Annotated in this window: 49 protein-coding genes (1 of these 49 running past the window's edge); 36 read left to right on the forward strand and 13 right to left on the reverse strand. The window is 62.5% G+C overall.

All coding sequences use genetic code 11. The features are described from left to right. Positions 1-761: 761 nt before the first annotated feature. The gene (locus tag I8J29_RS10265; RefSeq protein ID WP_208847538.1) at positions 762-1,595 is read right to left on the reverse strand and encodes a phytanoyl-CoA dioxygenase family protein; all 834 of its coding nucleotides are present in this window, start codon (positions 1,593-1,595) and stop codon (positions 762-764) included. A gap of 185 nt (positions 1,596-1,780) precedes the next feature. Between I8J29_RS10265 and I8J29_RS10270 the strand changes: the two genes are divergently transcribed. The 4 genes from I8J29_RS10270 to mgrA all read left to right on the forward strand — a co-directional run bounded on the left by I8J29_RS10270 (position 1,781) and on the right by mgrA (position 7,373). Next, a complete protein-coding gene (locus I8J29_RS10270; RefSeq protein ID WP_208847539.1) occupies positions 1,781-2,662 on the forward strand; it encodes an AraC family transcriptional regulator in 882 nt (293 codons plus the stop codon). A 150-nt stretch (positions 2,663-2,812) separates the two neighbouring features. Continuing rightward, positions 2,813-4,354, forward strand: coding sequence for a stalk domain-containing protein (locus I8J29_RS10275; RefSeq protein WP_208847540.1), 1,542 nt, complete (start codon positions 2,813-2,815; stop codon positions 4,352-4,354). A gap of 140 nt (positions 4,355-4,494) precedes the next feature. Next, positions 4,495-6,309, forward strand: coding sequence for a B12-binding domain-containing radical SAM protein (locus I8J29_RS10280; protein ID WP_208847541.1), 1,815 nt, complete (start codon positions 4,495-4,497; stop codon positions 6,307-6,309). 68 nt (positions 6,310-6,377) lie between these two features. Beyond that, positions 6,378-7,373 carry an L-glyceraldehyde 3-phosphate reductase gene (gene mgrA / locus I8J29_RS10285; protein ID WP_208847542.1) on the forward strand — a complete coding sequence of 332 codons (996 nt, stop codon included), beginning with the start codon at positions 6,378-6,380 and terminating at the stop codon, positions 7,371-7,373. Between the two features lie 196 nt (positions 7,374-7,569). Here the strand turns inward: mgrA and I8J29_RS10290 are convergent, their stop codons facing one another. Continuing rightward, positions 7,570-8,157 (reverse strand): DUF1349 domain-containing protein, encoded by a 588-nt coding sequence (locus tag I8J29_RS10290; protein ID WP_208847543.1) that lies wholly within the window; start codon positions 8,155-8,157, stop codon positions 7,570-7,572. 174 nt (positions 8,158-8,331) lie between these two features. On the opposite strand from I8J29_RS10290, the gene I8J29_RS10295 reads away from it, so the two are divergent. Next, the gene (locus I8J29_RS10295) at positions 8,332-9,060 is read left to right on the forward strand and encodes a DsbA family oxidoreductase (RefSeq protein ID WP_208847544.1); all 729 of its coding nucleotides are present in this window, start codon (positions 8,332-8,334) and stop codon (positions 9,058-9,060) included. Between the two features lie 154 nt (positions 9,061-9,214). Here I8J29_RS10295 and I8J29_RS10300 read toward each other — a convergent pair whose 3' ends face one another. The 3 genes from I8J29_RS10300 to I8J29_RS10310 all read right to left on the reverse strand — a co-directional run bounded on the left by I8J29_RS10300 (position 9,215) and on the right by I8J29_RS10310 (position 10,786). Then, complete coding sequence (locus tag I8J29_RS10300) at positions 9,215-9,586, reverse strand: EamA family transporter (protein WP_090641243.1); 372 nt, start codon at positions 9,584-9,586, stop codon at positions 9,215-9,217. Next, a complete protein-coding gene (locus I8J29_RS10305; RefSeq protein ID WP_208847545.1) occupies positions 9,583-9,957 on the reverse strand; it encodes a DUF2304 domain-containing protein in 375 nt (124 codons plus the stop codon). The genes I8J29_RS10300 and I8J29_RS10305 overlap by 4 nt, the downstream gene beginning before the upstream one ends. Before the next feature lie 118 nt (positions 9,958-10,075). Further along, positions 10,076-10,786 carry a glycosyltransferase family 2 protein gene (locus tag I8J29_RS10310; protein WP_338113123.1) on the reverse strand — a complete coding sequence of 237 codons (711 nt, stop codon included), beginning with the start codon at positions 10,784-10,786 and terminating at the stop codon, positions 10,076-10,078. Positions 10,787-10,933: 147 nt separating this feature from the next. Here I8J29_RS10310 and I8J29_RS10315 point away from each other — a divergent pair, with 147 nt between their 5' ends. The 3 genes from I8J29_RS10315 (at position 10,934) to I8J29_RS10325 (ending at position 14,265) form a co-directional block, all read left to right on the forward strand. Next, positions 10,934-12,184, forward strand: coding sequence for a glycosyltransferase family 39 protein (locus I8J29_RS10315; protein WP_208847546.1), 1,251 nt, complete (start codon positions 10,934-10,936; stop codon positions 12,182-12,184). A gap of 84 nt (positions 12,185-12,268) precedes the next feature. Then, positions 12,269-13,330, forward strand: coding sequence for a hypothetical protein (locus I8J29_RS10320; RefSeq protein ID WP_208847547.1), 1,062 nt, complete (start codon positions 12,269-12,271; stop codon positions 13,328-13,330). Between the two features lie 5 nt (positions 13,331-13,335). Further along, entirely contained in the window at positions 13,336-14,265 is a 930-nt protein-coding gene (locus I8J29_RS10325; protein ID WP_208847548.1) for a hypothetical protein, read from the forward strand. Positions 14,266-14,441: 176 nt separating this feature from the next. On the opposite strand, the gene I8J29_RS10330 is transcribed toward I8J29_RS10325, so the two are convergent. The 4 genes from I8J29_RS10330 to mnmL are packed head-to-tail and all read right to left on the reverse strand — an operon-like array spanning position 14,442 to position 17,451. Beyond that, positions 14,442-15,407, reverse strand: coding sequence for a type I phosphomannose isomerase catalytic subunit (locus I8J29_RS10330; RefSeq protein ID WP_208847549.1), 966 nt, complete (start codon positions 15,405-15,407; stop codon positions 14,442-14,444). A 60-nt stretch (positions 15,408-15,467) separates the two neighbouring features. Next, positions 15,468-15,866, reverse strand: a complete 399-nt coding sequence (locus I8J29_RS10335) for a VOC family protein (RefSeq protein ID WP_090641252.1) — start codon at positions 15,864-15,866, stop codon at positions 15,468-15,470. Positions 15,867-15,904: 38 nt separating this feature from the next. Then, positions 15,905-16,477, reverse strand: a complete 573-nt coding sequence (mnmM, locus tag I8J29_RS10340; RefSeq protein ID WP_208847550.1) for a tRNA 5-(aminomethyl)-2-thiouridylate-methyltransferase MnmM — start codon at positions 16,475-16,477, stop codon at positions 15,905-15,907. Beyond that, a complete protein-coding gene (mnmL, locus tag I8J29_RS10345; protein ID WP_208847551.1) occupies positions 16,477-17,451 on the reverse strand; it encodes a tRNA modification radical SAM protein MnmL/YtqA in 975 nt (324 codons plus the stop codon). Before mnmL ends, mnmM begins: the two co-directional genes overlap by 1 nt. Before the next feature lie 420 nt (positions 17,452-17,871). Here mnmL and I8J29_RS10350 point away from each other — a divergent pair, with 420 nt between their 5' ends. Together I8J29_RS10350 and trmB are read left to right on the forward strand one after the other, a co-directional pair. Beyond that, positions 17,872-18,057 (forward strand): hypothetical protein, encoded by a 186-nt coding sequence (locus I8J29_RS10350; RefSeq protein WP_090641256.1) that lies wholly within the window; start codon positions 17,872-17,874, stop codon positions 18,055-18,057. Positions 18,058-18,226: 169 nt separating this feature from the next. Then, the gene (gene trmB, locus I8J29_RS10355; RefSeq protein ID WP_208847552.1) at positions 18,227-19,012 is read left to right on the forward strand and encodes a tRNA (guanosine(46)-N7)-methyltransferase TrmB; all 786 of its coding nucleotides are present in this window, start codon (positions 18,227-18,229) and stop codon (positions 19,010-19,012) included. On the opposite strand, the gene I8J29_RS10360 is transcribed toward trmB, so the two are convergent. Beyond that, a complete protein-coding gene (locus I8J29_RS10360; protein WP_208847553.1) occupies positions 18,931-19,488 on the reverse strand; it encodes a phosphatase PAP2 family protein in 558 nt (185 codons plus the stop codon). The two genes, trmB and I8J29_RS10360, sit on opposite strands and share 82 nt — an antisense overlap. 226 nt (positions 19,489-19,714) lie before the next feature. Between I8J29_RS10360 and I8J29_RS10365 the strand changes: the two genes are divergently transcribed. The 7 genes from I8J29_RS10365 (at position 19,715) to I8J29_RS10395 (ending at position 25,815) form a co-directional block, all read left to right on the forward strand. Next, positions 19,715-20,893 (forward strand): glycosyltransferase family 4 protein, encoded by a 1,179-nt coding sequence (locus I8J29_RS10365; protein WP_208847554.1) that lies wholly within the window; start codon positions 19,715-19,717, stop codon positions 20,891-20,893. Between the two features lie 314 nt (positions 20,894-21,207). Continuing rightward, positions 21,208-22,446, forward strand: coding sequence for a glycosyltransferase family 2 protein (locus tag I8J29_RS10370; protein WP_208847555.1), 1,239 nt, complete (start codon positions 21,208-21,210; stop codon positions 22,444-22,446). Between the two features lie 363 nt (positions 22,447-22,809). After that, entirely contained in the window at positions 22,810-23,307 is a 498-nt protein-coding gene (infC, locus tag I8J29_RS10375; protein WP_338113133.1) for a translation initiation factor IF-3, read from the forward strand. A 25-nt stretch (positions 23,308-23,332) separates the two neighbouring features. Next, positions 23,333-23,536, forward strand: a complete 204-nt coding sequence (gene rpmI / locus I8J29_RS10380; RefSeq protein WP_090641264.1) for a 50S ribosomal protein L35 — start codon at positions 23,333-23,335, stop codon at positions 23,534-23,536. 37 nt (positions 23,537-23,573) lie between these two features. After that, a complete protein-coding gene (gene rplT, locus I8J29_RS10385) occupies positions 23,574-23,933 on the forward strand; it encodes a 50S ribosomal protein L20 (protein WP_090641265.1) in 360 nt (119 codons plus the stop codon). Between the two features lie 184 nt (positions 23,934-24,117). Continuing rightward, positions 24,118-25,209, forward strand: coding sequence for a M24 family metallopeptidase (locus I8J29_RS10390; protein ID WP_208847556.1), 1,092 nt, complete (start codon positions 24,118-24,120; stop codon positions 25,207-25,209). Between the two features lie 222 nt (positions 25,210-25,431). Then, positions 25,432-25,815: a hypothetical protein gene (locus I8J29_RS10395; protein WP_090641267.1), complete on the forward strand. Its 384-nt coding sequence runs from the start codon at positions 25,432-25,434 to the stop codon at positions 25,813-25,815. A 4-nt stretch (positions 25,816-25,819) separates the two neighbouring features. Here I8J29_RS10395 and I8J29_RS10400 read toward each other — a convergent pair whose 3' ends face one another. Further along, positions 25,820-26,266 carry a GNAT family N-acetyltransferase gene (locus tag I8J29_RS10400; protein ID WP_208847557.1) on the reverse strand — a complete coding sequence of 149 codons (447 nt, stop codon included), beginning with the start codon at positions 26,264-26,266 and terminating at the stop codon, positions 25,820-25,822. A 529-nt stretch (positions 26,267-26,795) separates the two neighbouring features. Here I8J29_RS10400 and ilvB point away from each other — a divergent pair. The 19 genes from ilvB (at position 26,796) to I8J29_RS10495 (ending at position 52,924) form a co-directional block, all read left to right on the forward strand. Then, positions 26,796-28,541, forward strand: a complete 1,746-nt coding sequence (gene ilvB / locus I8J29_RS10405; RefSeq protein ID WP_208847558.1) for a biosynthetic-type acetolactate synthase large subunit — start codon at positions 26,796-26,798, stop codon at positions 28,539-28,541. Further along, entirely contained in the window at positions 28,538-29,023 is a 486-nt protein-coding gene (ilvN, locus tag I8J29_RS10410) for an acetolactate synthase small subunit (RefSeq protein WP_208847559.1), read from the forward strand. The genes ilvB and ilvN overlap by 4 nt, the downstream gene beginning before the upstream one ends. 162 nt (positions 29,024-29,185) lie before the next feature. Beyond that, positions 29,186-30,178, forward strand: coding sequence for a ketol-acid reductoisomerase (ilvC, locus tag I8J29_RS10415; RefSeq protein WP_208847560.1), 993 nt, complete (start codon positions 29,186-29,188; stop codon positions 30,176-30,178). A 148-nt stretch (positions 30,179-30,326) separates the two neighbouring features. Next, complete coding sequence (locus I8J29_RS10420; RefSeq protein WP_208847561.1) at positions 30,327-31,871, forward strand: 2-isopropylmalate synthase; 1,545 nt, start codon at positions 30,327-30,329, stop codon at positions 31,869-31,871. A 483-nt stretch (positions 31,872-32,354) separates the two neighbouring features. Beyond that, positions 32,355-33,725 (forward strand): sensor histidine kinase, encoded by a 1,371-nt coding sequence (locus I8J29_RS10425; protein ID WP_208847562.1) that lies wholly within the window; start codon positions 32,355-32,357, stop codon positions 33,723-33,725. Further along, complete coding sequence (locus I8J29_RS10430) at positions 33,722-34,381, forward strand: response regulator (RefSeq protein WP_208847563.1); 660 nt, start codon at positions 33,722-33,724, stop codon at positions 34,379-34,381. The genes I8J29_RS10425 and I8J29_RS10430 overlap by 4 nt, the downstream gene beginning before the upstream one ends. Before the next feature lie 137 nt (positions 34,382-34,518). Continuing rightward, complete coding sequence (locus I8J29_RS10435; RefSeq protein WP_208847564.1) at positions 34,519-36,207, forward strand: DUF2339 domain-containing protein; 1,689 nt, start codon at positions 34,519-34,521, stop codon at positions 36,205-36,207. 274 nt (positions 36,208-36,481) lie between these two features. Next, a complete protein-coding gene (gene leuB, locus I8J29_RS10440; protein ID WP_208847565.1) occupies positions 36,482-37,561 on the forward strand; it encodes a 3-isopropylmalate dehydrogenase in 1,080 nt (359 codons plus the stop codon). 131 nt (positions 37,562-37,692) lie between these two features. Further along, positions 37,693-38,241, forward strand: coding sequence for a peroxiredoxin (locus I8J29_RS10445; RefSeq protein ID WP_090641279.1), 549 nt, complete (start codon positions 37,693-37,695; stop codon positions 38,239-38,241). Between the two features lie 270 nt (positions 38,242-38,511). Next, positions 38,512-38,937, forward strand: coding sequence for a hypothetical protein (locus I8J29_RS10450; protein ID WP_090641280.1), 426 nt, complete (start codon positions 38,512-38,514; stop codon positions 38,935-38,937). Between the two features lie 119 nt (positions 38,938-39,056). Beyond that, complete coding sequence (gene sigI, locus I8J29_RS10455) at positions 39,057-39,881, forward strand: RNA polymerase sigma factor SigI (RefSeq protein ID WP_208847566.1); 825 nt, start codon at positions 39,057-39,059, stop codon at positions 39,879-39,881. Next, positions 39,878-41,461, forward strand: coding sequence for an anti-sigma-I factor RsgI family protein (locus I8J29_RS10460; RefSeq protein WP_208847567.1), 1,584 nt, complete (start codon positions 39,878-39,880; stop codon positions 41,459-41,461). Before sigI ends, I8J29_RS10460 begins: the two co-directional genes overlap by 4 nt. Positions 41,462-41,618: 157 nt before the next feature. After that, positions 41,619-42,023, forward strand: coding sequence for an ATP-binding protein (locus I8J29_RS10465; RefSeq protein WP_208847568.1), 405 nt, complete (start codon positions 41,619-41,621; stop codon positions 42,021-42,023). 3 nt (positions 42,024-42,026) lie between these two features. Further along, positions 42,027-43,400 carry an ATP-binding protein gene (locus I8J29_RS10470; protein WP_208847569.1) on the forward strand — a complete coding sequence of 458 codons (1,374 nt, stop codon included), beginning with the start codon at positions 42,027-42,029 and terminating at the stop codon, positions 43,398-43,400. A 295-nt stretch (positions 43,401-43,695) separates the two neighbouring features. Next, complete coding sequence (locus I8J29_RS10475) at positions 43,696-45,294, forward strand: leucyl aminopeptidase (RefSeq protein ID WP_240546084.1); 1,599 nt, start codon at positions 43,696-43,698, stop codon at positions 45,292-45,294. A 337-nt stretch (positions 45,295-45,631) separates the two neighbouring features. Then, entirely contained in the window at positions 45,632-46,603 is a 972-nt protein-coding gene (locus tag I8J29_RS10480; protein ID WP_208847570.1) for an MFS transporter, read from the forward strand. Between the two features lie 28 nt (positions 46,604-46,631). Further along, the gene (locus tag I8J29_RS10485) at positions 46,632-47,219 is read left to right on the forward strand and encodes a sulfite oxidase-like oxidoreductase (RefSeq protein WP_208847571.1); all 588 of its coding nucleotides are present in this window, start codon (positions 46,632-46,634) and stop codon (positions 47,217-47,219) included. A 394-nt stretch (positions 47,220-47,613) separates the two neighbouring features. Continuing rightward, on the forward strand, positions 47,614-51,108 hold the full coding sequence (locus tag I8J29_RS10490) for a carboxypeptidase regulatory-like domain-containing protein (RefSeq protein WP_208847572.1): 3,495 nt from the start codon (positions 47,614-47,616) through the stop codon (positions 51,106-51,108). Positions 51,109-51,298: 190 nt separating this feature from the next. Beyond that, positions 51,299-52,924: a glycoside hydrolase family 140 protein gene (locus tag I8J29_RS10495; protein WP_208847573.1), complete on the forward strand. Its 1,626-nt coding sequence runs from the start codon at positions 51,299-51,301 to the stop codon at positions 52,922-52,924. 217 nt (positions 52,925-53,141) lie between these two features. Here I8J29_RS10495 and I8J29_RS10500 read toward each other — a convergent pair whose 3' ends face one another. Continuing rightward, positions 53,142-55,157 carry a discoidin domain-containing protein gene (locus tag I8J29_RS10500; RefSeq protein ID WP_420831113.1) on the reverse strand — a complete coding sequence of 672 codons (2,016 nt, stop codon included), beginning with the start codon at positions 55,155-55,157 and terminating at the stop codon, positions 53,142-53,144. Between the two features lie 174 nt (positions 55,158-55,331). Further along, on the reverse strand, positions 55,332-57,671 hold the 3' portion of the coding sequence (locus I8J29_RS10505) for a galactose-binding domain-containing protein (protein WP_208847575.1). The gene runs 1,416 nt beyond the window's last position; only the last 2,340 of its 3,756 coding nucleotides appear in the window; the start codon falls outside the window, past its right edge — the gene reads right to left on this strand; its stop codon occupies positions 55,332-55,334.

Below are 57,671 nucleotides of genomic sequence, written 5' to 3' on the forward strand. Positions count from 1 at the left end.
GCCCGCGGGCTTGCCGTGCGCCCGGGCCGAGGCGCCGCGCGGAGCGGACTTGCCGCGGGCCGCCGGGCCGCCGGTTTTTTTGGCGGCGGGAGTATGCGATACGTTCTTATCCATGGGGTTCATGCGCTCCTATACGTGCAATCTGATTTCTACTATACCGAAAGCGGCGGGGGCTTACAAACGCGAATGCGGCGAGGGGGCGGATGATTCTCGGCCAACCTTCGGCCTACCCTCTTGCGTTTCGCGGCCACCAGAACCGTTATTCTTAGTAAAACTGGGCATTTGGCGAGTTAAGCGGACACAAATGCAGCTATTCATTGCTAGGGCGTTGATTCTGCCATGAATCCTGGCGAATAACGTCTTCTGTGTCCGCAGCATCCGCGATAATCGCGAAAGTTCGCATTTAACGGAACGGCTGGCCGCCAAAAATTGTACGTTCGGTTCCGCGCACGGGCTGCGCTTACGCCGGCACCGGACCGCGCTTCATCCATGCCGGCGCTGCTCGAAACCCGCCTCCGCCGCTCTTAGCCCGCACCGGACCGCGACCTTGCCGCTCTACGCTGCATCCAACGCGCCGTTCCAGACCCGCACCATGCTCGCGTCGCTCTACGGCCGCAACGCCCGGACGCGCGTCACCGCGCCTGCGCAGCTCACATGGTCGCCGCTCTAAGCCCGCGCCGCCCCCCGCCAACAGCGCCCCGCCCAAAAAAAGCCCCCGTCCCGCCTAATGGAGGGAACGGAGGCTTTTGCTTCTAAGAAGCTTAAATGCTGACGCGCTGTTTGTTGTACACTTCCGGGAAGTGGTCGCCGACGAGCAGCTCGCCCGGCTGGACGTTGACGTACGACAGCATGGCGTGCTCGCCGACCGGCTCGTAGCGCGTATGGCCCGGCATGTAGTGAACGGCGATCGCGCGGCGCTTCAGATCGGAGCGGTTATGCGGGCTGCCGTGCCACGTGAGGCAGTGGTGGTAGCCGACCTGGCCCTTCTTGATCTCGAACGGCACGGCTTCGACGACCGCGTTGTTCGGCAGCATCTCCGGACGCTTGTGATACGGCTTGAAATCCGGCGTGCTGGACAGGTAGCGCTGGTGGTTGCCCCACTTGTGGCTGCCCGGCACCATCCACATGCAGCCGTTCTCGATGACCGCGTCGTCCAGCGCGACCCAGGCGCTGACGAGGTCGGCCGGCTGGATGATCGGCCACAGCGGGTGATCCTGGTGCCAGGCCGTCGGTCCGCCCGTCACCGGCGGCTTGTATTGGATTTGGTCGTGCCAGATGCGCAGCGAGTCCGTATGGCAGAGCTGGGCGACCTCTTCGCAAATTCGAGCGTTTCCGGCATGCTGCAGGAACAGGTCGCTCGCCATCCAAATGTTGACGATTTGCACGACCTTCTCGCTCGCGATCATTTTCATATTGTCGTAAGGGGAATCCGATTCCAGCATGTTGCGGTTCAGCACCGGCTTCTTGACCGTCTCGCCGCTCATCACCTTGTCGAGCTCCTCGCGCAGCGCTTCGACCTCCGCGTCGCTCAAGACGACGTCGCCCTTCAAAAATCCGTTGTTTTCAAATTCGTTCAATTGTGCTTGACTTAACATAGCGTATTTCCTCCCTGAGTCGTCGTTTTCGATGGCGTTGCCTTCCGATGAACTAAGCATACGCCATCGTGAAAGCGGTGTATTTGCACGGACGAAACAGGGCTTTGCACTTTTCTAAGAATCTCATCGCATCCACGAAGCGCCGGCCCGCCAGCCGCGCATCAACCGAAAGGAGGCGCGGCGCCATGACGCAGCGCGAAGGGGAGATCCGTCTCGGGGCGCTCGAAGAACTGCGGCCGACGGTCAATTTCGCGAGCCATGCCTTCACCGAGGCCGGGACGACGTTCGGTCCGCGGATCATTCCGGACCATCAGCTCTTCTATCTCGTGTCCGGGCGGGCGAAGCTCGTCGTCGGCGGCGAGGTCCGCACGCTTCGGCCGGGCGAGTTCGCGCTCTACGGGCCGGATTGTCCGCACGCCATCTCCATCCTGGAGGACACCGTCTTCATCGGCATTCATTTTCATGTGCGCCATGCGTCGCCCGTGCCGGTGCATCCCGCGTTCTCGATCGTCATGACGGACGAGGCGGAGCTGGCGGCGAGCGCGCGCGGCCGCTACCTGCTGGCGCTGGACGGCGGGGAGGAGCTGGAGCTGCCGCCGTTCCAGACGGTGCCGGGACTCGAACCGACCTTGATGCGAATCGTGAAAGAATACATGAACGAACAGCCCGGCTATGCGATGCTGCTGCGCGCGCTCATGACGGAGCTGCTGCTGCTCGTCGTCCGGCACCGCCTGGCCGATCGTCCGCAATCGGCGGAGCGCGGCAAAATCGAGCCCGCGCTGCAGGCGATCCACCGGGAACCGGAGAAGCATTGGACCGTGGCCGAGCTCGCGGCGCTGTGCGGGTACCACGCGATCTATTTCTCGTCGCTGTTCCGGAAATGCACGGGCGAGAATCCGAAGCAGTACCTGATCTCGCAGCGCATCCGGAAAGCCAAATTCCACTTGCTGAGCGGCGAGAAAATGGAAGCGATCGCCGAGCGCCTCGGCTATGCCAGCGTCCATTATTTCTCCCGCAATTTCAAGGAGGAGACCGGTCTGACGCCCACGGAATTCAAGCAGCAGTAGCCGTCCAAGCGGCTGTCCGCCCGGCTGGGAAAAGGCTACTATTATTTGCGGATTCTTCTAAATAGATTCATCCTAATTTCATAGACAAAGTAGGGCTGCGGTGCTACCATAAAATAACGCAAGATTAGGAGATTATGGAGGAACCGCCCTGTGAATTTGAACGTCAATCTCAAGCAACGCATGCTCTCATCCGTACTCGCCGCCGGACTCGTTCTGGCGCCGGCCGTCGCGCTGGGAGCGCCCGGCCATGCCGCCGCGGCATCCGCGCAAACCGCCGCGGCTTCGGTCTACGTCGACGGCGCGAAGCTGGCGCTGAGCCCGTCTCCCGTCGCGTCCAAAGGCACGACCTTCGTGCCGATGCGCGCGATATTCAAGGCGCTTCATGCCAACGTGACATGGGAAGGAAGCACCAAAACGATTTTGGCCGTCAAAGGGACGACGACGATCTCCCTGCAGATCGGCGCGAAGAAGGCCGTCAAGAACGGCAAGACGATCGCGCTGACGGAAGCGCCGATGCAAGTGAAGGGCGCGACGATGGTGCCGCTCCGTTTCATCGCGGAAGCGCTCGGCGCGGACGTGAAGTACGACGCGGCGAAGCATGTCGTGCGCATTAGCTCCGCCGAAGCGATCCAGCAGCAGAAGGAAGCCGAATGGGAGAAAGAGCAGGCGGCCAACCAACCGAAGGCGCTGACGACGAAGCAGGTCGTCGCGAAGAACGACGGCAAGGTCGTCATGATCACGACGGACCAGGGACTCGGCAGCGGCGTCGTCATCGCCGAGGACGAAATCCTGACCAACTACCACGTCGTCGCCGACGCCGCGAAAGCGTCCGCGACGCTGCTGAACGGCCGCCAAATCGAGCTGCAGGGACTCGTCGGCTACAGCGAGGAGGACGATCTGGCGATTCTGAAGACGAAGACGCCGCTCGGCATCGCGCCGGTCGATATCGGCCTCGGCGTGCAGAAGGGCGACCACGTCGTCGCGATCGGAAGCCCGCAGGGCATCCAGAACACGGCGTCGGACGGCTTGATCAGCAACCTGTCGGGCGCTGCCGGCGACCCGTATCAATACCAGATCAGCGTGCCGATCGACCATGGCAGCTCCGGCGGCGGCTTGTTCAACGATTACGGCCAGCTCGTCGGCCTGACGGCGGCCGGCATCGACGATACGCAGGCGGACTTGAATTTCGCGGTGCCGTCCTATAACATCATGGCGCTGCTGTACGATATCGAGGAGAATCCGCCGGCCAAGATCGCCTTCCTCCCGAGCAAGCTGCCGGCCTCCCTCAAAGGCGCGACGACGGACGAGATCCGCGAGCTGCTGGAAGATCAATTCGCGGTCATCTCGACCTCGCAGGGCGGGACGGAGCTGAAGCAGTTCGAAGTGAAGCGCGACGCGGACGGCTGGCTCGTCATCACGGCGCTCATCGATCCGGCGTACTACATGCTGTACGGCCACGCGTCGAGCGAAGATCTGCGCTACTGGGCGATCGATACCGGCTATAAGCTGCGCGAGCTGCTGCCGGACGAGAACATTCAGCTGACGGTGTACTACGACCAGACGTTCAGCTTCGAGCCGCGCGGCTTCGACGCGGGCGAGGTCACGGCGAACGGCGACGGCACGTGGCGCGTCCGTTTCCCGGTCATCGACTACCAAGGCAAAGACAAGGCAATCGTGCGCGTGAACGCCTGAATCGCGTGCGCGAAAGAAGCGGTTCCGTTCGGATACCGGCTGCGGCAAGCGGCGGTCCGAACGGGCCGCTCTTCTTTTTTGGCGGCGATTTCGGTACAATAGGAACGAATCGAAATCGCGAATAGATAGGAATGACCCCCATGAAAGTCGTACTGGCGACGCTGAACGCCAAATTCATACACACCTCGCTGGCGCTTCGCTGCCTGAAAGCGTACAGCGAGAAAGACTTCGACATCGACATCGCCGAATACACGATCAAGGATCCCGCGATGAACATCGTCGCGGATCTGTTCGCGCGCGAGCCCGACGTCGTGGGCTTCTCCTGCTATATTTGGAACATCGAAGAGACGATCACCGTCATCGACATGCTGCGCAAAATCAAGCCGGAGCTGCGCATCGTGCTCGGCGGTCCGGAGGTGAGCTACGACACGGCGAACTGGCTGGAGCGGCTGCGCCAGGTCGACCATATCGTCGTCGGCGAAGGCGAGGAGACGTTCCACCATCTGCTCACGGAGCTGTCCGGCGACCGGAAATTCCATCTCGTCTTCGGGCTCGCCTACCGGAAGGAGCACGCGGACGGAAGAATCGAGATCATCGTCAATCCGCCGCGTCCGAAGCTGGATCTCGCCGCCTTGCCGTCGCCGCACCGGTTTCCGGAGGACGCCGCGAGCCTCGGCAGCCGCGTCGTCTATTTCGAGACGAGCCGGGGTTGTCCGTTCAGCTGCCAGTTCTGCCTGTCCAGCATCGAAGTCGGCGTCCGCTACTTCGACATGGAACGGACCAAGTCCGATATCTTGTACCTGATCGACGCCGGCGCGAAGCTGATCAAATTCGTCGACCGGACGTTCAACATCAAGCGCGATTACGCGCTCGAAATCTTCAAGTTCCTGATCGAGAACCACCGCGGCTGCGTGTTCCAGTTCGAGATCACGGCGGACATCATGCGGCCGGAGGTGCTGGATTATTTGGCGGAGCACGCGCCGCCGGGCATCTTCCGCTTCGAGATCGGCGTCCAGTCGACGAACGACCTGACGAACGAAGCGGTGCAGCGCCGCCAGAACTTCGCGAAGCTGTCCCGCACGGTCACGAAGGTGAAGGAGAGCGGCAAGATCGACCAGCATCTCGACTTGATCGCGGGCCTGCCGCACGAGAATTACGATTCGTTCCGGAACACGTTCAACGACGTGTTCGCGCTTCGTCCGGAGGAGCTGCAGCTCGGCTTCCTCAAGATGCTCCGCGGCACCGGCATGCGCATCGACGCGGAGAAGCACGGCTACGTCTACATGGACCGCGCGCCGTACGAAATTCTCGGCAACGACATTCTGCCGTTCTCGGACATCGTGCGCATCAAGCGCGTCGAAGACGTGCTCGAGAAATACTGGAACGCGCACCGGATGGATCACGCGCTGCTGTATCTGATCGAGCGGGCGTTTCCGTCGGCGTTCGACTTCTTCCAGTTGTTCGGCGACTTCTGGGAGGCGCGGGGCTGGCAGAAGATCGGCCATCAGCTGGAGGACCTGTTCGCGCGGCTGTGGGCGTTTCTCTCGGAGGCGTACGCGCGAAGCGCGGAAGCGCAGGGGCGGGAGTGGTCGCTCGACGTCGCGCTCGGCCTCATGAAGCTGGATTACTTCCTCGGCCACAACTACAAGCCGCGCAAGGTGTGGTGGGACTTCGCCATGGCGAAGGACGACTGGAGCGGCTGGATGAAGCGGCTCGCCGATCGTCCCGGGGACGTCTCGGACGCCTTCGCCGCGCTCGGCCTGAACGAGAAAGAACTGCACAAGCACGCCGTGATCGAACGGCTGCCGTTCGATCTGCGCCGGTACCTCGCCGAAGGGACGGCGTCGAACGACGCGGAAACGCTGCTTATCGTGGTCTACGGCGCCGGAGGCAAGGGGGAGCACCGGAACGCCGCTTATTTCACCCTGCCGGTGTTCGCGGCGGCGCAGGCTTGAGCCGGCCCGCGCGCTGCGGTAAGATGAGAGAGGCTTCCTAAATTCGGATCAACGAAGGAGAGATTGTTGTGGTATATGCAGCACATCCGGAACGTTACGCATCCATGACCTACAACCGCGTCGGCCGGTCAGGCCTGAAGCTTCCGGCGATTTCGCTCGGACTTTGGCACAACTTCGGCGGCGTGGACACGTACGAGAACGGCCGGGCCATGCTTCGCCGGGCGTTCGACCTCGGCATCACCCATTTCGACCTGGCGAACAACTACGGCCCGCCGGCCGGTTCGGCGGAAGAGATGTTCGGCCGCATGATGACGTCCGACTTCAAACCGTACCGCGACGAAATGATCATTTCGTCCAAGGCCGGCTATTACATGTGGCCAGGCCCTTACGGCGAATGGGGCTCGCGCAAATATTTGACGGCGAGCTTGGATCAAAGCCTGAAGCGGATGAACGTGGACTACGTCGATATTTTTTATTCGCACCGCTTCGATCCGGAGACGCCGCTCGAAGAAACGATGGGCACGCTCGATCAGATCGTCCGCTCCGGCAAAGCGCTCTACGTCGGTATTTCCAGCTACAGCGCGGAACAAACGGCGGAAGCGATTGCCATCATGAAACGTCTTGGCACGCCGCTGCTCATCCACCAGCCGAGCTATAACATGTTCGACCGCTGGATCGAGAACGGCCTGCAGGACGTGCTGGACGAGCACGGCGTCGGCAGCATCGCGTTCTGCCCGCTGGCGCAAGGGCTGCTGACGAACAAGTACCTGAGCGGCGACATTCCGGGCGACTCCCGGGCGGCCAGCAAGACGGGCGCGCTGCGGGAATCCGCGGTCACGCCGGAAGCCGTGGCGAAGCTGCAGAAGCTGAACGCGATCGCGCAGGAGCGCGGCCAATCGCTGGCGCAGCTGGCGCTCGCGTGGGTGCTCCGCGGCGGACGCGTGACGTCGGCGCTGATCGGCGCGAGCCGCGTCGGCCAGATCGAGGACAACGTCGCGGCGCTCGGCAACCTGGCGTTCGCGGACGAGGAGCTCGTCGCGATCGAGTCGATCCTGCGCGGATAAGCGAGGACAAGCATGGCGAAGAGCCGCTTCCGACGGTTAGTGTCGGAAGCGGCTCTTTTTTGGCATGGCCGTCGGCGCTCGGCGGCGGTGGACGCCTGATGGCGCGCCCAGATCCGCGACGCGCGGCGGCTCGGCGGCTCGCGGTGGCAAGTGCGCGCCGCGCGCGAGGGCGCCGGCGCGAAGGCGGGCGCCGCCGCTAGACGGCGCCGGGCTCGGTCAGCGCCAAGAAGTCGAAGGCCGCCGCGCAGCCCGTCCCTTGCGGCGACTGGGCGACGACGCCGGCGCGGCACGTATCGGGCAGCCGCATGCCGAAGTAGCGGACGAGCGCCCAGGCTTCGCCGTCCGCCGACCAATGGAAGGAAACGCAATCGCCCGCGCGCGTCATGCGCAGGTAAGGGCGCTCGACGGCGACGGGTTCGGAATTGCAGTCGTCGGACGAGCCGTCCTTCGTCACGACGGACACGATGATCGGACGGCGCCCGTCGTATTCGAAGCACAGCTTCGCCCAGTTCCGGTCGTCCGCCAGCAGCATGAGGCAGCCCGAATCGTAGCGGTGCTTCATCTCGGCGCCGAGCCGCGTCGTCAGCGCGAAGTCGGATCCCGCGGCCGCGTGCAGGAACGGCGCGGAGCTGACGATATGGTGGCCGGCCGGGTCCTGATAGTAATCGGCTTTCGGCGGCGCTTCGACGAGGAGTCCTCCGCCCTCCGCGAATTGCCAGCGCGGCGGTTCGTTGGTCCAGGCGAGCCGATGCCTTTCGGCCTTGCCGAACAGCTGCAGCGTCATGTTCATTCCCCTTTTCCGTCTTCGATTGCGATGCTGGCATCGGGTATACAGTTCGCTTCGCCGCGCGCCGTTCCTGCCGCCTCGCCCGGTTCGCGCCGAAACATTCGACCTTGCGGGAAGATGGGGGTATAATACAGGCAAGCGACGATAATTATTGACGATGGAGCGTGCGATATGAAGGTAGAAGTGTGGTCCGACATCGCTTGCCCGTTCTGCTACATCGGGAAGCGCCGGTTCGAAGCGGGGCTCGAGCAGTTCGCGCATAAAGACGAAATCGAGGTCGAGTACAAGAGCTTCCAGCTGAACCCGGCCGCGGAGAAATATCCGGAGCAGGACGCGTACGGCCTGGTAGCGGAGAAGTACGGCATCAGCCGCGAGCAATCGGTCGCCATGCACGACAATCTCGTGAAGCAGGCGGCCGAGGTCGGGCTGACGTACAATTTCGAGCGCGCCATTCCGGCGAACTCGCTGGACGCGCACCGGCTCATTCATTTCGCCGGCCGCTACGGCAAGCGGACGGAGGCGGCGGAGCAGCTGTTCAAGGCGTATTTCACCGATTCCAAGCATATCGGCGAGCTGGAGACGCTGACCGGCATCGCGGCGGACATCGGCCTCGATCCGAACGAGGCGGAGGCGCTCCTGGCGAGCGACGAGCTGCGGGCGGAGGTCGAGGCGGAATGCCGCGAAGCGTCGCAGCTTGGCGCGAACGGCGTGCCGTTCTACGTGATCAACCGCAAATACGCGGTGGCGGGCGCGCAGTCGAGCGACGTGTTCCTTGAGGTGCTGAACCGGACGTGGGCGGAAGAGAAGCCGCTCATCTTCATCGACCCGTCCTCGACGGACAGCGAGACCGGCCAGGTGTGTACGGACGACGGCTGCGGCATCGGCGAAGGGGACCGGTAAAGCCGGCATTCCGCGACGCCGCCGCGATCGCCTCGTTGCATTCAATCCCAAAAAGCACGAACCACGCGGATCCTCGGCTGCAGCGGCAGCGGAGCGCGGCGGTTCGTGCTTTTGGCATTCATGCGGGTTCAGGCGCGGCGGCGCCCGGCCGTGTTCAGGCGTACCTGGCGGACAAGCCGATGCAGGCGACGCCCGCGAGAATGAGCAGGCAGCCGGCGATCTTGAGCCCGGACAGCGATTCGCCGAACACGTAATACGCGCCGACGATGGAGAGGATGTAAGCCAGGCTCTGGATGGGATACGCCAGGCCGAGGTCGACCTTGGACACGATGAAGAGCCAGAGGACGGTCGCGCAGCCGTAGACGAACAGGCCGCCGAGGATGTACGGCGAGAACAGCAGCTCGAGGATCGACCGCAGCGACTCGAACGCCTTTTCCCGCTGCATCAAGCCGTATTTCCACAGAAACTGCCCCGTCACGAGCATGAGCGTGTTCGCCAGAATAAGCAAAAATTGCACGAGGTTCATAGCGGTTCACGCCTTTCCGCCGATGCCGGCGCGGATTGCTGCAGCTCCAGCAGCCGCTTCTCCATGACGGCGAATTCCTGCGTCAGCGTCTTCATCCGGTCGGCTTGCTTGGAGAGGCTGATCGTCTGCCTTACGAGCAGCGCGAGGATGAAGATGATCGTCACGAGAAAGACGAACGTCGGCATGTAGGCGATGCCGATCCACACCGCGAACCGGTTGAGCAGCGGGATGCAGACGGCCGCGAGCACGCCGGCGGCGGCGGTGACGAGCCAGAGGAACGCGTAGCGGTCCTTCAGCTTTTGGGTGACCGTGAAATAGACGATCAAGCCGAGAAAAAACACCGTGATCAATAGGGCGACGAGCTGGTTCATGAGCCGGATTTCCCTTTCGGATTCGCTTTCGATTGTAACGTTGTGCGATTGTACGACGTGCAGATTGTACGACGTGCCTAATGTACGACGTGCCTAATGTACGACGTGCCGGATTGCCCTAGGAAAAGCTTTTGCGGATGAGCGAGAACATCGTCACCTTCAGCATGTAATAGATCGACTTGGACCAGTTGATCGACGATCTGCCGCCCTGGCGGCCGCGCATTTCGACGCTGATTTCCTTGATCTTATAGCCGCGCTTGGCGAGGCTGACGAGCACCTCGACCTCGGGGTAGTCCGTCGGATAGCTGCGGGCGAACTGTTCGATCGCGGCGCGCCCGACGATGCGGAAGCCCGACGTGGGGTCGTGCACGGGAATGCCCGTCAGCAGCCGGATCAGCTGATGGAAATAGAAGATGCCGGCGCGCCGGGAGAGGCTGCCCTTGTAGCCGCTCTTCTCGACGAAGCGCGAGCCGATGACCATGTCCCAGCCGCCTTCCGTGATTTCGCGCACCAGCTTCGCGATGTCCTCGGGCCGGTGCTGGCCGTCCGCGTCGAGCTGGATGGCGTAGTCGTAGCCGCCGCGCCGGGCGTATTTGTACCCGCTCTGCATGGACCCGCCGATGCCGAGGTTGACGGCGTGCCGGAGGGAAGGGAACCCTTCCTGGCGGATAATGTCCGGCGTCCGGTCCTTCGAGCCGTCGTCGATGACGACGAAGTCGTACGGCGTATGCCGTTTCAATTCATGCACCGTCCGGGCGAGCGACGCTTCCTCGTTGTAAGCGGGAATGATCACCAGGATATCGCTGCTTCGGGATTGCTCTTGCGTCACGCGATTAAACCTTCTTTCTTGTCTTTCGGAGCCGGGAGTTGCTTCCTACCAAATCCTATATAGTATAATAGAAACCGACGCCGAAAAACCAGTTTTTTGGAAAGGGGCTGCCAAACTTTGTTTTCACTGCGATCGGAGACCTCCCGCATGAGGACGTTTCTAGGGGTAGCAATGGGAGCCGTGCTTCTGATCCACGCGGTGAGCGCGCTGTGGCTGGGGGATCATTATCTGCTGGGTTCGTACGAGAAACGGGACAACGATGACGTCAAATACGTGTACGCCGCGCAGGTGCTGGTCGAGCGGGGAACGCTCGTCTACAACAGCGGGCTGCAGCCGACGAACTTCATCATGCCGGCCATTCCCGTGATGCTGAGCGGGTTCATGGCGCTGTTCGACCGCGACGCGGCCGTGATGGGCTTCCGGCTGCTCCAATGCCTGATGCAGGCCGCTTCGGTGTACCTGATCTTCGTGCTGGCGCGCGAAACGCTGGGCCGGCGCGTCGCCGTCGTCGCCGTGCTGCTCGACGCGCTGTACGTCCCGAACTTGTTCGCCTCGGGCGCGATTCTAACGGAATCGACGTTCAAACTGCTCTTTTTGTTGCTGATCGCCAGTTTCTTGTACGCCGTGCGGAAGCGGACGGCGGGCGCGTACGTCTTCGCCGGGGCCATGCTTGGCCTCGCCTGCTACGTGAAGCCGCAGTGCGCGCTCATTCCCGTCTGCCTGCTGATCCTCTGGCTGATCCGCCGGTACAGGTGGGCCGAGATCGTCAAATACACCGCGATCGTCGGCGTCTGCAGCATGCTGCTGCTCACGCCTTGGTGGGTCCGCAACAATCACGATTTCCACGCGTTCATTCCGTTCACCAAGTCGACGGGCAATCCGATGCTGCTGGGCGCGCTGATCAAGCGGGCCGCGCCGCCGCAAGGCTTCTTCGACCAGTACCCGGAATACAAGAACGACAGCAGCAACCTGTTCGCGGGCTACGACGCCGAGCAGAAGCGGACGGCGCAGCGCCTGATCGCCTACGGCTTCAAGCACCAGACGCTGGAATACGCGTACTGGTTCACGGTCGGCAAATCGATCGAGCTCTTCATCAATCCGTTCTACTCCAAGCCGGTGCCGGGACTGCCGCGGCCGGCCATCAACGTCGTGCATTGGCTGTACGTGCTGCTCGGGTTCGCCGGCATCGCGCTGACGGTCGTCCGGCGGCGGTTCAGGCTGGTCCTGCCGATCCTGCTGCCGTTCTTCTACTATTGGTTCATTCATCTTCCATTTATTACCTTTGGACGCTACGGTTATCCGCTCATGGCGTTGATGACGATCTTCGCGGCGTACGCGATCGTGTCGGCGCTGGAGGCGCGAGGCGTCCTGCGGGGCAAAGAAGAGGCTGCCGAATAATTCGGCGGCCTCTTCCCATGACGGCCGCGGTCCGGTTACAATATTGGCAGATTCAGGGTGCAATCCGAAGGAGGGGTTTGAAGCATGCAGGTAACGGTATCGGCGGCGTCACGGCCGGCGGCGCGCGTGGCGACCGGCAAAGAATACGTGACGATCCTGTTTGGCGTCTGGCTGATCGGGGGCGTGTTCGTGGACGGCTTCGCGCATAACCACGGCGTCGTGGAGACGTTCTTCACGCCGTGGCACGCGATTTTGTATTCGGGCTTTTTGGCTTCGGCGATTTGGATGAGCTGGCTGCTGCTGCAGGCGAAGCGCGCGTCGGGCGTCTCGTGGGCGGAAGCGGCGCCGGTCGGCTACGGGCTCGGCTTGATCGGGGTGTTTATTTTCCTGCTGGGCGGTCTCGGCGACATGTACTGGCATACCGTGTTCGGCATCGAGCAAAATATCGCCGCGCTGCTTAGCCCGACGCATCTGCTGCTGCTGCTCGGCGGTCTCTTGATCCTCTCGAGCCCGTTCCGGGCGAGCTGGCACGACGCGAGCATGACGAAGCCGGACTGGGCGGCGTTCACGCCCGCGTTCATCTCGCTCGTCGTCACGACGGGCGCCGTGGCGTTCTTCCTCATGTACGCGTGGATGTTCCGCTACAATCTGCCGGCCGCGTCGTCCGTGGATTGGTACGCGAGCCAGTTCGGAGGCGGCTTCATCGCCGAAAACAACGCGGAGCGCGGGCTGTCCTACATCCTCATCGACACGCTCGTCTACATGTTCCCGGTGTTCCTGCTCATGAAGCGCTGGGCGCTGCCGATCGGCGCGATCACGCTCCACTTCACGATCGTGACGGTCATGATGAACGTGCTGGACGGCTTCCAAAACTACCCGTCGATCTTCATCGCGTGCGGAGCCGGATTGGTCGGCGACATCCTGTACAAGGCGCTGCGGGCCGAGGACGGGCGCGCATTCGCCGAACGGATCGTCGCCGCCGCGCTGCCGATCGCGCTGTGGAGCTTCTATTACGCCTGGATGGCGATCGCGGACGGCATCGGCTGGGAGACGGAGCTGTGGGCCGGCTCGATCGTGGAAGCGACGCTGCTGTCGCTCGGGCTGCAGCTGCTGGCCGCGCCGAAGCCCGCGGCGGCGCGGAGCTGACGCGGATGGCGAGGCGACGATGGCGCCGCCGTCCGGCGGGCACGGCGGCGGCGCATTCGGCAGCGGCCGCCCCGCGGCGTTGGCGCATGTTCGCGGCGCTGCTGCCGGCGGCGCTGCTGCTCGCGCTCCTTGGCGGCTGCGCGAGCGGCACGATGAGCGGCGTGGACGCGCATCCGCCGACGAAGGGCCTGCTGCATGCGTTGCAGCAGGCGGGGCAGATGGGCAACGTCTCCGACCGGGGCTACCGGGTCGAGGTCGAGGCGGCGGAAGGCCAGCCGGAGGGCGGCCGCGAGACCGAATTGCGGCTTCGCGTGCTGAATCCGTCCGGGCAGCCGGCCGAGGACTTCGCGGAAGACATGACGAAGCTGATGCACTTCATCGTCGTCAGCAAGGATCTGGCCGATTTCCAGCATTTGCATCCGACGTACGAAGGCGGCGGCGCGTTCAGCCTGAAGCTGGCGTTCCCGCACGGCGGGCCGTTCCTGCTGATCGCCGAGTTCATGCCGGACGGCAAAGGCTTGACCGTCTACAAGACGTGGATCGATGCGGGCGGCGCCAAGCCGGAGGCGAACCCGCCGGTGGAATCCGCGGCGCCGAGCGTCGTCGCGGACGGCATCGAGGTGAAGCTGTCGTCCATGCCGGCCGCCGGGGAGCTGAAGGCCGGCGAGATGGCCATGCTCGACTTCTCGCTGCGCAAGGCGGAGACGGGCGAGCGGATCGTGCTCGAGCCGTACCTCGGCACGCCGGGACACTGCGTCATTCTCGACGCGAACGCGCAGCAGTATTTGCACGTGCACGCCGCGACCGAGATGAGCACGGGCTCCAGCGTCATGTTCCACGCGACCTTTCCGAAAGCGGGCGTCTATAAGCTGTGGGGACAGTTCCGATACGAAGGCAAGGTCATCACGGCGCCGTTCGTCGTGACCGTGCGGTAAAGGCGATGCGGCCGTATCGTGACCGTAGCTTGACCTATGGTGAGCGGCGCCGGCGGGGCACACGCTGGCAACGCAAAAAAAAACGACATCCCGTCGATCGGGATGTCGTTTTTTGCGTTGCGGATGGTCATGCCGCGCAGGTTTCGGTACAGCTTCGGAACTCGCCTGCCGGTGCCTTAAGGCGTCACGCTGCGGAGCACCGTCAGCTCGCCGTCCAGCTCGTAGCCGCCGAGGTTCGCCGGGAGCAGGAAGCACTCGCCCGCTTTCACGTCCTGCTTGCCGCCTTCCCAGCTCAGCGTGCCGGCGCCTTCGGCGACGACGAGAATGACGAACGATTCCGGCGTCGTCGACAGCTTCCACGGCGCGCGCACGAGGCCTTTCTCGACGACGAAGTACGGCGATTCCGCGATGACGAGCCATTCGTTCGCGCCGATGCCGTCCGTCTTCATGCGCGTCGCGCCCGCGCCTTCGTACGCGGTGACGTTGAGGGAATCCTCGACGTGCAGCTCGCGAAGCTTGCCGTCCAGGCCCGGACGGTTATAATCGAACACCCGGTACGTCGTATCGGAGTTCTGCTGGATTTCGGCCACGACGACGCCCGCGCACAGCGCGTGAACGGTGCCGGCCGGGATGTAGAACGCGTCGCCGGCTTCGACCGGCACTTCCTGCAGGCAGTCCATGACGCGGCCTTCCTCGATCGCGGCGGCGAGCGCCGGACGATCCACGCCTTCCTTCAGGCCGTAGATGATCTTGGCGCCCGGCTTGGCGTCGAGGACGTACCACATTTCCGTCTTCCCGAGCTCGCCCTTCGGCAGCTTCTCGTAGGAGTCCGTCGGATGGACTTGGATGGAGAGGTCGTCGTTGCAATCGAGCAGCTTGATCAGGAGCGGGAAGCGGCCGTTCTCGGCGTAACCCTTCGTGCCGAAGAATTCGCGCCCGTGCCGTTCGCGGATCTCGTCGAGGCCGAGGCCGGCCAGCTCGCCGTTCATGACCTTCGTCGTGCCGTTCGGATGGTCGCCGATCATCCAGCCTTCGCCGATGGCGCCTTCCGGCAGTTCGAGGCCGAAGCGCTCCAGCGCGCGGCCGCCCCAGATGCGTTCTTTCATTTCAGGTTTGAATTGCAGCGGATAAGGTGTAGTCATGTGTTTCTCTCCTTGTCGTAAATTGTCTCTATTTGTCTGTATATAATGAAGCGGAAAAAATCAGCCCTGGCTCGCCGGCTGGAACATCTCCAGGAATTCGCCGTCCGGCCCGTCGAAGAAGAAGTAACGCGCGCCGTTCGGCAGCGTCGTGATCTCCGCGTCGCGGACGGTGACGCCTTCAAGGGCGTTCAAGCGCGCGAACTCGGCTTCGACGTCGTCGACCGTGAAGGCGACGTGATGCGTCCGGCCTTCGGGCGCCAGCTGGCCCGGATAGTTCTGGATCAGCTCGATCTCCGTCTGCTCGCCGTCGCTGCCCGTGAGGAAGGCCATCAGGATGACGCCGTTCGTATGCGTCAAGGAATACAGATACTTGAGGCCGACGACTTCCGTGTAAAACCGAATCGATTTGTCCATGTCGGTCACCATGATGCCGACGTGTTCCAGCTTGCGAACTGCCATGAATGATTCCTCCTTAGTGTGGTCTACCGTTGGAATGATTAGGCTTTTCTTTTCTCGATGGCGATCAGATAGGGCGCTTCCGCCTTCTGGACCATCCGGTACAGCATGGCCTGGCCGGCCGCTTGCGGAAGCGACGCCGCCCAGGCCGAGACCGCGTCCGCTTCTTCGCGTCCGCCGGGATGGCCGGGATACAGCACGGCGGTGACGACCCCGCCCGGACGGAGGAGCGCGACGGCCGCCTCCAGCGCGGCGAGCGTGGAGGCGGGTTCGGTGATGACGGCTTGGTCCGCGCCCGGCAAATAGCCGAGATTGAACATCGCCGCGGCGATCCGGCCGCGATGCGCCTCGGCGACGTGCCCGTCCATCTCCGCGTGGCTCGCGTGGACGAGCAGGAGCGGCCCGGCGGCGTCGCCGCCCGCGCGCTCCCGCGTCCGCGCCAGCGCTTCCTCCTGCACGTCGAAGGCGTACACCGCGCCGCGCGGGCCGACGAGCTCCGCGAGGAAGCGCGCGTCCACGCCGTTGCCGCAGGTGGCGTCGATGACGGCGTCGCCGGCCGAGACGCGCTCCTTCACGAGCCGCTGGGCCATGCCGAGCACGCTCAGGAAGCCCATTACCGCGCCTCCGCCGTTCGCAGCCGGCCCTGCCAGGTGCCCCGGTCGGCCAGCTCGCGGTCGATCGCGTTCAGCACTTCCCACTTCTTCAGGCTCCACATCGGCCCGATCAGCAGGTCGCGCGGCGCGTCGCCGGTCAGCCGGTGCACGATCATGTCCGGCGGCAGCAGCTCCAGCGTGTCGACGATCAGCTTCACGTACTCGTCCTGATCGAGGAAGCGCAGCAAGCCCGCCTCGTACTGCCGCACCATCGGCGTCTTGCGCATCAGGTGGAGCAGGTGGATCTTGATGCCCTGCACGTCCATCGCGGCGACGGCCCGGCCCGTGGCCATCATCATCTCGTGCGTCTCCTGCGGCAGGCCGTAGATAATATGGGCGCAGACGCGAATGCCCCGGGCGCGCAGCCGCTTGACGGCATCCTCGTAGCACGCCGTGTCGTGCGCGCGGTTGATGAGCGTCGACGTCGATTCGTGAATCGTCTGCAGGCCCATTTCGACCCAGAGGTACGTGCGCTCGTTCAGCTCCGCCAGATAGTCGACGACGTCGTCCGGCAGGCAGTCGGGCCGCGTCGCGATCGACAGGCCGACAACCCCCGGCTGGGCGAGGATCGCCTCGTAATATTCCCGCAGTTCCTCGACCGGCGCGTACGTGTTCGTATAGGCTTGGAAGTAGCCGATGTACTTGGCTTCCGGCCATTTCTGATGCTGCAGGTCGCGGATGGTATTGAATTGGGTGACCAGGTCGTCCCTGCGGCTGCCGGCGAAGTCGCCGGAGCCCCGGGCGCTGCAGAACGTGCAGCCGCCGGCCGCGATGGAGCCGTCCCGGTTGGGACAGGTGAACCCTGCGTCGAGCATGACCTTGAACACCTTGCCCCCGAAATGCCGCTGCATCTCGTGATTCCATGTATGAAACCTTTTGCCGCTCCATAACCTAGGGGATAAGGAAGCGGCTTCCGGCGTAAGTTCTGCTTGCATGCGCGTTAAGCTCCTCTTGCTTCTATAGTTCGATCGGCAGTATGCCATTCAGTGCTTCTTTATTTACTAAGCGGTTCGTTGGCGAATTTCGTCCGCCGGGCTGCTTCGGCCGCCTGCCGCGCGGTTAGTTACAATCATAACGAATCTCGCCGCAAAACGCCATGATTCCCCGGTTCGAAGTTCGCCCGGGGTCCTGGAAATTGTCGGACAAGCCAGGAATATGGCTGGAAAATGAAAGCGATTTATTTAGAAAAAGGGCTTGCTAAACCTAACATGACCTGTTATATTAAAAGGGCGACAGATCAGCGAATTCACTTCATTTTTCCATCTTCCCACTCTTCTCATAGCAAGTTGATTTTCTGGAAATTCGCTTAAGAAGAACCGGCTGACGCCTTGAAAAAATCAGTGAGGTGATGAGGAATGAATACGCAACTGAAAATTCCGCACGGAGACGAGAAAGTAACGGTCGAGCTGACGCGCAAGGAATTGATGTCGCTGGCGGGGATCAAGTTCCACGACAACCATAAGGTCGAAGTGTCCGCGCGCAAGAAGCTGCACGACATTTTGGAGTCGCAGGAAAGCGCTCCGAGCCAGCTGCTCAACTAAGCAGGGGTTCCATCCGAACGCATAGCCGACGGCGAACAGCGCCCTCGGCTTTTTATTTTGCCCGCGGCGTATTCGCCGGAGGCGGCAGGCGGGGGATTAGGCTTTACAACGGCCCTTCAATTCGGGCACAATAGGGACTAGCTTACGAACGTGGAGGAATGAGTGCACTATGCGCCTTAGAGGAAGAAAAGGAATTTTGGAAAGCCTGGAAGCCCAGCCGGAGCTGGTCGTATTGGACGCGGCGCCGCACAAGGGACGCTGGCGCGAGTTTTTCGGCAACGACCGTCCCATCTATGTGGAGCTCGGCATGGGCAAGGGCAAATTCATCAGCGACATGAGCGTGCGGAATCCGCGCGTCAATTATATCGGCGTGGACATGTACGACGAGCTGATCCGCCGCGCGAGCGAGAAGGCCCGGAACGCCTGGGAGGCGGCCCACGGCACGGACCGCCCGGCGAACCTCGCGCTGCTGCGCGCGAACATCGAAGGCATCGAGAACCTGTTCGCGCCGGGCGAGGTGCAGCGGATCCACTTGAATTTCAGCGACCCGTGGCCGAAGGCGAAGCATGCGCGCCGCAGGCTGACCCACCCGCGGTTCGTCGCGAAATATATCGAGATTTTGAACGAATACGGCGAGATTCACCTGAAGACGGATTCGCAGACGCTGTTCGAATTCTCGCTGAACAGCTTCGCAGACATGGAGCTGATGATGCGCAACGTCTCGCTGCACCTGCACCGGGACGAAGTCCGCGACGACCTGGTGCTGACGGAATACGAATCCAAGTTCGTGGAGCGCGGCAACAATATTCACCGCGTGGAAGTCGTCGTCGGCGAGAAGGCGATCGCCGACCACCGGGCCGCGAAGCGCGACGCTCAGAGGAAGGACCAGGCGGCGGAGACGAGCGCGGACGTGAGCGAGCCGAGCACGGCGCCGACGGTGACGTCGGAAGGGTAATGCAGCCCGAGATACATGCGCGACCAAGCGACCGATAAGCCGAGCAGCATGGCGAACGGAAGCAGGATCGGGAGAAGGGCGTAATCGACAAGCAGCCACGGCATCAGCCAGGCGAACACGGCCGTTGTGTGACCCGAAGGAAACGACGAGTCGCGCAGCGGCTTTTTGCATGTATGAACGGCGTCCAGCGCCTGGTAAGGGCGAAGCCGGCGGAATTTGCGTTTGACGATCGCGACGGGAATATGGCTGATCGCCACGGCGGCTAGAGCTTTCCAGCCGGCCGTTCCCCACATGCCGGGACCGGCGAGGGCGCCGAGAAGCGCGGTCAGGAGCGTGAAGGTCGCGCCTCCGGTATGGGTAATCGTCCCGAGCCAGCGGCTCAGCCACAGATTGAGGCCTTGGTGAGACGGCCTGCGGTTCGCCCAGAAGAACAGTCGCTGTTCCTGCGTCAATGCCCAGAAAACCATTTGGACCATGGCGATTCCCTCCGAATATGCGAATGTGCTTCCTTCCCAGCATAAGCGCCGATTGTTTGCGCCGCGTCAACGATCTGCTAAGCCGATATTAATTTCTTCACCAACTTTTTATGAAGTCTTGATACGGCGGTAATACAAATCCTTTACGATTGCTCCAAAATACCGGCTCGCCGAGGCGGAAGGCTTGGACCGCGGATGCGCAGCACGGACTTGGAGGCGATTTCAGATGCGGCTTGCTTTGTTTACGGATACGTTTGCGCCAGAAATCAACGGGGTTGCCCGGACGCTCGAGCGATGGACGAATTATTTGCAGGCGCGGGACGTTCCTTGTCTCGTGTTCGCTCCGGATCCGGCTTCTTCCAAGTCTCCCGAGGCGTCGCCGTTCGTGGAGCGCTTCGCGAGCATGCCGTTCTTTCTCTATCCGGAATGCCGGCTCGCGCTGCCCAATCCCATTCACGTCCGGCGGGCGCTCGACGCGTTCCGGCCGACGGTGATTCACGTCGCGACCCCGTTCAATCTGGGCCTCTTCGGCATTCATTACGCCAAAAAGCACCGCATTCCGCTCGTGGCGTCCTATCATACGCATTTTGATCGCTATTTGGCGTTTTATAACATCCAATGGATGGTTAAGATGTTATGGAGGTATATCAACTGGTTCCATCAGGATTGCCGGTATATATTCGTACCCTCCAAATCGACCCTTCACGATCTGAAGGAACGGGGGTGGGATGAGAAGCGGTTAGCCGTTTGGACGCGGGGCGTCGATACGAAGAGCTACCATCCGAACGTGGACAAAGCGCAATTATTGGCTTCGCACGGGCTGAAGAACAGCCCCTATATCGTGTTTTACGCGGGCAGGCTGGCCCCGGAGAAAAACGCGGACGTCGCGATTTCGGCCTTCGCGAAATTCCGCCGCGACGTCTGCAAGGACGCCGTGCTCGTCATCGCGGGCGACGGACCGTCGTCCGAACAGCTCAAGCAGCAGGCGCTTCAGGAAGGCGTGGACGCGCATTTCCTGGGCTTCACCGCCATGCCGGAGCTTCAGCAATGGTACGCGGCGGCGGACGTGTTCCTGTTCCCGTCGTCGACGGAGACGTTCGGCAACGTCGTGCTGGAGGCGATGGCCTGCGGCGCGCCCGTCGTCTGCGCCGACACCGGCGGCGTCACGGACACCGTCCGGCACGAGTGGAACGGGCTTCGCTGCGAGCCGGGCAGCGCCGATTCGTTCGCCGCGGCGCTGGAACGGCTGTATCGCGACGAAAGCCTGCGCAACCGGATGCGGGCGCGCGGATTGGCGCACAGCATGCGGCAATCGTGGGACGCGATCTTCGACGAATTGCTCGCCCGCGTGGCGGAAGTATCGCTTGCGGACGACCGTTCAACAATTCGTCACATTCGCGGATAGCCCGACCCGAAACTTTCCAGCCTGCCCGAACGTTAATTGAGATTGAAACATGTTTTACCCGCAATTGGTTGAAAATAAGGGCGATACGGAAGAAAACGGCCTTTCCGTACCGCAGGTCTCCGATGCAAGCGTTTTTCCACGGTTTATTGGCGGTTGAGCGGGCATTTCCATCTTTGACAAAAGCATGCTGAGCATGGAAAATCAGTAGGGCCGCGGTTTACAAAAACTATACATGCCGCATACGGCCCGGCACCACAGACACGAAACTAGAGAGAAGATACCAAAAAGGGGTCTCAAGGGGGTAGTAAAAAGTAATGATTAACACCATCATTATTTTGTTTCAAATTTTTTTGGCGTTCGTCGGCGTGTATCAATTCAGCATTTCCCTGTTCGGCATCGTAAAGAAGCGCAGAGCCTCGCAGCATAAGCCGCAGAAGTCGTTCGCCGTCCTGGTCGCCGCCCACAACGAAGCGCAGGTCGTCGGCGCGCTTGTGGAGAACTTGAAAAACCTGGATTATCCGAAAGAACTGTACGATATTTTCGTCATTTGCGATAACTGCACGGACAATACGGCCGAGATCGTCCGCGGCTACGGCGTTCAAGCGTGCGAGCGCGCGAACCCGCATCTGCGCGGCAAAGGCCACGCCATCGAATGGATGCTGAAGGAATTGTGGGCGATGCCGCGCCAATACGACGCGATCGTCATGTTCGACGCCGACAACCTCGTCGGCAACGACTTCCTGCTGCACATGAACAACGACCTGTGCGAAGGGCACAAAGTCATCCAAGGCTACCTGGACACGAAGAATCCGACGGACTCCTGGGTTACCGCGTCCTACGCGATCACGTACTGGTACTGCAACCGGCTGTGGCAGCTGTCCCGCCGCAACCTCAACATGGCCAACTACCTGGGCGGCACGGGCATGTGCTTCGAAACCGGCCTCATGAAGGAGATGGGCTGGGGCGCCACGAGCCTCGTCGAGGACTTGGAGTTCTCCATGCGCTGCGTGAAGCGCGGCATCCATCCGGTGCTGAACTACGACGCGAAAGTGTACGACGAGAAGCCGCTGACGTTCAAGGCTTCCGCCCGCCAGCGCTTGCGCTGGATGCAGGGCCACTTCACCGTCGCCCGCAGCTACTTCTTCCCGCTGCTGTGGCAGAGCATCAAGGAGCGCAGCTTCGTGAAGTTCGACGCCGCGCTGTACTCGATTTCCGTGTACAACACGTTCATCGGCTTCATCGTCACGGCGCTGCTGTACATCGATAATTTGATTCCGGCGGACAACGCGTTCGCGTCCATTTACTACTACCTCCCGAACTGGGTCGCGATCGTCGCGATCACGGCGACGGTCGTTATGTTCCCGCTCGTCATGATGCTCGAAGGCATCAAGTCGGGTAAAATGTACGCGTACCTGTTCTCGATGGTGATTTTCCAGCTGTCCTGGCTGCCGATCACGTTTTACGCGTTCTTCACGCAGAACAACAAGCAGTGGAGCCATACGCAGCACACGCGCGTGCTTCGTCTCGAGGAAGTGCAGAGCAAGCAGGTGTAGCGGCTTCGTCCGGAACGACCGGATAACCATTGACAGGCGAATGCCGGCTGTGCTATATTAATTCGGCAGCATGTTTGGAGATGCTCATGTTTCACTGAAACGCATAAGCAGAGGCGCCCGCTTCTCACCTATTCGGCTGCGGCTGAACGGTTTGCGATCGATGATTAAGAACAGGCAGTCGGCGTTGCGCCGATTAGCATGCCTTCCATCTTGGTTATTGGAATGCGGGTCCCGTGCGGACCCGCATTTTTTGCTTCTGCTGGAAAGCCCGGAACGGGCCAAGCCCGTCCGGTCTTTTTGAGAGAAGGCGACTTCTCGATTCATAAACTTTGGAGGTGGCAGGTTATTAGCAGGGAACATCAAATCAACGATGAGATTCGGGCTAGGGAAGTACGCGTCGTAGGCGCGGAGGGCGAGCAGCTCGGTATCAAGCCGTTCCGTGAAGCACTGCAATTGGCGATCGATTTGAACTTGGACCTCGTGAACGTTGCGCCGACAGCGAAACCGCCGGTGTGCCGGATCATGGACTACGGCAAGTTCCGTTATGAAACGCAGAAGAAAGAAAAGGAAGCCCGCAAAAACCAGAAAATCGTCGACACGAAGGAAGTTTGGTTCCGCGCGAATATCGACGAGAACGACTATCAGACCAAGTTCCGCAACGTCGTGAAGTTTCTGGGCGAAGGCGATAAAGTGAAATGCTCCGTCCGTTTCCGCGGACGCGAAATCACGCATGCTTCCGTCGGCCAGAAGATTCTGGACCGGCTCGCAGGCGAGGTGGCGGACTTGTGCGTCATGGAACGCGTGCCGAAGCTCGAAGGCCGCAGCATGATCATGATCTTGGCGCCGAAACCGACCAACTAACACATTCTTCGAGGAGGAACACCACATGCCTAAAATGAAAACTCACAGCAGTCTGAAAGACCGCTTCAAAATCACGGGTACGGGCAAAGTGAAACGCTACAAAGCGTACAGAAACCACCTGCTGTCGGGCAAATCCGCCCGCCAAAAACGCGTTCTGGCCACGCAGCCGCTCATGGCTTCCGGCGACGTGAAGCGTTTGGCTCAAGGTCTCGCAAACATCAAAGGCTAATTTACATTCTTACTAATCACTCGGGAGGTTTCTACTCATGGCAAGAGTTAAAGGCGGATTCGTCCGCGCACGTCGTCGTAAAAGAATTCTGAAGCTGGCAAAAGGCTATTTCGGTTCCAAACACCGCCTGTTTAAAACGGCAAAAGAGCAAGTGATGAAATCCTTGCTTTACGCCTACCGCGACCGTCGCCAACACAAGCGCGACATTCGCAAACTGTGGATCGTCCGGATCAACGCGGCAGCGCGTCAAAACGGCATGTCCTACAGCAAATTCATGTACGGCCTGAAGCTGGCGGGCGTCGAAGTCAACCGCAAAATGCTGGCCGACCTCGCCGTGAACGACATCAGCTCGTTCAACGCGTTCGCGAACCTCGCCAAACAAAAAGTAAACGCCTAGTTTGCTTTTGCGCATAACAAGCGTCCTCCCGAGCGGAGGGCGCTTTTTTGCCGGCTTTGGTCTTCGCGCGGGACTCCTTTGCAGGCGCCTCGATCGCAGGCGCCTCGATCGCCGGCCGGCGAACGACGCTGGATACTTTCGGCAAGGCCACGTACAATAAGAGCTGGAAAGGCGGTCGATAAGGATGACGAATCGGATCAACCAACTGCAAGCGTACATGGACGGCAGCGGCATCGACGCGATGCTCGTCACGTCGCCGAAGCACGTGTATTATTTGACCGGGTTCGCGAGCGACCCGCACGAACGGTTTCTCGGGCTGCTGCTGCCCCGCGGCGACGAGCCGTTCCTGCTCGTGCCCGCGCTCGACTATGAGGCGGCCCGGGCGGCGTCGTCCGTCGCGGCGATTCACACGCACGCCGATACCGACGACGCGTACGCCGTGCTGAGCAAGCTGATGCCGGCGGGCATCCGGCGCCTGGGCGTGGAGAAAGACCACCTCACGGTCAACCGCTTCGAAGCGCTCCGGGCGGCGGCGGGCGAGGCGGCGGAGTTCGCGGACGCGGGCTTGCCGCTGCGCGAGATGCGCGCGGTCAAGACGCCGGAGGAAGCGGAGCGCATGCGCGGCGCCGTCCGGCTCGTCGAGGAGGTGCTGCGCCAAGGGCTCGCCCTGGTCAAGCCGGGCGTCACGGAGATCGAGCTCGTCGCCGAGCTGGAATACCGGATGAAGAAGCTGGGCGCGCAGGGACCGTCGTTCGATACGCTCGTGCTGGCCGGCGCTAAGTCGGCGCTGCCGCACGGCGCGCCGGACCGGACGGCGGTGCGGGAAGGGGAGTTTCTGCTGTTCGACCTCGGCGTGTTCGCGGACGGCTACGCGTCCGATATTACGCGGACGTTCGCGGTCGGCGGCATCACGGACGAGATGAAGCGCATCTACGGCGCCGTTTTGGACGGCAACCTGCGCGCCATCGAGGCGATCCGTCCCGGCGCGACGTTCGGCAGCCTGGACCGCGCGGCGCGCGAGACGATCGCCGCGGCCGGTTACGGCCCGCTGTTCAATCACCGGCTCGGCCACGGGCTCGGAATGGATATTCACGAATATCCGTCCATCCACGGCAATAACGAAGAGCAGCTGCGCGAGGGCATGACGTTCACCGTCGAACCGGGCGTGTACGTGCCGGGCGTCGGCGGCGTCCGCATCGAGGACGACGTCCTCGTGACGTCGGACGGCGCCGAGGTGCTGACGACGTTCCCGAAGCAGCTGACGGTCATCGGGTGACCCGGACGCCGCGCTATCGCAAAACGCCCCCTTGTCTTCGGACAAGGGGGCGTTTTGATTTGGTGTAATGTCTCCGGGACATCGGTACAATCCAACTCTCTTGCTAGCGAATAGAGTATAGGACAATGCCGTTTAACCTTCTGGGGCAAATGACAGGCAAGCGCGTTTGCCGTATAGGGACAACACAAGCAATGGGAATACCAATCATGAGGAGGAAATCCTATGCCACGCGTTTCAAAAGAACAAGCGCAGAAGCTGGTCGGGAAGACCATCTATGCGGTGCGCAAGGACGGGTCGGTCGTCACGGGCAAGCTCGTTCGGATGCATCACAACCAGCTGCAGCTGGTTCCGGTCGCGAACGGCAAAGAAGTCCAGACGCGCGCGATCATTCCGCTCGTGCTGTTCGATCTGCTCGCCATCGGGCTGTTCGCCGGACCGTTCGGCTTCGGCGGGTTCGGCGGGTTCGGTCCCGGCTTCGGCCCGGGGTTCGGCCCTGGCTTCGACGGCGGCTTCGGCGGACCGTGCTGCGGTCCCGGCCCCGGCTTCGGTCCGGGCTTCGGCCCGGGACCGGTCGGTCCCGGATTCGCCAACGGGCCGTTCTATTGAGCCGTCACACGAGCGGCTTGAGCATCTCGTAGCAGCGCAGGTCCGAATAATAGCGGACGGTCTGAAAGCCCAGCTTGGCGTACAGCCGCTGGGCTCTCGGATTGCCGTGGTCGACGAACAGCCGGGCGACCGCGACGCCTTGCTCCCTTGCCTGCGTCTCCGCTTGGGTCATCAGCGTCGTGCCGATTTTTTTGCCGCGGTGCTGCGGATGGACGACCAGCATGTCGTAGAGGAGCAGCCCGTCGCGGATGTAGTAATGGATATAGCCGAGCGGCTGGCTGCGCTTGGTCCGGGAGTAGACGAGCGAGACGCCGCCGTTCATCCGTTTCGGCAGCTCGCGAATCGTTTGGGCGTCCCTGGGCGATGCTGTATAGGAGAGAGGGATCAGCTCCTGCTTGATCAGGCGGATGATTTCCTGGTCGTCCGTGCGCGCATGGCGTGCGCGAATCATAAGGCATCCCGCTTTCTTTGGCGTAAGGTGGTATATACTATGTCGGGAGTCCGGGCCGCGCGCATCCCCGCCCAAAGCTTACATAAGTTTTTCTGGGAATGCTTATCCTTTGGCTTGACGTTTGAAACGGCAAAGCATATAATAAGCTCTAAGCTAACAAGAAGACGCTTTACCGTCATAAAGTAATCGGCTATGAAGAGGACGAAGTGTTAAGGGCTCTTTTGTTCCAGAGAGCGCGCGGACCTGCTGAAACCGGCGCCAAAATCCCTTTCCAACGAGCTCACCTCGGAGCTGTTTTCCTGAAAAGTTCCGCCTTCCGGGCGCAGCGCATTAGGGAGAATCGTCGGGCACACGTTAAGATGCCAAGGTATGCACGGACAGGATATCCGCGCTTACCTTATGAGGTTATGCGTCGCGAGGCGCATGACAAACTGGGTGGTACCACGGAAGATCAACCTTTCGTCCCTGGACGCGATAAGCGTTCGGGAACGGAAGGTTTTTTGTTTTTTAAAGAAGGGAGGACGACTTAATGGTCGCTCAACAAGCAACGTTAAGGTCAAAAGAGGAAATCAAGGAAAGACTGAGAAAACCGGAGGTCATCTCGGGCTCAGAAATTTTGCTTCGCAGCTTGGTGCTTGAGGACGTCGATTGCGTCTTCGGGTATCCGGGCGGCGCGGTATTGTACATCTACGACGCCATGCATGGTTTCTCGGACTTCCAGCATCTGCTGACCCGTCACGAGCAAGGGGCCATTCATGCGGCGGACGGCTATGCGCGGGCAAGCGGGAAGGTCGGCGTTTGCATCGCGACATCGGGACCGGGGGCGACGAACCTCGTCACGGGCATCGCGACCGCGTATATGGATTCGGTGCCGCTGGTCGTCATCACCGGCAACGTGGCGACGTCGCTGATCGGAACGGACGCCTTCCAGGAAGCGGACATCACCGGCATCACGATGCCGATCACGAAGCACAGCTACCTGGTGCGCAAGGCGGCCGACCTGCCGCGCATCATCCACGAAGCGTTCCACATCGCGGGCACGGGGCGCAAGGGTCCCGTCCTCATCGACATTCCGAAGGACGTCTCGGCGGAGCTCACGATGTTCGAGCCGGTCACGGAAGTAAACATCCGCGGCTACAACCCGACGGTGAACCCGAACAAGCTGCAGGTCGACAAAATGCTCAAAGCGATCCAGGAAGCGGAGCGTCCGCTCGTGCTCGCGGGAGGAGGCGTCGTCTACTCCGGCGGCCACGAAGAGCTGCACGAGTTCATCAAGAAATCGGGCATTCCGATCACGACGACGCTGCTCGGTCTCGGCGCGTTCCCGAGCGGCGAGGACCTGTGGCTCGGCATGCCGGGCATGCACGGCACGTACACGGCGAACACGGCGATCCAATCGTCGGACCTGCTCATCAACATCGGCGCGCGCTTCGACGACCGCGTCACCGGCAAGTTGTCCGGCTTCGCGCCGCACGCGAAAATCGTCCACATCGACATCGATCCGGCGGAGATCGGCAAGAACGTGCCGACGGACATTCCGATCGTGGGCGACGTGAAGACGGTGCTGCAGCTCGCGAACAAAGACGTGCAATACGCGGCCAAAGCGGACGCGTGGCGCGCGCAGCTCCTCGCGTCCAAGCTGGAGAAGCCGTTCCGTTACACGGACAGCGAAGACGAGCTGAAGCCGCAATGGGTCATCGAGATGCTGTACGAAGAGTCGAACGGCGACGCGATCGTCACGACGGACGTCGGGCAGCATCAAATGTGGGCGGCGCAGTTTTATAAGTTCAACAAGCCGCGCTCCTGGGTGACCTCCGGCGGCCTCGGCACGATGGGCTTCGGTTTCCCGTCGGCGATCGGCGCGCAGATGGCGAACCCGGACCGGCTGGTTATCTCGATCAACGGCGACGGCGGCATGCAGATGTGCGCGCAGGAGCTCGCGATCTGCGCCATCAACAACATTCCGGTCAAAGTCGTCATCATCAACAACCAGGTGCTCGGCATGGTGCGCCAATGGCAGGAGCTCATTTACGACAACCGCTACAGCCATATCGACTTGTCCGGCAGCCCGGATTTCGTGAAATTGGCGGAAGCGTACGGCGTACGGGGCTTCCGGGCTTCGAATAAGGAAGAGGCGCGCGCCGCCTGGACCGAAGCGATGAACCATCCGGGACCGGCCGTCGTGGAGTTCGTCGTCCGCAAGCACGAGAACGTCTATCCGATGGTGACGCAGGGCTCCACGATCGATCAAATGTTAATGGGGGATGAAGAATGAAACGACATACGATAGCCGTTCTGGTCAACGACCAGCCCGGCGTCCTCCAGCGCGTATCCGGCTTGTTCGGACGCCGCGGCTTCAATATCGAAAGCATCACCGTCGGGACGAGCGAGGAAGCCGGCTTGTCCCGGATGGTGGTCGTCACCACCGGCGACGACAACACGCTGGAACAAATCATCAAGCAATTGTACAAGCTCATCGATGTCATCAAAGTCGTGGATCTCAGCGCCAACCCGATGGTCGGGCGGGAGCTGGCCCTCATTAAAGTCAGCGCCGAGCCGTCGACGCGTCCCGAAATCATGGGCGTCGTCGAGACGTTCCGCGCGGCGGTCGTCGATATCGGCACCGGCTCCATGATGGTGCAGGTCGTCGGCGACACGGAGAAGATCGACGCGATGATCGAGCTCATGAAGCCGTACGGCATCCGCGAGCTGAGCCGCACGGGCGTCACCGCGATGGTCCGCGGCAACGCGAAGTAACCTAGGACAGGACGTTCACGCGCAACGCGTTTACGCAAGGAACCAGCGCTCGTTTGAGCGGGGGTTAGAGCGGCGGACGATTCGGGCACGGAAGGCTTGTTCGGGCGCCGCGGCTGTAACACCCGCTCAAAAGGGTCCAATAAAAGGAGGCTTCATCTACAAATGGCAGTTACATTGTATTATGAAAAAGATGCAGACCAAAGCGTTCTGCAAGGCAAAACGATCGCAGTCATCGGTTACGGTTCCCAAGGTCACGCCCAAGCGCAAAACCTGCGCGACAGCGGCCTCAAGGTCATCATCGGTCTTCGCGCCGGCAAATCCGCCGAAAAGGCGAAAAACGACGGCTTCGAAGTCCTGTCCGTCGGCGAAGCGGTCAAACTGGCCGACGTCGTGCAAATTCTGATGCCGGACGAAACGCAAGCGCGCGTATACAAAGAAGAAATCGAGCCGAACCTGAAGCAGGGCGCGGCCCTGATGTTCTCCCACGGCTTCAACGTGCACTTCGGCCAAATCAAAGCCCGCAAAGACAACGACGTGCTGCTCGTGGCTCCTAAATCGCCGGGTCACATGGTTCGCCGCACATACGTGGAAGGCTTCGGCGTTCCCGGCCTGATCGCAGTCGAACAAGACGCGACGGGCAACGCCCAAGCGATCGGCCTCGCTTATGCGAAAGGCATCGGCTGCACACGCGCGGGGGTTATCGAAACGTCGTTCCGCGAAGAAACCGAAACCGATCTGTTCGGCGAGCAAGCGGTCCTCTGCGGCGGCGCTACGGCGCTGGTCAAAGCGGGCTTCGAAACGCTGGTCGAAGCCGGCTACGCGCCTGAAATGGCCTACTTCGAGTGTCTGCACGAGCTGAAGCTCATCGTCGACCTGATGTATGAAGGCGGCTTGTCCACGATGCGCGATTCGATCTCCAACACGGCGGAATACGGCGACTATGTAACGGGTCCTCGCATCGTGACGGACGAAACGAAAAAAGCGATGAAAGCCGTTCTGACGGACATTCAACAAGGTAAATTCGCGCGCGACTTCATCTTGGAGAACCAATCCAACAATGCATTCATGTCGGCAACTCGCCGCAACGAAGCGCAGCACCCGATCGAAGTGGTCGGCGGCCAGCTTCGCGAACTGATGCACTGGATCAAGAAGTAATCTCCTTCCTGCCGGGCGAACCGGCCACACCATGATGGACAGCTAGTCGCCCGGATATGCGGACCGGCCCCTGCGTCTTTCGCCTCGCGCGAACGACTCAGGGCCGTTTCGCTATCCGGGATTATTCTTGAAGCCCGAGGTGTAACTCATGCGCAAAATTTATGTTTTCGATACGACGCTTCGTGACGGCGAGCAATCTCCGGGCGTGAACCTGAACACGAAGGAAAAGCTTGAAATCGCCTACCAGCTGGAGAAGCTGGGCGTGGACCGCATCGAAGCGGGCTTCCCCGCGGCCTCTCCGGGCGACCTCGCGGCCGTCAATGCCGTCGCCCGCGCCGTGAAGAACGCGACCGTCATCGGCCTGTCCCGTTCCCGCGAGCAGGACATCGACGCGGCGCGCGAAGCGCTGAAGGACGCGCAGGATCCGTGCCTCCATCTGTTCCTGGCCACGTCCCCGATCCACCGCAAGCATAAGCTGCGCATGGAGAAGGAGCAGGTGCTGGAAACGGCGGAGCGCGCGATCCGGTACGCGAAGCAGTATTTCGGCAAAATCGAGTTTTCGCCCGAGGACGCCGGCCGCACGGAGCTGGATTTCCTGTGCCAAGTCACGGAGATGGCGATCCGCGCGGGCGCGACGGTCGTCAACATTCCGGATACGGTCGGGTACATGAACCCGTCGGAATTCGGCAATATCTTCAAGACGCTGAAGAACCGGGTGCCCGGCATCGAGAAAATCCAGCTGAGCGCGCACTGCCACGACGATCTCGGCATGGCGACGGCGAACGCGCTGGCGGCGATCCTGAACGGCGCCGATCAAATCGAGGGCACGATCAACGGCATCGGCGAGCGCGCGGGCAATACCGCGATCGAAGAAGTCGCGATGGCGCTCGCGACGCGCGCGGATTATTTCGGGGCGACCACGGGGCTGAACCTGAAGGAAATCGCCAAGACCAGCCGCCTCGTCAGCAAGCTGACGGGCATGGTCGTGCCGGGCAACAAGGCGATCGTCGGCGCGAACGCGTTCGCGCACGAGTCCGGCATTCACCAGGACGGCATGCTCAAGGAGAAGACGACGTACGAGATCATCTCCCCGGAGACGATCGGCCTGGTCGACTCCAAGCTCGTGCTCGGCAAGCATTCCGGCCGCGCGGCGTTCCGCGAGAAGCTGATCGACCTCGGCTACGAGCTGGACGACGAAGCGGTGAACGCGGCGTTCGCGAAGTTCAAGGACCTCGCCGACCGGAAGAAGAACGTCAGCGACGAGGACATCCGCGCCTTGCTCGAGGAGAAGCTCGTCGATACGCCCGAGGTGTACGCGCTCGAGCAGATCGAAGTCAGCTACGGCAACAAGTCGACGCCGAACGCGACGCTGCGCATCCGCGTGGCGGATCAAGGCGTGAAGGAGACGCGCGCGGAAGGCAACGGCTCCGTCGACGCGATCTATAACGCGATCGACGCGCTGACGGCGGAGGCGGTCGAGCTGGAGGACTACTCCATCAAGTCCGTCACGCACGGCAAGGACGCGCTCGGCGAAGTCCACGTCGTCCTGAAGCAGGACGAGGTGTCCGCGCAGGGCCGCGGCGTCAGCACGGACATTCTCGAAGCGAGCGCCCGCGCCTACGTCGACGCGCTGAACCGCCTGGTCGAGAAGCGCAAGACGCCGGGACGGCGCGACAAAATGAGCCTGATTTAAAGACTCATGGAACAAGGGGATGCCCTGCGGGCGGTATGGGTCTACGATCGCGGTTGTAGTTCGGATTCCTTCGATTGAATTCAACATTCGATTGAATGCAACAGTAGATGTAGGACTCCGACTACAGAGGCGAATTAAGGCGATAGGCTTGCGTTCCTTGGCGATAGACAGGGAATGCAGCATTCACCTACTTCGTAAGGCATATGCTTCGCTTCTCCGAGCCCATACCGCTCTCCGGGCGCGCTTGTTCATAGAACCTTTAAATCCTAAAGAACCAAAGATTACGCTTCAGCGGCCCGGGCGGGCATGCTGGGGCGTTTTGGTTTGTATGCGGGCTTCGCCTGGACGGGCGGTTTGCCGGCAGGCGGCCTCGCGCAGGCCTGCCGTGCCGGCGATTCGTCTCGCGATTCGTGCCCGGGTCCCGGTTTTGCATGCTATAATGAAGAAAATGCCGACCAGAACGTCGGCAGGGGAGTTTCGGGGATGTTGTTCGTTTGGATCGCGTTATGGTTTGCGGCGGGGCTGCTGCTGATCGCCAACAGAAGGAACGCGGCGGGGCGCTGGCTGAGCGTGGTCGCGTTTTGCGGCGGCATGGGCGCGCTCGCTTCGCAGCTGGAAGGGTGGATCGCGGCGGGGCTCGCGAGCGGAGCGGTCGACGTCTCGGGCGAGCAAGCGCTCCGCGCCCTGCAGCGCGGCTGCTCGTGGACCAGCTACTACGGCATGCCGTTCGGCTACCTGTGCTTCGGCGCCGCCTATAACCGGGACCTGCTTCCCGCCGCGGCATACCGCTGGCTGCCGTTCGCGGCCGCGGTGCCTCCGCTCGCGATGCTGCTGCTGCCGCCCGCGGCCGATTATCCCGTCCGCTACGAGCTGCTCGCGGTCTGGTCGCTGCCGTACGCCGCGCTCGGAACCGCGCTGCTGCTCGCCAAGCGCCACGTGCATCCCGCGGAGCGCCGCGCGCACGCGCTGCTGCTGCTGGCCGTCATGCCGGCGGTGCTCATCGCGCTCGCGATGAATTACGTGCTGCCGCTCTTCGGCTTCTACCGGCTGTGGGTATACAACGTCTGGCCGATCGGCTTCGCGTTCGTCATTTTCCTGATCTCGCTGTTCAACTTCGGCTTCCTCGGCGTCCAGCTGCTGATCGAGAAGCGCCAGCTCGACTACTCGCTCCGCGCGATCACGAGCGGGACCGCCATGCTGAACCACGCGATCAAGAACGACATCGGCAAGATCAAGCTGTTCGCCGACAAGATCGCCCGCGAGGCGGGGGAGCGCGGCGAGCTGCGCGAGGACCTCGGCGTCGTGAGCGCCGCGGCGGCGCATATCGAGGAGATGATCCGCAGCGTTCACGAACGGACGCAGGAGCTGCGCCTGCAGGCGCAGCGGGTGTCGCTCGCGGAGCTGGCGCGGGGCGAGCTGGCGGCGGTCGCCGAGCAGGCGCGCGAGCGGGAGATCGCGGTTCATGCGCGGCTTGGCGACGACGCCTACGCCGAAGCGGATCCCGAGCAGACGAAGGAAGCGATCCATAACGTGCTGCAAAACGCGATCGACGCCATGCCGCGCGGCGGCGAGCTCCACGTCGCGGTCTTCGGCGGCAAGCGCGGGAGCACGGTCGAAGTGCGCGATACCGGCGCGGGCATCGAGAAGGCGCGGCTGCGCAAGGTAACGGAGCCGTTCTATACGACGAAGAGCGGCGGAGCCATGAATTTCGGGCTCGGCTTGGCCTATTGCGCCCAACTGATGAGCCGCCAAGGCGGAGAGCTGCGGATCAGCAGCGAGCCCGGCAAGGGAACGACCGTGCGGTTTCATTTCCGCGCGTTGAAACGCGCGCGAACGAGAGGAGGCCGGCGATGAACGGGACACCGATACGCGTCATGCTCGTCGAGGACGACCCGGATTGGCGCAGGGGGCTGGCCGCCTACGTGAACGCGCAGCCGGATATGGAGATCGCCGGCGAGACGGACGAACCGGGCGCCGCGCTCGCGCTGGCCGCCGAAACGGCGCCCGACGTGATCCTGCTCGACATCATGCTCGCGGACAGTCCGGACGGCCTGCGGCTGGCGGGCGAGCTGGCCGCGGCGTCGCGGGCGCGCATCGTCATGCTGACGTCGATGGAGGATCGGGCGTTCGTCGCGGAGGCGTTCCGGGCGGGCGCGGTCAATTATCTCGTGAAGTCGGAGTTCGCCGCCATTCCCGAGGCGATCCGGCAGGCGGCGGCGGACCGGTCCGCCATCGACGCGGCGGCCGCAAGGCATATGCTGGAGGAATTCCGCCGGCTGAAGCGGCTGGAGCGGGAATACGAGACCGAGAAGTTCAAGCGGCTGCTGACGCCCTCCGAGGTTCAGCTGCTGGCGATGATCCACGAGGGCTACAGCCAGACGCAAATCGCGGAGAAGTCGTTCCTGTCGCTGCGCACCGTGAAGAACCACGTGGGCAACATTTTGCGCAAGATCGGCGGCAAAAGCAGCAAGGATGCGGCCCAAAAGGCGAAGGACCACGAGCTGTTCTAATCGGACGATCGCGGCTCCGGGCGGGCATCCGAGGGGGTACCAGGGAAAGTTGGTACTTATGAGCCGAGCGCGGCGCCTCTACAATGTGAAGTAAGGACCACGTCCTACTACTTCATCTTCATTGGGGGCTGCCCGGTATGAACGAATTGTGGAAAAGGCATTGGACGACGCTGGTCGGCGTCGCGTTTCTCCTTGCGGCGCTGGCGACGCTGTTCAAGTACTCCGCGGACCAAGGCTGGATCACGGTCGGCATGAAGCTCGGCGCGGGCCTGCTGCTCGGCGCCGCGGCCGGCGCGGCCGGCATCGCGCTCGCGAAGCGCGGCGACGGCAGGCGCTTCGGCGAAATTCTGACCGGCCTGGGAGCGGCGGTCTGGTACATGACCTGCTCGTACGCCGGCGTCTACGAAGGGGTCTGGGAGCCGCTGACCGTATTCATCGCGATGACGGCCGTCACGGCCGGCGTCACGGCGTACGCCTACCGCTTCGGACTCCGCCTGCTGCTCGGCCTCGGCCTGGCGGGCGCGCTGCTCGCGCCGCTCGCGCTTCGGCCGGACGCGGATCACGTATTCGCGCTGTTCCTCTACTTGCTCGTGGTGAATGCCGCCTACTTCGCCATCAGCGTCGCCAAGTCGTGGCTCGAAGCGAGAATCGGCGCGTTCGCGGCGACGTGGCTGCTGTACGCCGTCTATTATATGAACTTTACGTATGCGGATCACGGCTGGCTCACCCGGCCGATGCTTTACGCCTCCGCGGCCTTCGTCTTCTACGCGATCGCGTTCTACGCCGCGGCATGGCGGGAAAAATGCGGCTTCGCGGGCTGGAACCTCTATGCCAGCTTCGCGAATACGGTCGTCTTCTGCCTCTGGGCGCCGGCGCTGCTCGGCAGCAGCTCGTCGGTGACGCTGCTTCTGCTGGCCATCGGCCTGCTCTACATGGGCATGAGCGTGCTCGTCGCCAAGCTCGGCAAGCAGGGAAAAGCCGCGTTGTACGCTCACGTGCTGTTCGGCGGGCTTGCCTTCCTGATCGGGCTGGCCGAGCTCGGCGGCGGCTCCGAATACCGGCCGCTGATCGGCGTCGCCGTATGGTCGGGCATCGCGGCGATCGCGATCGTCACCGGACGGAAACGGCGCTCCGACGCGCTGAAGGCGATCGGTTCGCTCGTCTGGCTCTCGACCGGCCTGTACTGGTTCGTCGTCACGTGGAACGCGCCGCGGTTGGATTGGTTCGGCGTCTACGTGCCGTTCCTGAACGGCGGAGCGGCGGATTGGATGCTGCTGGCGGCCATCGGGTTCTACTGCGCGAGGAACGTGCGCTACGCGAACCTGCTTCGCGAACGCGACAATGACGTCTTGGCCCATGCGTACGCGCTGCTGTCGCATCTGGTCGTCGGCGGCCTGCTGACCGTGCAGATCACGAACGCGGCCGACGAATACGATTGGCATGTCGCGACCGGCCTGCTGCTGTCCGTCGTCTGGGCGGTCTATGCCCTGCTGCTCTTCCTGTGGGGCGCCTACAGCCGCGGACGCCTGTTCCGCTGGTTCGGTTCCGGCGTGCTCGTCGCCGTGGCGGCGAAAGCGGTGCTGCTCGACCTGAAGGGCGAGGATACGCTCTACAAAATCTTGACGTTCGCCATACTCGGCGTCATCTGCTTCGGCATCACCATCGTGAACCAGCGGTGGCGGGACCGCGAGCAGCTGGACGAAGCGGCGAAGGAGCGGGAGGCAGCGCCTGATCCGGAGCAGGTGCGGGATGCCGGACAGCCGGAGCAGGAGGGGACGCCGGATCGGGAACACGCCGGCGACGCCGTGCGACCGTCTGCGCAATAACCTTGCTTTCGCGCGATAGACGCAGCAAAGGCGGCCTGCGACAGGCCGCCTTTTGCTTGGTTAGTAGTGGAATAGGATGAGATGCGCCGAGCTGAATGTTGCCGGGCGACTCGGAATCGAACCGCCGAGACCGCCTGCTTATATGCGCAGCCTATAAAAGTCATAGCTTTCATATCTTTGTCTTCATGGCGTTCTTATGGTACAACTAAGTTTAAGACTGAGAATCATAATCAAGAGGACGCCTGAGAAGTCCTGAATAAAGGAGACGTACCCCATGGCAGACGTGAAAAAAATCGCAGTAATCGCCGGTGACGGCATCGGACCGGAAGTCGTCGGCGAAGCGCTGAAAGTGCTGAAGAAAACCGAGGAGCTGTTCGGCTACCAATTCGAGATCGAGCACGGCCTGTTCGGCGGCATCGCGATCGACGAGAAAGGCACGCCGCTTCCGCAGGAAACGCTGGACATCTGCAAAAACGCCGATGCCGTCCTGCTCGGCGCCGTCGGCGGCCCGAAATGGGACAACAACCCGAAGGAGCTTCGTCCGGAAACGGGCCTGCTCGGCATCCGCAAAGCGCTCGGCCTGTTCTCGAACATCCGCCCGGCTAACGTGTTCGACTGCCTGAAGGAAGCGTCCACGCTGAAGCCGGAAGTGCTTGAAGGCACGGACCTCATCGTCGTGCGCGAGCTGACCGGGGGCATCTACTTCGGCGAGAAGTTCCGCCGCGAAGGCGAACACGGCGAGGAAGCCGTCGACACGTGCGTATACAACGTCAAGGAAGTCGAGCGCATCGCCCGCCAAGGCTTCGAAATCGCGCGCAACCGCCGCAAGAAGCTGGCTTCGGTCGACAAAGCGAACGTGCTCGAGACGTCCCGCCTGTGGCGCGAAGTCGTGAACCGGATCGCGGTCGAGTATCCGGACGTCGAGCTCGAGCACGTGCTCGTCGACAACTGCGCGATGCAGCTGCTGCGCCGCCCGGCAAGCTTCGACGTCATCGTGACCGAAAACATGTTCGGCGACATCATCAGCGACGAAGCGGCGATGCTGACGGGCTCCATCGGCATGCTGTCCTCCGCGTCCCTCGGCGAAGGCAGCTTCGGCCTCTACGAGCCGGTGCACGGGTCCGCGCCGGACATTGCCGGCCAAGGCATCTCCAACCCGATCGCGACGATCCTGTCCGTGGCGCTCATGTTCCGCCTGACGTTCGGCTACGCGGAAGCGGCGCAGGCCATCGAGGACGCGGTCAAATCCGTCCTGGACGCCGGCCACCGCACGGGCGACATCGCCGTCGACAAGAGCAAGGCGATCGGCACGACGGCGATGGGCGATTTAATCGTTGCCGCCATGGCGAAATAATTTAGAATGATTACAAATAAGTAATCAATGTAATATTGACTTCGTTCCAAAGAGTTGGTATGATTCTAGACGTAGTCACCAAATGAGTATCATTCTCAATACCATCTCAATCTTTTAGGAGGGTTTTATCCATGGCAGAACGTTTGGTTGGTCGTCCGGCTCCTGACTTCAAGATGGAGACCGCAACCGGCAACGGTCAAGATTTCAGCACGGCAGCTCTTTCCGATTACAAAGGCAAATGGCTTGTCCTGTTCTTCTACCCGCTCGATTTTACGTTCGTTTGCCCGACCGAAATCACGGCGCTCAGCCAAGCGGCTGAAGAGTTCACGAAACTCAACACCGAAATCCTCGGCGTCAGCGTGGACAGCAAGCACAGCCACCGCGCTTGGATCAACACGCCTGTGAACGACAACGGCCTCGGCCAGTTGAACTTCCCGCTCGCGGCCGACATCACGAAGAACGTCGCGCGCGACTACGGCGTCCTGATCGAAGAAGAAGGCATCGCGCTCCGCGGCCTGTTCATCATCGATCCGGAAGGCGAAATCAAATATCAAGTCGTCAACCACAACGACGTTGGCCGTTCCGTTGAAGAGACGCTCCGCGTATTGCAAGCTCTGCAATCCGGCGGTCTGTGCCCGATCAACTGGAAACCGGGCGACAAGCACCTGGTTGCCAAATAAGCATCGTTCGCGACGCGCAGAACCCGGGGTCTTCCGAGACCCCGGTTTTTTTGCATGCTCCGGCATCCGACCCAATGCCTGCGCCTATCGTCCCGGATGTACGAATGCGACGTTTTTCGCTATACTGGCAAGTAAGAGGCGGGATGGCGGAACTTGACAGGGACCGAACCGGACCGCGCAAGCAGGAATTATGCGTTTTGGAGACGAATAAGTTAAATCAGGTTTCAAGATGCGCGGTACAAGGTTAAGCAGTTAAGGAGGGAGTCCGGCATGAGCTTTTGCTGCGGTGCCAGCATGATCGGCACGAATGGTACGCTGAAGCATTTTCGCACGCATATCCACAATGTCCCCATTCTGTTCTGTCCGGTGTGTCATCGCGTCGAGATTCATTACCTGATCGAGAACGAATACGAAATCCTGGCGGAATACGCGCATGGCGACGGCGCCTCCGAGGTCGACTTCGTCGACTACGTGGAGCAAGAGGACGAGGAGCTCTTCGAGAACTGCGTCAACAACGAGAACGAGGACCCCATGGACGTCGTCAGCAATCAAATCGACATGGCGCTGGACCTGCTCTGCTTCGCCAAGCAAATCGGCGACGAAGGCTGGCAGGGCGAGCTGAAGAAGCGCCTCGGCGCGCTCAACCAACGCCGCAACAAGCTAAGGCAGCGAAGAACCTCCGAAGGATATTGTTAAGCATTCCAGCCTCCTGTCGAAGGAGGCTTTTTCTATGCGAAATTTTATGAGAAATCCTTAATGTCGACCCCCTCAAGCGAACACGATTCAACGAAAACTGTACATGTGAGGTGGAGCGGTTGTTACTTGTACTGTTCAAACGCATTTTCGGCGGCAAGCACGATACGTCCGCAGACACCCCAGACATCCGCGTAACGCCGGAAGAGATGGTGGAGCGAATCCGCGGCGGAGAAGCGTCGCGCGATGCGTTCATCGAGGCGTACCAGCCTTATATCGCCAAGGTGACGAGCCGTTTTTGCAAGCGATACATCGACCCCGCGCGCTCGGACGAATTCAGCGTCGCGCTGGCCGCGTTCGACGAAGCGATCGGGCAATTCTCGAGCCAAGCAGGAAAATCGTTTCTCGGCTTTGCCGAAACGGTGATCCGGCGCAGGCTTATTGACTATGTCCGCAAAGAGAGCCGTCATCTCGGCACGGTGCCCTACAGCGCGTTCGACCAGGACGACGAAGAAGATGCGACGACGGTCAATCCGATCGAGACGAACGAAGCGATGAACCGTTACGCGCTGACGCAGGAAGCGGACGCCCGCAGGCTGGAAATCGGCGAATACGACGAACGGCTGAAGGAATACGCCCTTTCGTTCGCGGAGCTGCCGGATATTTCGCCGAAGCATGCCGATTCCCGCGAGATGCTCATCGCCATCAGCAGGCGATTGGCGAACGATCCCGCGCTTTACGACCAGCTCGAGACGAAGCAGAAGCTGCCCATCAAGGAGCTGTGCGAGCTGACGGGCGTATCCCGCAAGACGATCGAGCGCAACCGGAAGTACATCATCGCGCTGACGATTTTACATAACGGGGATTTTCCTTATTTACAGCAGTACATCAAGCCCGCGGAACCGACAGGAAGGGAATTGCCCGCAGCGGAAGGAGTGAGAGCATGAGCCGTGGAATCGTCATGGAGACCGGCAGCACGCATGTCATCGTATTAATGCCGGACGGTCAATTCCGTAAAGTGCGAACCGCCCTCAAGCCTCAGGTCGGCGATGAAATCACGTTCGCCGAGCAGCGGCGTCTGCAGCGGCCGCGCAAACTATACAGCTTCAGCGTCGGCGCCGCCGCGATCATGCTCATGTTGTTCATTCCGCTGTTCGTCCAGCATTTCTCGAAGCAGCCGGACGTCGTCGCGTATTTGACGATGGACGTCAACCCGAGCATCGAGCTCGGCATCAATAAAGACGAAATGGTGGAATCGCTGCGGGCGATCAACGCCGACGGCGCCGACGTGACCAAAGGGCTCGCCTACAAAGGCCGGCCGCTGCCGGAGGTCACCGAAGCCATCATGGATCGGATCAGCGCCGGACCGTATTTGAACAGCGGCGAAGGCGACGTCGTCATCACGAGCGTCGCGGTCGGCGGAACCGTCAAGCCCGCCGAGGAAATCGGCCTGACCTCCCATATGGATGAAGCCGTGCGCAAGTCGCTGGCGAAGACGGAGAAAGGGCGCCAGCTCAAGATCGAAGTCACGACGCTGTCCGCGCCGCAGGACGTGCGGGACGAAGCGACGAAGATCGGGCTTTCCTCCGGCAAGATGGCGTTCTACCTGATGGCCAAAAACCAAGGGTACCGCGTGACCATCAAGGAGCTCAAGCAGGAGTCGCTCCATCAGGCGGCGAAGCCGATGGGCGGCGTGGCGGCGGTCATGGGCGCCGGCAAGGACGCCAAGAAGAACGACGACGCCAAGAAGCCGGATCCGTCCGCGACCAAGCAGCAGACCGAACAGCCGAAGCCGTCCGCCCCGGCTCCATCGAAGGAAGCCGAGAAGGAGGCGCTCCGGCAGAAGCAGAAGGAGCAGCTGCACGCCCTGCTCGAGAAGGATCAGGAGAAACGCAAGGAACGCCGCGAGCGGGACGGGCAAAAGGACGGCGATTCGAATAAAGGCGGCAAGCACGGCGGTCAAGGAAACGGCGGCAAGAAGAACTCCGATTCCGACAAGCCGAACGGCCTGCAGGGCGGCTTCGTCAATATCGGCGCGCCGCAGCATTCCCCGGGCAATAATCCCGGCGGCGGAGGCGGCAAGAAGCCGAGTGCCGGCGGCAAGCCGGCACAAGCGGCGTTGAACGCTTCGAAGCCGAAGGACGACGGCAATTCTAAAGGAAATTCTAAAGGCAAAGGCGGCAAGGACGAGGCGAAAAACGCTTCCGACGGCCGCCCTAGCCGCGTTACTACGGCAAGCGCCGGCGGTAAGCCCGGATCGGGCGCGGATCGGCCGAACGCCGAACGGGACAAGCCCGGCAATCGCGGCAACGGCGGTTCCGGCAAGTCCGACGGTCAAGGAAACGACGACCGGGACGGCGGCAACCGAAGCCAACCGGGCCAGAACGGCGGGGGCAAGAACCAAAACCAGGACGGCGGCAGCCGCGGCGAAGCAAGCAAGAGCGGAGATAACAAGAATACGAACCGGAACGATCACGGCAACGACGGAAAGTCAAAGCCGGGCTCCGACGACCGAAAAGGGCGCTAACATTCGTTACGCCCTTTCGGTATTTTCGGAGTCGTCCAATCTCGCGGGATTTCGACAGTATTTCCCGTTGACAGAAATTAGGAATTCTCTCTATGATTACTGTAAGCGATCTCAACTCTGAATCTGCACGGATACTTTTTTTGGGCGGAGGCGAGGCATGCACGTGGAGATGTTCCATATACGTGATAAGGCGGATGCGATCCTGGCACGTCAAAGAGGCAGGGAAATCGCGCAGCAGATCGGCTTCAGTCTTGTTGATCAGACGGTAATCGCTTATACCATTTCGGAATTGGCGCTCAAGCTCATCTCTTACTCGGAAAAAGGCCACATGATGATCCGTCCCCTCAGTCTTAGCAAAGGCGAACCCGCAAGCGGAATAGAAGTCCGATTATTCGATCATTTCAAAGGTCCAAGCCGAATTCATTTGCAGTGGATGGAGAAGATGACTGACAATATGGAACTCAGCCACGATCACACCCGGGGAACCATGATCACGTTTCATAAGTGGGTTCACGCTCCACTGCGCCTCGATCCACCGATTTGTGCGGCAGGAGAGGAGTAAATAATGCAGGCAATACGTATGCGCTACTTCCCCGCCTTGGCGGAATATATTCGCAGCGGAAGCGAAGCTTCCCTGTTCGAGGCAACGGAAATCGGCAAGCAGCTTCAAGATCTCCATCCGGAAGACATCATTGCGGTGCATGAGGAATCCATGCAGATGCTTGTCGCCAATGTGGACTCGGAAGAAGCGCTGCGGCTGTACAGCCGTTCCTTTATTTTTTTGATCGAGCTGATGGTGGCATTCCGGTTCCGGGTCCAGCCGGAGCAGACGTCGGAGCAGCGCTTCAGCGAAATGCGGGACATGCTGCTGCGATCGCACCGCTCGTTCCGCATGGTGAAGAACAAGTACGAGAACGTGCTGCAGCATATGGACAGCGGCATCGCGATCTTCGACGCGGACGGCATGCTCTCGTTCATCAACCTGCAGATGGCCAAGCTGCTCGATATCCCGCGCACGACGCTCATCGGCTGCAATTTGCTCGATATCTTGTCGCACAGCCGGCTGCGCAAGGGCACGAAGCGGGTCATTTTGCGGCTGTACAAGGAGACGGTTCTCCGGCGCAGCCGCTATCTCGAATTCGTCGATACGAACGGACGCGTGCTGCTCGTGACGGTCACCTATGGGGATCAGCTCGACGGCGATTATCTCTTCAGCGTGAAGGACGTCACGGAATACAAGCAGATCGAGCAGACGGCGTACCAGAACGACAAGCTGGCGATGCTCGGGAAGATCGCCGCGTCGATCGCGCACGAGATCCGCAATCCGCTGACGTCGATCCGCGGGTTCATTCAACTGCTGAAGCCGCATCTGACGCAGCTCGGCAAGGAGGAATATTCCCGGATCATCCTGACGGAGATCGACCGCGCGAACGACATCATTTACGAATTCCTGAATTCGTCCAAGCCGTCCGCGCCGATGAAGCAGAAGGTCGGCATCAATTCGCTGCTGAAGGAAGTCATTCTGCTGTCCGACAGCGAGGCGCTGATGAAGGGCTGCCAGATTCAGTTCGAGACGTACGACGAGGAGCTGGCGGTCTCGATCGACGTGAAGCAGGTGAAGCAGGTCGTGCTGAATATCGTGCGCAACGCGATGGACGCGATCGGCGACCTGGAGGAAGAGCGCAGCGGCCGCATCGACATCATTACCAAGCGGGAAGGGCGCGACGCCGAAATCACGATCCGCGACAACGGCAAAGGGATGGATCCCGTCACGAAATCGCGGTTGTTCGACCCGTTCTACACGACGAAGGCGTCCGGCACCGGACTCGGGCTGTCGGTCAGCTACCGGATCGTGAGGAACCATGGCGGCAAGATCCGCGTGAGCAGCAATACCGGCGAAGGAACGGAGTTCAATATCTATTTGCCATTGGCGGAATAAACCAGTAGAATCGGGTTAAGCCTCGGATGGAAACGCCGAAAAACCGGGGAAACCCGGTTTTTTCGCATGCCTGCGGAGCGGGCGGACGGCGGGATGGCCGAGGGCGATCCAGTGGTTGATCGGCTGTGTTTATGAGGAGAATCGGCAACGAATATTAAGGGAATCAGCAGGATTCCGCGGTGAATCGGTAGTAATTCATAAACATGGAACTAGAACCAATAAAAAATCCGCAATGAACCGGCAAGGAACCCGCGGCGGTTCCGCGGCTAATTCTGCGAGAGACGGGAGGATGTACATGACCATGAGCATTCGGTTTACATATGGGCGCGGCGCGGCCGCCGCGCCGGCCGACGTCGTCGTCGCGTTCGTCGATAAGCGGGGTCTGCGGGCGCAGGACGGAACGGACGGGAGCGCCCGCTGGGTTCATCCCGCGCTTGACGAGGCGGTGCGGCAGCATGCCGCGAAGGAGCTGTTCAAGGCCGAGCCGAAGGAGACGCTCGCGCTGCCGACGCTCGGATTGTATCCGTCGCCGCATGTCGTGTATGTCGGCATCGCCCCGCCGGAGAGCCTGACGGCGGACGGCCTGCGCGACGCGGCGGCGGCCGCGGCGAAAGCGGCGAAGCGGCTGAAGGCGGCCGCGGTCGAGCTGCTGCTGCCGTGGCGCTTGCCGGCGGCGGAGCTTGGCGCGCCGTCCGCGGAGCGGGCGGAAGCGGCAGCGGACCGTCCGGCCGTGCCGGCGGCGCGGGCGGCGCAGGCGCTGACCGAGGGGTTCGCGCTCGGCTCGTACGCGCGCACGACCGCCAAGCAGGACGATGCGAAGCGGAAGGCGGCCGTTACGGACGTCGCGTTCGTTCCGAACGCGGCGGACGCCGAGCCGGACGCCGCTTCCGCGGCCGCGGCGTGGGGAGCCGGCATTCGCCGCGGCCTCGTCTTCGCCGAAGCCGCGGCGTACGCCCGGGATCTGACGAACCTGCCCGGCGACGCGCTCGTCCCGGCCGGGCTGGCCGACGAAGCGGCGCGGCTCGCGGCCGCGTACGGCTTCGCCTGCGAAATTATCGACGAGGCGGCCGCGGCGGAGCAGGGGATGGGCGGCTTGATCGCCGTCGGCAAGGGCAGCGTCAACCCGCCGCGGATGATCGTCATCCGCTACGACGGCGATCCGGACGACGCGGAGCGCTGGGGCATCGTCGGCAAAGGCATCACGTTCGACACCGGCGGCATCTCGCTGAAGAAGGGACCGGGCATGGAAGAGATGATCTCCGACATGGGCGGCGCGGCCGCCGTGCTCGGCCTCGTCCGCCTGTTCGGGGAGCTGAAGCCGAAGCGCAACGCCGTCTTCGTCGTGCCGACGGCGGAGAACATGCCGTCCGACCGGGCGTTCAAGCCCGGGGACGTGCTGACGATGATGAACGGCACGACGGTCGAGATCGTCAACACGGACGCCGAGGGCCGGCTCGTGCTGGCCGACGGTCTGACGACGGCGATCCGCGAGGGCGCGACGAAGCTGATCGACTTGGCGACGCTGACGGGCGCCGTGCTCGTCGTGCTCGGCGATACCGCGACCGGTTCGGTCACGAACGACGAGCCGCTGCAGGCGCAGGTCATCGAAGCGGCGAAGAAGGCGGGCGAGCGGATCTGGCCGCTCCCGCCGTATCCGGAATTCCGCCGGCAGCTCGACAGCGAGGCGGCGGACATGAAGAACGGCGGCAGCCGGTACGGCGCGGCGAGCATCGGCGGCTTGTTCGTCGGCGCGTTCGCCGAGGATCGGCCATGGGTGCACCTGGACATCGCGGGAACGGCCTGGCTGGAGCGGGAACGCGCCTGGGAGACGAAGGGCGGAACCGGCGTCATGGTGAGGACGCTCGGCGAGCTGCTCGCGGGCGAAGCGGATTGAAGCCGGCTGGGCTTGAAGAGCGCGGTTTCGGAAGGAAAACCACGGGCTGCGGGACTTGAGAGAGAAATGACTTGAGCCGCGAGATTCCAGGCTGCGAGATTCGAGCTGCAAGATTTGAACCGCAAGATATGAACCGCTAGATTCGAAACGTTGCCGCGAGATTCGAACATGGCCGGAACGGCTCGCCATCGAAACGCAAGGCTAACGACGCAAGCGCAAGTTTGGAAACGCCACATCCGGGAGAACCAACGGGGAGCTGTCATTCGCGGTCATGTCATTTTGGAGTCACGTCATCTCGGTTTTTCGCCGAAAAAAGCTGTCGGATCAGCGGAGGGGATTGCTGACGTTAATCCTCGAAGGCATTCCGGCCAACATCATCGCCAACCTGCTGGGCGGTCCGATCCTAACCATCTATGTCGTTTACCTGGGCGGGACGGCGTCGGACGTCGGGCTGGTCGTCGCGATCCCCGCGCTCGCCAATCTCGTGCAGCTCGTCGCGGCGTTCTACATTCAGCGCTTCACGAACCGGAGGCTGCTCCTGTTCGGCTTCGCTGTCGTGCACCGGGCGCTCTGGGCGGCGACGGGCCTCATTCCGTTCCTCGTGCCGAAGCCGCTGCAGGTCGACGTCTTCATCGGCCTGTTCCTGACGTCCTTCGTGTGCGCCTCCACGAGCTCGGTGTTCTGGACGTCCATCGTCGCGGACATGGTGCCGGCCCGGATCCGGGGACGGTACTTCGGCATCCGCAACACGATCCATTGGGCGGTGGCCAGCGTCGCGCTGTTGATCGGCGGGCAAATTTTGCAGCAGCTGGACGAGCGGACCGGATTCGTCATCCTGTACGCCGCAAGCGCGGCCTGCGCCGTCTGGAACGCCGTCGAGCTGTGGCGGTACCCCGATCTGCCGTTCGTACGGTCGGCCGCGTCGAGCTCCGCCGCGCTGTTCGCGAAGCCGCTGCGGGATACCGGGTACATGAAGGCGACGGCGTTCGTCTCGGCCTTCATCCTGCTGCAAAACATCGCCGTCCCGCTGTTCTCCTACGTCATGCTCGAGACGCTGGACCTGAGCAAGTGGTGGATCACGGTTATCACGACGGTGCAGATGATCGTGACGATGTTCAGCTATTATTATTGGGGCAACCTGAACGCCAGGTACGAGACGCGGACGCTGCTGCTGTGGGCGCTGCCGATCTACGGCGGGGCCGTTCGTGCTGAAGGCGGGAAGCGGGGAGGCAAGCGCGCGGAGCGCGGCCGCAAGCGGCAAGCCGGCGCCAAAGGCGACTACGAAGACGCCGGGCGGTTAATAATCTAAGGGAGACCACTAACCCTAGAGGAGCGTGATGGCGATGAATAACGCATCGGACGCGACGAGAGTTCCGCCGGGTCAACGGCTGACGAACGGATTTCCCGTCCTTCATCATGGAGAGGTTCCGTATTACCGCGATATGAGCAAATGGGATTTACGCCTGTTCGGCCTGGTCGAGGAAGAAGCGTGCATTACCTACAACGCGTTCATGAAGCTGCCGCGCCGAACGTTCGCGAACGACATCCATTGCGTGACGACCTGGTCCAAGCTGGACAACGAATGGGAGGGCGTCGCCGTCGCCGCGGTGATGGCGCACGTGAAGCCGAAGCCGGAAGCGAAATACGTCATGCTGCACGCGGAACACGGCTGGACGACGAACCTGCCGCTCGCGGATTTTCTGCGCGACACGTCGTTCTTCGCGATCAAGCATAACGGCGAGATCCTCTCGCCGGAGCACGGCTACCCCGTACGCATGGTCGTGCCGCATCTGTACTTCTGGAAGAGCGCCAAGTGGCTGCGGGGCGTCGAGTTCATGGCGGCCGACAAGCCGGGCTTCTGGGAGCGGAACGGGTACAACATGTACGGCGATCCATGGAAAGAGCAACGATACGATTGGGACTGAATAACACAAAGCGCGCGAAGAAGACCGTCCGGGCGACAGCCGCCCGGGCGGTCTTTTTGTCTTGCGGCGCGGGGCGCCATCGTCCTATCGAAGCGCGGCGGCCCGTACCCGTTCCGCCGCCCCGGCAAGCCGCGCGAACGCGCCGATCCGACACCGTGCCCGAACTGACAAATTGCTACAGAACCGAGCCGGAATGCTTACCCTCCAAATAGTCATTAAGTCTGATTGGTAATTTTAGCCATTTACCGGATAATGAAGTCGTTCTCCATGCTCAGTCACGCGTAAGCTGCAACAGGCACACGACAGGAAGGATAACGAAAAGAGGAGGCCGTTTATGGGCACTATTATCGGTCGCGTTTCCCTTCAGCCTGCAGTCGCTCGACCCGGGGAATCCGTGAAGATCGAAGTTTTCGACACGCATGACAATTCATTAATCGGCGGGGCGTACGAGGTATCGATCAACGGGACGCCGGGGGCGGTCCAGTACCTGCAGTTCCCGACCGCCGGCCAGCGCAGGCTCGTCGTGCGGGCGCGCGCCGCCAGCGGCGAGTCGGACCGCGAGGTCGCGCTGCTCGACGTCATCGGCGAACCGCTCGCGTTCGCCTCCTATCAGAACGGCAAGGACATCGCCATGATCGGCGTCACCCAGCTGCCGACGAACCCCTACACCGCCGTCCTCTTCCTTGGCTCCTCCGTCGACACCCGCTCGCCCCATCTGCTCGGCACCGCCCCTTCCGTCTCCCCTCGTCCCGACAAACCGTTCGCGCTCGATTCGACAGCCGTGCAGCTCGCCGGCAAAGGCGCGCTGAGCCGCGTCATGCTCGCCAACTCGCAGGCCCTGCGCCAGGTGGAAACGAAGCGCCTGGTCAACACGCGTCTCAAGCCCGCGATCGCGCCGGCGGAGCGGCTGCCGCTCCGGCGTCCGCCCCAGGCGACGACCCGGCGGATGGTCGGCGCGGTGTACGACCTGACGACGATCGACGTGAAGGACGCGCTGAAGCGCGCCGCGACGACAACGCCGTTGGAATACGAGTGGGACTTCGGCGACGGCACGAAGGCGACGACGCGCACGCCGATGGTCAGCCACGATTATTTCGCCGCCATCGACCACGCGACGGGAGTCGGCCAGTTCACGGTCAGCTGCTGGGCCAAAGCCTCGGGCGTCCTCGTCAAGCGGACGCTGACGATCCATTCCGCCTACGCCATCTGCAAGCGCGGCGGCACCGTCGTCCCGCATACGTCCGCCGAGCTCTTCGCCCGGAAACGCTACAACATGCTGAGCGGCACGTTCACCGTACATAACGTCGAAGACGAACCGATCGTGCTGGATCGCTTCTCCGTCACGCCGAACGCCGACGACGCGGAAGGGGTCGCGCTGCCGCGCCCGTTCGTCGCGCTGCGCCAGCCCGTTACCGTCGCGCCCCGTTCCAAGTCGATGATCGGCGTCAACGTGCCGTTCGTCGCGGACAATCCGCAGGCCGGCGAGCTGCGCTACGACGTCAAGGGCTTCTCGGTGCTGTACGCGGGAACGGTCGGCGCGCATCCCGTGCGCTGCGGCGTCGCGTTCGACGTGCCCGTGCCGGAGTGGAACAAGAAGCCGGAGCCGCTCCTCCGGCTGCCGGAGGTGCCGAACCAGGAGCGGAAGCCGTGGCCGTGGGAGATCGTCCAAGGCAAGCTGGACGCCGCGGCGAATCCGATACTGGACGCCTCGCAGGCGGGCCATGCCATACTCGACGCGAAGACGGGCACGCTCGCCGTGTCGCTCGGAACGCTGAACGGCGGCGCGGCCGCGCTGTCGAGGGACAAAGCGATGCAGGTCATGCAAAGCGTGTTCGCGCCGGCCGAAGCGGCGATCGAGACAAGGCGGGCCGCGGCGCCGGCAGCGACGCCCCTCCAACTCCGCAAGCTGCAGCCGGAGCAGCTCACGCTGAAGGACATCGCGGTCCGCCCGCTGCCGAACGTGCCGGTGCGCAACGTGCTGAACGGTTTGGGCGGCGTCCACGCGCTCTCGGGTCCGCCGCTTCCGGGCATGATCGCCGAAGGGCAGATTTGCGACCCGGATAATTTGACCGAGGACGAATTGGCGAAAGCCGAGAAGGGCCAGCTGGTCTGCCAGCTGACGAGCGAAACGACGGACGTCACGATGCCGGCCCGCTGGATGAACGCGCGCAAAGGCGACGTGATCCTGTCCCCGGGCGGCGACGGCATCATCGGCGGTTTGATGCTGAACGTGAGACCGGCGCAGTGGTACAGCCATTCCGGCATCATGACGCGCAACTACGACGAGATCACGCACAGCACGGGCAGCCAGAAACGCCTCATGGACCATCTGGTCGGCATCGTGTCCGGCTCGGACGGATTCGACCCGCACGTGCTCAAATACATCTGGCCCGGGGCGATCACGCAGACCGTGCAGCATTCCATCGAAGGCGAGAATTTCCCGGATCCCGAGTACGACAAGACGTATTCCGTCTCCGCGTTCGGGCCGCACACCGTCGGGGTCACGCATAACGACAAGCTCGTCATGATCCCGCCGCTCGTCCTGAAGCCTGACCCGATGCAGGAGACGCCGGCCGTGCGCACGGCGCTGCACGCGATCGCGACGGACGCGCGCAACGACGCGGGACGGCCGGGCGTGAAGCCGAAATATCATTACCGCTGGTACTGCTACACCGATCCGACGATCGGCCAAGGCGAGCCGGAAGGGCCGGACGCCGGCTGGGCGGCCGGCACGCATCCGTCCGTGTGCTCGTCCTACATTTGGATGCACGCCAAGGCGCGGGGCGCGCATCTCGAAACGAGCCAGGCGCTGGTCACGCCGACCGACCTGGAGCCGGAAGATATCGCGACCGAGGCGACGGTCCGGCCGACGACGCCCGACGGCCTGTACACGTATTCCGCGCAGGAGCGGTCGGACGCCGCGTATTGGCTGTACGACACCGTCTACAACCAGGCGTACGAGCTGGCCGGCTGGTTCGGCGAGATACTGACCGACGGCGCGGACGACGTCGCCAACCAATTCTTGAACGCGTTCGCCAACGACGACGCCGACGGCAAAGACAGCACGGCCTGGCAGAACGTCACCGACGCGGACGCCGTCTCGCCGGACGACATGCTGTGGTGGGACGGTCCGGCGCGCGGCGGGCTGTACGGCTTCGCGGAGCCGGCGATTTATCGCGAGCCGCGGGTCGAGAGCTACACGGTCAGCCGGTGGAAGAAGGTGCTGAGCCGCGGAACCGTGCACGGCCATGTGTACGCGGACGGCGCCCCGGTCGCCGGGGCGCTGGTCCAGGTGTTCGACGGCAAATCCGCGTTCACGGGAGACGACGGCGGCTATTCGCTCAAGGACGTGCCGCTCGGCGATTATCAGCTTCGCGCGTCGAAGACGATCGACGGCAACCTGTATGCCGCGCAGGTCCATATCGCTTTGCACGCCGAGGACCTCGTCGCGGACGTGCAGCTGCAGCCGCCGTCGGACCGGTTCCGGATCGCGCAGGTATTCATCGACTTCTGGGGCCGCGACGAGGAGAACTTCGGATCCGACGAAATCAAAGACCCCGGCCCGGAATATTTCGAGCTCGAGCTGGGACCGGATAAGCTCGTCAATACGGCGACGCGGACGTACAAATGGGGCGGCGAGGTGCGCCTGGAGTACAAATTCACCGTGCGCCTGCTGCTGAACAATACCATCGACGTCGAGGTGCAGGGCACGTTGTACGAGGGAACGAGCGAAGACAACCACGATCTCGACGGCCAAGGCGGCCTGACCTTCCAGGCCGGCGTCGGGCAGACGACGGGCGCGACGCTGACGATCACGAATACGGACGAGGACGACGATGACGCGGGCGTGCTGAGCATCTCGGTCAAGAACGTCCGCAACACGAACTGACGGCAAGCCTGCCCGCATGACGGAAGGCGCATGGCCGCCGGCGGCCGTTCGCGGCCGGGGGAAAAGAGAAGCCCGCCCGGGGCTTCTCTTTTCGCTTGCCGGCGCGCCGCGCTGATTCAATCCGCGCGCCGGGAGATTAAAGCGTGTGTAAAGGCAGGCCGATCGGCCGATCCGAAAGGGAGGAATACCCATGACAACCGTGCAAGTCCGGCAAAACGAAGTAGCGGAGCTGACGTTCGAGGCCGCCGTCGCGTACGAGGATCCGTTCAATCACGTCCGGCTCGAAGCGTTCGTCTCGACGCCGGGCGGCGAGACGCTGCGGGTGCCCGGCTACTGGGCCGGCGGCAGCGCGTGGAAGATTCGCTACGCGTCGCCCGAGATCGGCGAGCACCGCGTCATCACGAAGTGCTCGACTCACCGCGACGAAGGCTTGGATGCGCGGGCCGCGACGGTCGTCGTCGAGGCGTACGAAGGCGACAATCCGCTCTACAAGCACGGCGCCGTGCGGGCCGCCGCGGGGCGCTCCTGCTTGGAGCACGCCGACGGCACGCCGTTCTTCTGGCTCGCGGACACGTGGTGGATGTCGCTGACGGACCGGCTGCGGTGGCCGGACGATTTTCGGTGGCTCGCGGAGGACCGGATCGCGAAGGGCTTCACCGCCGTGCAGGTCGTGGCGGGCCTCTACCCCGACATGGGGCCGTTCGACGCGCGCGGCGCCAACGAAGGCGGCCAGTCGTGGGAAGCGGACTTCGCGCGGATCAATCCGGCGTTCTTCGACGCGGCGGACCGCAAGCTCGCCTACATGGTCGAGCAGGGCCTAATGCCGTGTCTCGTCGGCTGCTGGGGCTATTATTTGGATTTCGCCGGGAAGGACAAGCTCCGCCGGCACTGGGAGTACCTCGTCGCCCGCTATGGCGCGTATCCGCTCATGTGGTGCGTCGCCGGCGAGGCGAACATGCCGTATTATCAATGGGACGCGTTCAAGGACGCGGGGAAAAAAGCGGCGTACATGGCGCGGCATAAGGTCGAGTGGACGGAAATGGCGGCCTATATCCGATCGATCGATCCGTTCGGGCGCGGGCTGACGATCCATCCGACGGAATACGGCCACGAGATGGTCGAGGACGCGTCGGTGCTCGATCTGGACATGCTCCAGACCGGCCATTCCGGGATGCTGACCGTCGAGCGCACGACCGCCCGCATCCAAGCCGCCGTCGCCCGGGAGCCGAAGACGCCGGTCATCAACGCGGAAGCCTGCTACGAAGGCATCGGCGGGACGAGCCTGGCGGACGTGCAGCGGATGCTGTTCTGGAACTGCGTGCTGAACGGCGCCTGCGGCCATACGTACGGGGCGAACGGCATCTGGCAGGTGAACGACGAGGAGCAGCCGTACGGCGCCTCGCCGACGGGCATCGCGTGGGGGCACGTCTTCTGGAAGGAAGCGGCCGCGCTGCCGGGCTCGAAGCAGGTCGGCCTGAGCAAGCGGCTGCTCGCGCGCTACGATTGGTGGCGGTTCGAGCGGCATCCGGAATGGCTGAACCCCGTGCCTGACGACGCCGACGTCTATGCGCGCCCGTACGCGGCGGGCATTCCGGGCGAGGTGCGGATCGTCTACGCGCCGATTCATTCGGTGTTTCCGGGGCTGACCGTGCGGGAACTGGAGCCGGACGTTCCGTACCGCGCGTTCCTGTTCGATCCGGCGACGGGCGAGGAATACGACCTTGGGCGCATCGTGCCGGAAGCCGGCGGCACGTGGCCGACCGGTTCGCTGCCGGTCTTCCACGATTGGGTGCTGGTGCTGGAGCGCGCGAGCTGACGGGGGAGCGGACGGCTTTAGGCGAGATTGGCTTCCGGCCCATCGACGAGAACTCGGCGCATGAACGGAATTGAACGCGCTCCGAACAAGGCGTATGAACGCAAGAGAGTCAACGACGTAATGGATAACGCAAACGAAAAAAGGGCCGGAGACCGCCAGATTCAGGCGGCTCCGGCCCTTGCCGCAAGCGAAGCGATAAGGCTTCGCTTGCGAGGGATCAGGCATAGACTTCCAATTCGAATAACGAGTAGCCGTACGGCGTGTTGCGCTGCGTGCCCGTCACTTTGACGTAGCGGGCATCGACCGGCGCGAAGAACACGTTGTCGATGCCGCCGTCTCCTTCCGACGTGGCATAGACCTTCGTCCAGTGCTCGCCGTCCGTCGATACCTCGATGGCATACGCCTTCGCGGAGGCGTTCTCCCAGTTCAGCAGGACGCGGCCGACGGTTTGCGCGGAGCCGAGATCGACGCTGATCCACTGCGGATCGCCGAACGCCGATTCCCAGCGCGTGCTCTTGTCGCCGTCCACGGCGCGTTCGCCGCCCTGCAGCGGATTGTCGGACGCGGCCGCCGGCTTGTTCAGCGCGAGGTTGGCTGCCGGCAGAATCGCCTGCATGACGGAGTCGCCCGCGTAGCCCGCCGCCTGCACCGTCGCCTGGTACGGCTTGGCTTCGGTGAACAAGGCCGCGTTCAGTGTAATCTTGCCCGCGGCGACCGCATATTGATCGGCACGAAGCGCCGTTCCGTTCAGCTCGACGGCGTTGATGGCGCCGCGCCAAGCCGCGTCGTCCGCGAACGTCAGCTCGATCGGCTTGCCGAGGACGTTGTCCGCGTCGTCCGCGCGCAGCGCGGGTCCGGCGAGCGGCGCCTTGTCGCCCGCGTACACCTCGAGCTCCCAGAGGGAGAAGCCGTACGGCGTGCCGCGCGCGATGCCGTTCATTTTGACGAAGCGAACGCTGACGGGATCGAACGACAGGTCGTCGATGCCGCCGTTGCCGTTCTCGGTCGCGTAGACCGTCTTCCACGTCTCGCCGTCTTCGGAGACGTCAATCGTGTACGCCTTGCCGTACGCGTTCTCCCAGTTCAGGACGACGCGGTTGATCGTCTTGGCGGCGCCGAGGTCGACGCTCATCCATTGATGGTCCGCGAAAGCCGATTCCCAGCGGCGGTCCAGCCGGCCGTCGACCGCGTCCGCGCTGGAGCGGTGGTAATCCGGCGAAGAAGACGTCGGTCTGCCGAACGCCAGGTTCAGCGGGTTCGGATTCGTCTGGCCCGGGTCCTGCCCCGGGCTTTGCCCCGGATTCTGGTTCGGGTCGTTGTTGTCGGCGATTGGCTGTCGCACGACCGCATCCGCGTAATCCTTCGCTTCGACCGTGATCGTATACGCGCCGGCCTTGGCGAACAGAGCCGCGTTCAGCGCGAGCTTGCCTTCGGATACCGCGTATTGGCCCGCGCCCAGCGCGGCGCCGCCCAGCTTGACGGCCGCGATCGCGCTTCTCCACGCCGCGTCGTCGTCGAACGTGACGACGATCGGCTGGCCGACGGCCGCGTCCGTCGCGTCCGCGTTCAGCTCCGGCGCGCTTGGCAAGCCGTCGGCGTCGCCGTACACTTCGAAATCATAGAGCGAGTAGCCGTAGTTCGTCGTGCGCTCCGTTCCCGTTACTTTCACGTACCGCGCGCTGACCGGCAGGAAGCCGATGTCGATCGGGCCCGGCTTGCCGTTTGTCGTGGCATATACGGTCTTCCAAGTCTTGCCGTCGGCGGACGCGTCCACCGTGTAGCTCTTGCCCGCGGCGTTCTCCCAGTTCAGCTGCACGCGGCTGACAACGTTCTCCGCGCCCAGATCGACCGTGATGAACTGCGGGTCGCTGAAGTCGGATTCCCAGCGGGTATTCTTGTTGCCGTCGACCGCGTATTTGCCCGGCTGCTTCGCGCCGTCCGACGTCGTCGCCGGTTTGCGGAGGGCAAGATTGACGTTCGAGCCCGTCACGATCGTTTGCTTGACGGCGGTGTTCGCGAAGCCCTTCGACGCGATGGAGACGTCGTAGCTGCCGGCTTTCGGGAACAGCGAGCCGTCGAGCGTGATGCGGCCCGGCGCAACGTGGATCTTGCCGGCGTCGACCGCCGTGCCGTTCACGCTCACGGCCGTGATGGCGGTCCGCCAATCGGCGAAATCGTCGAAGCCGATGTCGATCGGCTGTCCGGCGCGGTTCATCGCGTCGTCCGCGGTCAATTCCGGCGCGTCGAGCGCGCCGGCCGGCGTGCCGTAGACTTCCAGCTCCCACAGGGAGTAGCCGTAGTTCGTCGTGCGCTGCGTGCCGGTTACCTTGACGTAGCGGGCATTCTCGGCCGCGAACGTGATGTCTTCGATGCCTTCGCGGCCGCGCGTCGTGGCATAGACGGTCTTCTATTCCTTGCCGTCCGCGGATACTTGAACGGTGTAGCTCTTGCCCGCGGCGTTCTCCCAGTTCAGGCGCACGCGGCTGACTTTGTAGTCGGATTTCAAGTTGACCGTGATGAATTGCGGGTCGCTGAACGCGGACTCCCAGCGCGTGTCGGCTTTGCCGTCGACCGCGAAGGCGCCGGCCTTGTTCGGGTTGTCGGACGTGGCCGCCGGCTTGTTCAGCGCCAGATTCACGGTGCTGTTCGTCGTCACGATCTGCTTGATCGCCGCGTCCGGATAACCGGCCGCTTGCACGGTAACGTCGTAGCCGGCTTCGACCGGGAATACGTCCGCTTCGAGCGTGATTTTGCCGGGTTGCACCCGGTAACGCGAAGCGTCGACCGGCTCGCCGTTCACCTGCACGGCGCCGACGGCTTGCCGCCAAGCCGCGTTATCCGCGAACGTCAGCTCGACCGGCTGGCCGACGACGTTCTGCGTCGTATCGGCCGTGAGGCGCGGCGGGATCGCTTGATCGAGATCCGTCGTCTTCGTCGGATCGACCTTGACGAGCGACTTCGCGCCCACTTTGGCGGAGCCGGTCACGCCGGCCGCGCTATGGAACGTCACGGTGATCGGCGCGTTCGTCGGGTTCCAGATCATCGCCGAGTAGGCCGTGCCTTTCTTGTAGACCGTGGCGCCGGACCAGCCGCTCGCCCAGATGTCCGTCGTGCGCTGGCCGAGCGTCGCCATGTTGTGCACGAACCAGTACGTATCGAAGATTTCGTTCTTCTGCGTGCCTTCGACGGTGAATTTGTCCAGCACCGCCTGCGGGTCGCTCAGCGACTCGATCGGCCAGACGATGTGCTGCCACGCGTCTTCCGGCCCTTCGTTGTCCGCGACCATGCCGTTGTACAGGTCGGCGGCCTTCTGCGGATCGAAGCCGTAGCTCGTCAAGTATTCGCCGGTCGGCAGCCAGTGGATGCCGTAAATGTTGACCGGATCGCCGCTGAAGAACGTGCCGAAATTGTACGCGCTGCCGTAGACTTGGCCCGTCGACTTGTGGTCGAACGCCGGCAGCCAGTTGTCGCCGTCGTAGTTGAACCAGTACTGCTCGACGGCCTTCAGCTCCGTGGTGAAGCCGTAGATGGCGATGTCGCGGTACGCTTTGTCGCCGGACAGCAGCCCCCACATGTATTCGCCGACCCAGCCGAACAGCGATTCGCCCGCGGCTTCCTGGTTGTTGCCGTTGTTGTTGTCCCCGTAGCCGCCGGCCCACGAATGGCCCTCGTACGGATCGAAGTTGCGCAGGAACGGATACTGCGGGTCGTTCTTCGACGGGTTCGCGTAATCCCGCACGAGCTGCTCGACCATGCCGCCGTAGTCGTCCTTGAAGTCCTGGTCGTACGTCGCCAGAATCGCGGAGGCGAACACGTAATAGCCGTACGTGAAATGGTGGTCGGTCAGGCCGGTGTTGGCGCCGAACTCGCTCGATTTGTAATACATCGTCCCCCATGTCGGGTCATAGTACATGAAATAGTCCGGTTCGCCCTTCGTGTACGTGTACCAGTCGGTCAGGATCGCGCGCAGCCGGCCGAGGAACAGGTTCTTGTAGGTGTCGTCGCCGATCTGATCCGCGATCAGCACGCCCATGGCGAGCGGATGCAGCACCTTGCCCTGCCAGTACGCGTCGCCGGACATGATGTTCTTCGATGTCGCCTCGTCGAGGTAAGCGAGCTGCTCCAGCAGCGCGTCGCGCGAATACGCCTTGTCGCCCGGCTCCGTGAACTGCGGCACGATGCCGTAGAACCGGTCCGTCGTCGTGAACGCGTTGCCCTCATGCAGCTTCAGCGTGCCCCGGATGGACGGATACGACAGCGCCGTCAGCGCGTCGCCGGTCTGCTTCCATTGATGCGGCAGCAGCGCCATCAGCGTCGTGTCTTCGAGGTCCGTCCGCTTCAGGTCGATCGTCGCCTCGAACTTGGTCGTCACCTCGGACGTCGCTTCGTCGAAGCCCGGCGTCACCGTCGTCTTCGTCACGAACGCATATCCGTGGCGGTAAAAATAGTTCAGGTCGCCCGCGGACGGCATCGCGGCCAGGGACAGGTAATGCTCCCCGCCGCCAAGGCGGATCTTCACTTTATTGCCGACTTTGATGAACGTGGAGCCTTCCGGCGCGAAGACGCCGTAGTGGCGCACGACGGTCTTCTGCTCCGGCGAGCCGTCGACATTGGCGACGGTGAAGCCGATGTGGTCCGCCGTCAGCGCGTCGCCGTCGGCCGCGAGCACCGGCTTGCCGTCGTCGCCGAAGAACGTAGCGGCGACCGGGAAGTACAGGTCCGGCGTCGTCGGATCGCTGAATTCCGA

Source organism: Paenibacillus artemisiicola, from assembly GCF_017652985.1.
GTDB classification, from domain to species: Bacteria; Bacillota; Bacilli; order Paenibacillales; family Paenibacillaceae; genus Paenibacillus_Z; species Paenibacillus_Z artemisiicola.

Bases quoted from the DNA above. Each gene is read 5' to 3' on its own strand.
- I8J29_RS10265 (WP_208847538.1), bottom strand. From the start codon at position 1,595: ATGTTAAGTCAAGCACAATTGAACGAATTTGAAAACAACGGATTTTTG.
- I8J29_RS10270 (WP_208847539.1), top strand. From the start codon at position 1,781: ATGACGCAGCGCGAAGGGGAGATCCGTCTCGGGGCGCTCGAAGAACTG.
- I8J29_RS10280 (WP_208847541.1), top strand. From the start codon at position 4,495: ATGAAAGTCGTACTGGCGACGCTGAACGCCAAATTCATACACACCTCG.
- I8J29_RS10290 (WP_208847543.1), bottom strand. From the start codon at position 8,157: ATGACGCTGCAGCTGTTCGGCAAGGCCGAAAGGCATCGGCTCGCCTGG.
- I8J29_RS10295 (WP_208847544.1), top strand. From the start codon at position 8,332: ATGAAGGTAGAAGTGTGGTCCGACATCGCTTGCCCGTTCTGCTACATC.
- I8J29_RS10300 (WP_090641243.1), bottom strand. From the start codon at position 9,586: ATGAACCTCGTGCAATTTTTGCTTATTCTGGCGAACACGCTCATGCTC.
- I8J29_RS10305 (WP_208847545.1), bottom strand. From the start codon at position 9,957: ATGAACCAGCTCGTCGCCCTATTGATCACGGTGTTTTTTCTCGGCTTG.
- I8J29_RS10315 (WP_208847546.1), top strand. From the start codon at position 10,934: ATGAGGACGTTTCTAGGGGTAGCAATGGGAGCCGTGCTTCTGATCCAC.
- I8J29_RS10320 (WP_208847547.1), top strand. From the start codon at position 12,269: ATGCAGGTAACGGTATCGGCGGCGTCACGGCCGGCGGCGCGCGTGGCG.
- I8J29_RS10325 (WP_208847548.1), top strand. From the start codon at position 13,336: ATGGCGAGGCGACGATGGCGCCGCCGTCCGGCGGGCACGGCGGCGGCG.
- I8J29_RS10330 (WP_208847549.1), bottom strand. From the start codon at position 15,407: ATGACTACACCTTATCCGCTGCAATTCAAACCTGAAATGAAAGAACGC.
- I8J29_RS10335 (WP_090641252.1), bottom strand. From the start codon at position 15,866: ATGGCAGTTCGCAAGCTGGAACACGTCGGCATCATGGTGACCGACATG.
- mnmM (WP_208847550.1), bottom strand. From the start codon at position 16,477: ATGGGCTTCCTGAGCGTGCTCGGCATGGCCCAGCGGCTCGTGAAGGAG.
- mnmL (WP_208847551.1), bottom strand. From the start codon at position 17,451: ATGCAAGCAGAACTTACGCCGGAAGCCGCTTCCTTATCCCCTAGGTTA.
- I8J29_RS10350 (WP_090641256.1), top strand. From the start codon at position 17,872: ATGAATACGCAACTGAAAATTCCGCACGGAGACGAGAAAGTAACGGTC.
- trmB (WP_208847552.1), top strand. From the start codon at position 18,227: ATGCGCCTTAGAGGAAGAAAAGGAATTTTGGAAAGCCTGGAAGCCCAG.
- I8J29_RS10360 (WP_208847553.1), bottom strand. From the start codon at position 19,488: ATGGTCCAAATGGTTTTCTGGGCATTGACGCAGGAACAGCGACTGTTC.
- I8J29_RS10365 (WP_208847554.1), top strand. From the start codon at position 19,715: ATGCGGCTTGCTTTGTTTACGGATACGTTTGCGCCAGAAATCAACGGG.
- I8J29_RS10370 (WP_208847555.1), top strand. From the start codon at position 21,208: ATGATTAACACCATCATTATTTTGTTTCAAATTTTTTTGGCGTTCGTC.
- rpmI (WP_090641264.1), top strand. From the start codon at position 23,333: ATGCCTAAAATGAAAACTCACAGCAGTCTGAAAGACCGCTTCAAAATC.
- rplT (WP_090641265.1), top strand. From the start codon at position 23,574: ATGGCAAGAGTTAAAGGCGGATTCGTCCGCGCACGTCGTCGTAAAAGA.
- I8J29_RS10390 (WP_208847556.1), top strand. From the start codon at position 24,118: ATGACGAATCGGATCAACCAACTGCAAGCGTACATGGACGGCAGCGGC.
- I8J29_RS10395 (WP_090641267.1), top strand. From the start codon at position 25,432: ATGCCACGCGTTTCAAAAGAACAAGCGCAGAAGCTGGTCGGGAAGACC.
- I8J29_RS10400 (WP_208847557.1), bottom strand. From the start codon at position 26,266: ATGATTCGCGCACGCCATGCGCGCACGGACGACCAGGAAATCATCCGC.
- ilvB (WP_208847558.1), top strand. From the start codon at position 26,796: ATGGTCGCTCAACAAGCAACGTTAAGGTCAAAAGAGGAAATCAAGGAA.
- ilvN (WP_208847559.1), top strand. From the start codon at position 28,538: ATGAAACGACATACGATAGCCGTTCTGGTCAACGACCAGCCCGGCGTC.
- ilvC (WP_208847560.1), top strand. From the start codon at position 29,186: ATGGCAGTTACATTGTATTATGAAAAAGATGCAGACCAAAGCGTTCTG.
- I8J29_RS10420 (WP_208847561.1), top strand. From the start codon at position 30,327: ATGCGCAAAATTTATGTTTTCGATACGACGCTTCGTGACGGCGAGCAA.
- I8J29_RS10425 (WP_208847562.1), top strand. From the start codon at position 32,355: ATGTTGTTCGTTTGGATCGCGTTATGGTTTGCGGCGGGGCTGCTGCTG.
- I8J29_RS10430 (WP_208847563.1), top strand. From the start codon at position 33,722: ATGAACGGGACACCGATACGCGTCATGCTCGTCGAGGACGACCCGGAT.
- I8J29_RS10435 (WP_208847564.1), top strand. From the start codon at position 34,519: ATGAACGAATTGTGGAAAAGGCATTGGACGACGCTGGTCGGCGTCGCG.
- leuB (WP_208847565.1), top strand. From the start codon at position 36,482: ATGGCAGACGTGAAAAAAATCGCAGTAATCGCCGGTGACGGCATCGGA.
- I8J29_RS10445 (WP_090641279.1), top strand. From the start codon at position 37,693: ATGGCAGAACGTTTGGTTGGTCGTCCGGCTCCTGACTTCAAGATGGAG.
- I8J29_RS10450 (WP_090641280.1), top strand. From the start codon at position 38,512: ATGAGCTTTTGCTGCGGTGCCAGCATGATCGGCACGAATGGTACGCTG.
- I8J29_RS10460 (WP_208847567.1), top strand. From the start codon at position 39,878: ATGAGCCGTGGAATCGTCATGGAGACCGGCAGCACGCATGTCATCGTA.
- I8J29_RS10465 (WP_208847568.1), top strand. From the start codon at position 41,619: ATGCACGTGGAGATGTTCCATATACGTGATAAGGCGGATGCGATCCTG.
- I8J29_RS10470 (WP_208847569.1), top strand. From the start codon at position 42,027: ATGCAGGCAATACGTATGCGCTACTTCCCCGCCTTGGCGGAATATATT.
- I8J29_RS10475 (WP_240546084.1), top strand. From the start codon at position 43,696: ATGACCATGAGCATTCGGTTTACATATGGGCGCGGCGCGGCCGCCGCG.
- I8J29_RS10485 (WP_208847571.1), top strand. From the start codon at position 46,632: ATGGCGATGAATAACGCATCGGACGCGACGAGAGTTCCGCCGGGTCAA.
- I8J29_RS10495 (WP_208847573.1), top strand. From the start codon at position 51,299: ATGACAACCGTGCAAGTCCGGCAAAACGAAGTAGCGGAGCTGACGTTC.